Source organism: Cupriavidus sp. MPR-AND1C (genome assembly GCF_058809705.1).
This window is the reverse complement of sequence record NZ_JBXASU010000059.1, coordinates 1-47778: the sequence shown is the minus strand read 5'-3', so window position 1 is coordinate 47778 and position 47778 is coordinate 1. Positions and strand designations below refer to the sequence as shown.

General features: G+C 62.1%; 42 protein-coding genes and 3 pseudogenes. 11 read left to right on the top strand and 34 right to left on the bottom strand.

Features of this window, described 5'->3' with window-relative positions; all coding sequences use genetic code 11:
• From AC1RWI_RS26170 to AC1RWI_RS26095, 16 genes and pseudogenes are all read right to left on the bottom strand, one after another.
• Positions 1-348: pseudogene (locus AC1RWI_RS26170) on the bottom strand (cupin domain-containing protein); the annotation flags it as partial.
• Positions 349-368: 20 nt separating this feature from the next.
• Positions 369-1352, bottom strand: coding sequence for an acrylyl-CoA reductase (NADPH) (gene acuI / locus AC1RWI_RS26165; protein WP_043346264.1), 984 nt, complete (start codon positions 1350-1352; stop codon positions 369-371).
• 474 nt (positions 1353-1826) lie between these two features.
• Entirely contained in the window at positions 1827-2936 is a 1110-nt protein-coding gene (locus AC1RWI_RS26160; RefSeq protein ID WP_492869740.1) for an alkene reductase, read from the bottom strand.
• A gap of 169 nt (positions 2937-3105) precedes the next feature.
• The gene (locus AC1RWI_RS26155) at positions 3106-3588 is read right to left on the bottom strand and encodes a putative quinol monooxygenase (RefSeq protein WP_492869738.1); all 483 of its coding nucleotides are present in this window, start codon (positions 3586-3588) and stop codon (positions 3106-3108) included.
• 18 nt (positions 3589-3606) lie between these two features.
• Positions 3607-4587, bottom strand: coding sequence for an NAD(P)H-dependent flavin oxidoreductase (locus AC1RWI_RS26150; RefSeq protein ID WP_043346271.1), 981 nt, complete (start codon positions 4585-4587; stop codon positions 3607-3609).
• A 36-nt stretch (positions 4588-4623) separates the two neighbouring features.
• Positions 4624-6435, bottom strand: coding sequence for an acyl-CoA dehydrogenase C-terminal domain-containing protein (locus AC1RWI_RS26145; protein ID WP_492869736.1), 1812 nt, complete (start codon positions 6433-6435; stop codon positions 4624-4626).
• A gap of 165 nt (positions 6436-6600) precedes the next feature.
• A complete protein-coding gene (locus AC1RWI_RS26140) occupies positions 6601-8496 on the bottom strand; it encodes an acyl-CoA synthetase (protein WP_492869734.1) in 1896 nt (631 codons plus the stop codon).
• Positions 8497-8516: 20 nt separating this feature from the next.
• Complete coding sequence (locus tag AC1RWI_RS26135) at positions 8517-9521, bottom strand: Bug family tripartite tricarboxylate transporter substrate binding protein (RefSeq protein ID WP_492869732.1); 1005 nt, start codon at positions 9519-9521, stop codon at positions 8517-8519.
• Between the two features lie 126 nt (positions 9522-9647).
• Complete coding sequence (locus AC1RWI_RS26130; RefSeq protein ID WP_492869730.1) at positions 9648-10106, bottom strand: MaoC family dehydratase; 459 nt, start codon at positions 10104-10106, stop codon at positions 9648-9650.
• Positions 10107-10145: 39 nt separating this feature from the next.
• The gene (locus tag AC1RWI_RS26125) at positions 10146-10934 is read right to left on the bottom strand and encodes a crotonase/enoyl-CoA hydratase family protein (RefSeq protein WP_492869728.1); all 789 of its coding nucleotides are present in this window, start codon (positions 10932-10934) and stop codon (positions 10146-10148) included.
• A gap of 59 nt (positions 10935-10993) precedes the next feature.
• On the bottom strand, positions 10994-11776 hold the full coding sequence (locus AC1RWI_RS26120; RefSeq protein WP_043346280.1) for an SDR family oxidoreductase: 783 nt from the start codon (positions 11774-11776) through the stop codon (positions 10994-10996).
• A gap of 31 nt (positions 11777-11807) precedes the next feature.
• Complete coding sequence (locus AC1RWI_RS26115; protein ID WP_043346282.1) at positions 11808-12983, bottom strand: acetyl-CoA C-acyltransferase; 1176 nt, start codon at positions 12981-12983, stop codon at positions 11808-11810.
• 28 nt (positions 12984-13011) lie between these two features.
• Positions 13012-15090, bottom strand: coding sequence for a 3-hydroxyacyl-CoA dehydrogenase NAD-binding domain-containing protein (locus AC1RWI_RS26110; RefSeq protein ID WP_492869726.1), 2079 nt, complete (start codon positions 15088-15090; stop codon positions 13012-13014).
• A 52-nt stretch (positions 15091-15142) separates the two neighbouring features.
• Entirely contained in the window at positions 15143-15916 is a 774-nt protein-coding gene (locus tag AC1RWI_RS26105; protein WP_492869724.1) for an enoyl-CoA hydratase, read from the bottom strand.
• Positions 15917-16054: 138 nt separating this feature from the next.
• Positions 16055-16687 carry a response regulator gene (locus tag AC1RWI_RS26100; RefSeq protein ID WP_043346288.1) on the bottom strand — a complete coding sequence of 211 codons (633 nt, stop codon included), beginning with the start codon at positions 16685-16687 and terminating at the stop codon, positions 16055-16057.
• A gap of 3 nt (positions 16688-16690) precedes the next feature.
• Positions 16691-17833: a PAS domain-containing sensor histidine kinase gene (locus AC1RWI_RS26095; RefSeq protein WP_492869722.1), complete on the bottom strand. Its 1143-nt coding sequence runs from the start codon at positions 17831-17833 to the stop codon at positions 16691-16693.
• A gap of 87 nt (positions 17834-17920) precedes the next feature.
• Here AC1RWI_RS26095 and AC1RWI_RS26090 point away from each other — a divergent pair, with 87 nt between their 5' ends.
• Positions 17921-18484: a TetR/AcrR family transcriptional regulator gene (locus AC1RWI_RS26090; protein WP_043346293.1), complete on the top strand. Its 564-nt coding sequence runs from the start codon at positions 17921-17923 to the stop codon at positions 18482-18484.
• 25 nt (positions 18485-18509) lie between these two features.
• Here AC1RWI_RS26090 and AC1RWI_RS26085 read toward each other — a convergent pair whose 3' ends face one another.
• On the bottom strand, positions 18510-19124 hold the full coding sequence (locus tag AC1RWI_RS26085; protein ID WP_492869720.1) for a TetR/AcrR family transcriptional regulator: 615 nt from the start codon (positions 19122-19124) through the stop codon (positions 18510-18512).
• Positions 19125-19155: 31 nt separating this feature from the next.
• Positions 19156-19791: a hypothetical protein gene (locus AC1RWI_RS26080; protein ID WP_492869718.1), complete on the bottom strand. Its 636-nt coding sequence runs from the start codon at positions 19789-19791 to the stop codon at positions 19156-19158.
• Positions 19792-19822: 31 nt separating this feature from the next.
• On the opposite strand from AC1RWI_RS26080, the gene AC1RWI_RS26075 reads away from it, so the two are divergent.
• The gene (locus tag AC1RWI_RS26075) at positions 19823-20095 is read left to right on the top strand and encodes a hypothetical protein (protein WP_419188891.1); all 273 of its coding nucleotides are present in this window, start codon (positions 19823-19825) and stop codon (positions 20093-20095) included.
• On the opposite strand, the pseudogene AC1RWI_RS26070 reads toward AC1RWI_RS26075, so the two are convergent.
• Positions 20025-20505 (bottom strand): annotated as a pseudogene (locus tag AC1RWI_RS26070) (AMP-binding protein). The gene AC1RWI_RS26075 and the pseudogene AC1RWI_RS26070 sit on opposite strands and share 71 nt — an antisense overlap.
• 149 nt (positions 20506-20654) lie before the next feature.
• On the opposite strand from AC1RWI_RS26070, the pseudogene AC1RWI_RS26065 reads away from it, so the two are divergent.
• Positions 20655-21116, top strand: a pseudogene (locus AC1RWI_RS26065) (IS6 family transposase); the annotation flags it as partial.
• Positions 21117-21192: 76 nt separating this feature from the next.
• On the opposite strand, the gene AC1RWI_RS26060 reads toward AC1RWI_RS26065, so the two are convergent.
• The 3 genes from AC1RWI_RS26060 to AC1RWI_RS26050 form a co-directional block, all read right to left on the bottom strand.
• Positions 21193-22086, bottom strand: coding sequence for a beta-keto acid cleavage family enzyme (locus tag AC1RWI_RS26060; RefSeq protein WP_043346300.1), 894 nt, complete (start codon positions 22084-22086; stop codon positions 21193-21195).
• Positions 22087-22088: 2 nt separating this feature from the next.
• Positions 22089-22850: an SDR family oxidoreductase gene (locus AC1RWI_RS26055; RefSeq protein ID WP_492869716.1), complete on the bottom strand. Its 762-nt coding sequence runs from the start codon at positions 22848-22850 to the stop codon at positions 22089-22091.
• Between the two features lie 73 nt (positions 22851-22923).
• Positions 22924-23691 (bottom strand): SDR family NAD(P)-dependent oxidoreductase, encoded by a 768-nt coding sequence (locus AC1RWI_RS26050; protein WP_043346304.1) that lies wholly within the window; start codon positions 23689-23691, stop codon positions 22924-22926.
• 306 nt (positions 23692-23997) lie between these two features.
• On the opposite strand from AC1RWI_RS26050, the gene AC1RWI_RS26045 reads away from it, so the two are divergent.
• The 3 genes from AC1RWI_RS26045 to AC1RWI_RS26035 are packed head-to-tail and all read left to right on the top strand — an operon-like array spanning position 23998 to position 28412.
• Positions 23998-26070, top strand: a complete 2073-nt coding sequence (locus AC1RWI_RS26045) for a hydantoinase/oxoprolinase family protein (RefSeq protein WP_492869714.1) — start codon at positions 23998-24000, stop codon at positions 26068-26070.
• Between the two features lie 21 nt (positions 26071-26091).
• Positions 26092-27879 (top strand): hydantoinase B/oxoprolinase family protein, encoded by a 1788-nt coding sequence (locus AC1RWI_RS26040; RefSeq protein WP_492869712.1) that lies wholly within the window; start codon positions 26092-26094, stop codon positions 27877-27879.
• Positions 27879-28412: a gamma carbonic anhydrase family protein gene (locus tag AC1RWI_RS26035; protein ID WP_492869742.1), complete on the top strand. Its 534-nt coding sequence runs from the start codon at positions 27879-27881 to the stop codon at positions 28410-28412. The genes AC1RWI_RS26040 and AC1RWI_RS26035 overlap by 1 nt, the downstream gene beginning before the upstream one ends.
• A gap of 58 nt (positions 28413-28470) precedes the next feature.
• On the opposite strand, the gene AC1RWI_RS26030 is transcribed toward AC1RWI_RS26035, so the two are convergent.
• The 3 genes from AC1RWI_RS26030 to AC1RWI_RS26020 all read right to left on the bottom strand — a co-directional run bounded on the left by AC1RWI_RS26030 (position 28471) and on the right by AC1RWI_RS26020 (position 34194).
• Complete coding sequence (locus tag AC1RWI_RS26030) at positions 28471-29271, bottom strand: GntR family transcriptional regulator (RefSeq protein WP_052494578.1); 801 nt, start codon at positions 29269-29271, stop codon at positions 28471-28473.
• Between the two features lie 156 nt (positions 29272-29427).
• A complete protein-coding gene (locus AC1RWI_RS26025; protein WP_492869710.1) occupies positions 29428-30498 on the bottom strand; it encodes a Glu/Leu/Phe/Val family dehydrogenase in 1071 nt (356 codons plus the stop codon).
• A 126-nt stretch (positions 30499-30624) separates the two neighbouring features.
• On the bottom strand, positions 30625-34194 hold the full coding sequence (locus AC1RWI_RS26020; protein WP_492869708.1) for an indolepyruvate ferredoxin oxidoreductase family protein: 3570 nt from the start codon (positions 34192-34194) through the stop codon (positions 30625-30627).
• 141 nt (positions 34195-34335) lie between these two features.
• On the opposite strand from AC1RWI_RS26020, the gene AC1RWI_RS26015 reads away from it, so the two are divergent.
• On the top strand, positions 34336-34806 hold the full coding sequence (locus tag AC1RWI_RS26015; RefSeq protein ID WP_043346316.1) for an Lrp/AsnC family transcriptional regulator: 471 nt from the start codon (positions 34336-34338) through the stop codon (positions 34804-34806).
• Between the two features lie 112 nt (positions 34807-34918).
• Here the strand turns inward: AC1RWI_RS26015 and AC1RWI_RS26010 are convergent, their stop codons facing one another.
• From AC1RWI_RS26010 to AC1RWI_RS25985, 6 genes are all read right to left on the bottom strand, one after another.
• Positions 34919-36151 carry a porin gene (locus AC1RWI_RS26010; protein WP_082054868.1) on the bottom strand — a complete coding sequence of 411 codons (1233 nt, stop codon included), beginning with the start codon at positions 36149-36151 and terminating at the stop codon, positions 34919-34921.
• An 88-nt stretch (positions 36152-36239) separates the two neighbouring features.
• Entirely contained in the window at positions 36240-36986 is a 747-nt protein-coding gene (locus tag AC1RWI_RS26005) for an ABC transporter ATP-binding protein (RefSeq protein WP_492869706.1), read from the bottom strand.
• Positions 36976-37785 carry an ABC transporter ATP-binding protein gene (locus AC1RWI_RS26000; protein ID WP_492869704.1) on the bottom strand — a complete coding sequence of 270 codons (810 nt, stop codon included), beginning with the start codon at positions 37783-37785 and terminating at the stop codon, positions 36976-36978. Before AC1RWI_RS26000 ends, AC1RWI_RS26005 begins: the two co-directional genes overlap by 11 nt.
• On the bottom strand, positions 37782-38714 hold the full coding sequence (locus AC1RWI_RS25995; protein WP_043346319.1) for a branched-chain amino acid ABC transporter permease: 933 nt from the start codon (positions 38712-38714) through the stop codon (positions 37782-37784). Before AC1RWI_RS25995 ends, AC1RWI_RS26000 begins: the two co-directional genes overlap by 4 nt.
• Complete coding sequence (locus AC1RWI_RS25990; protein WP_043346322.1) at positions 38711-39571, bottom strand: branched-chain amino acid ABC transporter permease; 861 nt, start codon at positions 39569-39571, stop codon at positions 38711-38713. Before AC1RWI_RS25990 ends, AC1RWI_RS25995 begins: the two co-directional genes overlap by 4 nt.
• Positions 39572-39592: 21 nt before the next feature.
• The gene (locus tag AC1RWI_RS25985; protein ID WP_492869701.1) at positions 39593-40834 is read right to left on the bottom strand and encodes an ABC transporter substrate-binding protein; all 1242 of its coding nucleotides are present in this window, start codon (positions 40832-40834) and stop codon (positions 39593-39595) included.
• A gap of 277 nt (positions 40835-41111) precedes the next feature.
• Here AC1RWI_RS25985 and AC1RWI_RS25980 point away from each other — a divergent pair, with 277 nt between their 5' ends.
• The gene (locus AC1RWI_RS25980; RefSeq protein ID WP_043346325.1) at positions 41112-42320 is read left to right on the top strand and encodes an alpha/beta hydrolase family protein; all 1209 of its coding nucleotides are present in this window, start codon (positions 41112-41114) and stop codon (positions 42318-42320) included.
• Between the two features lie 299 nt (positions 42321-42619).
• Here the strand turns inward: AC1RWI_RS25980 and AC1RWI_RS25975 are convergent, their stop codons facing one another.
• Positions 42620-42913 (bottom strand): DUF4148 domain-containing protein, encoded by a 294-nt coding sequence (locus AC1RWI_RS25975; protein WP_043346330.1) that lies wholly within the window; start codon positions 42911-42913, stop codon positions 42620-42622.
• Between the two features lie 163 nt (positions 42914-43076).
• On the opposite strand from AC1RWI_RS25975, the gene AC1RWI_RS25970 reads away from it, so the two are divergent.
• Both AC1RWI_RS25970 and AC1RWI_RS25965 read left to right on the top strand, forming a co-directional pair.
• A complete protein-coding gene (locus tag AC1RWI_RS25970; RefSeq protein ID WP_052494580.1) occupies positions 43077-43922 on the top strand; it encodes a LysR family transcriptional regulator in 846 nt (281 codons plus the stop codon).
• Positions 43923-44644: 722 nt separating this feature from the next.
• Positions 44645-45028 (top strand): nuclear transport factor 2 family protein, encoded by a 384-nt coding sequence (locus AC1RWI_RS25965; protein ID WP_492869698.1) that lies wholly within the window; start codon positions 44645-44647, stop codon positions 45026-45028.
• Positions 45029-45168: 140 nt separating this feature from the next.
• On the opposite strand, the gene AC1RWI_RS25960 is transcribed toward AC1RWI_RS25965, so the two are convergent.
• Positions 45169-45420: a hypothetical protein gene (locus tag AC1RWI_RS25960; RefSeq protein WP_492869696.1), complete on the bottom strand. Its 252-nt coding sequence runs from the start codon at positions 45418-45420 to the stop codon at positions 45169-45171.
• A 140-nt stretch (positions 45421-45560) separates the two neighbouring features.
• Between AC1RWI_RS25960 and AC1RWI_RS25955 the strand changes: the two genes are divergently transcribed.
• Positions 45561-45824, top strand: a complete 264-nt coding sequence (locus tag AC1RWI_RS25955; RefSeq protein ID WP_236702019.1) for a hypothetical protein — start codon at positions 45561-45563, stop codon at positions 45822-45824.
• Positions 45825-46297: 473 nt separating this feature from the next.
• Here the strand turns inward: AC1RWI_RS25955 and AC1RWI_RS25950 are convergent, their stop codons facing one another.
• Positions 46298-47644 carry an MFS transporter gene (locus AC1RWI_RS25950; RefSeq protein WP_492869694.1) on the bottom strand — a complete coding sequence of 449 codons (1347 nt, stop codon included), beginning with the start codon at positions 47642-47644 and terminating at the stop codon, positions 46298-46300.
• Between the last annotated feature and the right edge of the window lie 134 nt (positions 47645-47778).

Sequence of the window (47778 nt, the reverse complement as noted above, 5' to 3'; positions counted from 1 at the left end):
CCCCCCGACGCCCCGTTTTAGCGCAGCCTCCATGCCCTTGGCCTGGACTGACTTCATGAAGTTGCTTTCGCTAGTCATCACGCCGACGATCCGGGCGAACTGGCGGCTGACGCTGTTTTAGGCGTGCCCCAGGCGGGCATCGAAGTACAGTGAGTCGCCGCGCGGCAGATGTACCCTCTCATCGTTGTCGAAATGCACCTTGATCTCGCTGGAGAGTACGTACGCGAATTCCTCGCTGGGATGGCGCGCGAAATCCTCGGGACCTGCAATGCGGCGTGCATGCACTGTGCTGACCACTGGAATCCTCTGCTTTCCCACCGGCTTGGTGCCGAGGAACTCATAGGCCATTTATGCCCAACCCCCATAGATTACTTATTCACGTTCACCACCACTCGCCCGAGCACTTTTCCTTCCAGTAGTTCCTTGGCGACAGGTATCGCTTGCTCAAGGCTGATCTCTTTCACTGCAGTAAGCAACTCGCTCCCGCCCAGTGTTGCAGAGAGTTGACGCCAAACTTCGATCCGCGCCGATAGCGGACAATGGACACTGTCAACGCCGGCCAGGGTGACGCCGCGCAAGATGTACGGTGCTACAGTTGACGGAAAGTCCATGCCTTGCGCCAAGCCACACGCCGCGACGGTGCCGCCATACTTAGTGCTCGCACAGACGTTGGCGAGCGTGTGACTTCCCAACGAATCTACAGCGCCTGCCCAGCGCTCGCCATGAAGTGGCTTACCCGGTTCGCTTAGCGTCTTGCGGTCGATGATCTCCGACGCGCCCAGAGCGCGAAGTCGATCGGCCTCCGTGGGACGTCCAGTGGACGCAGCAACCGTGTAGCCGCGCTTGGCAAGTAGAAACGTGGCAAAACTACCCACCCCGCCGTTGGCACCGGTCACGAGGATCTCACCCGAATCCGGCGTCACACCATTTCGCTCCAGGGCCAGCACGCACAGCATTGCGGTGAAGCCGCCCGTGCCGACAGCCATTGCGTCACGAGTGCTCAGTCCCTCCGGCAGTCGTACCAGAAAGTTGCCATTTACGGCGGCTTTCTGCGACAAGCCACCCCAATATGACTCGCCCACACCCCAGCCGGTCAGAACAACCTTGCTGCCAACGGGGTAGCGCGGGTCCGCACTCTGCTCTACCGTTCCCGCGAAGTCGATACCCGGCACCATTGGCCACGTCCTTACCACAGGTCTAAGTCCGGTAATGGCCATCCCGTCCTTGTAGTTCAGCGTCGAGTAATCAATCGCCACCGTGACATCACCCGCAGGGAGTCTATCCGCGGTGAGCGTCTGCACCGATGCCTCGGTCTTTCCTTCTTTCTGATTGAGTAGAATTGCGCGAAACATGGTTCTCTCCGTTAAGGTCAATCAACCGCCTGAGCAAGAAAAACTATTTGATGTGGCTCCAACGAGCCGCCTCAGCACACCAAGAAAGCAAGCGTCTGATTCACAAGGATGTTGTGACAATGGAAGATTCCACCGTGACCCGAATCCGGATAGATGCGCAAGGTCGAATTAGGTGCCAGTCGGTGTAATGCAAAAGACCGCTCCGTGGGGACTATTACGTCATCATCCCCATTTGCGATGACGGTCGGCCGATCAATCTCTTTCAGACGCGAGGGGTCCTCATTTCCCCAGGCCTTGATCGCCTCAAGTCAGCGTGTTTACGGGCCATGCAGTGCGGTGATGCACGGACTTCCGCCTGTGCTGCCCGAACTACTACAAGGCTGGTGCTGTGCGCCCTCTGATGCAAATCGAAAGGGTGGCGCGGCCGATGCCTGCGCCACCTGGAGCAGCATGACATCAAGACAAGCGCCCGTGTCAGGACACCACCGGATAATCGACGTAGCCGTGAGCACCATCTCCGCCGTAGAGCGGAGCGTCTTCGAACGGCCGGTTTAGTGGCTTGTTCTCGCGGAAGCGGCGCGGCAAGTCGGGGTTGGTAATCATCTTGCGGCCAAACGAGACCATGTCGGCACGGCCGTTGCGGATGGCGTCCTCTGCCATTTCCTTGGTGTAGCCGTTGTTGACCATCCACACGCCGGTATACAGCCGGCGCAGCGCCTCATAGTCGAAGGGAACGTTGTCGCGCGCGCCGCCCGTGTAGCCTTCGACGACATGGATATACACCGGATGAAGTTTCTCCAGTTCGCTTACGACATGCTCGAACAATGGCTGCGGGTTGCTCTCGACTGCGTCGTTGACCGGCGACACCGGTGCCAGGCGCACGCCCACTCGGTCCGCACCGATTTCCGCGATCACTGCTTCCATGACATCGAGCAGGAAGCGGGCACGGTTCTCGATGCTGCCGCCATACGCGTCGATGCGCTTGTTGGTGCCGTCGCGCAGGAAGGAGTCCAGCAGGTAGCCGTGCGCGCCGTGGATTTCTACACCATCGAAGCCGGCCCGGATGGCGTTTGCGGCGGCGCTGCGGAAGTCATCGACGATGCCGGCGATTTCAGCGGTCTCGAGCGCGCGCGCGGGCGAGCAATCAACGTATCCTTGGCCGTTGATGTAGGTCTTGGCATTGGCGGCAAAGGCCGACGGTGCTACGGGTGCTTGGTTGCCCGGCTGGAAGTGTGTGTGTGAGATGCGGCCCGTGTGCCAGATTTGCAGAAAAATCTTGCTCCCCTTCGCGTGCACCGCGTCAGTCACCTTCTTCCAGCCAGCAATTTGGTCGGGGGTGTAGATGCCGGGCGTATTCGTGTAGCCCTGGGCGGTCGTGGATACCTGCGTGGCTTCAGCGATGATCAGGCCCAAACTGGCCCGCTGGCTGTAGTACTCGACCGCCATGTCGGTCGGTACGAGGTTGCCATCGGCCCGGCTGCGCGTCAGCGGTGCCATGGCCATGCGATTGGCAAGCTCGATTCTGCCCAGCTTGATCGGCTGAAACAACGCATCGGCGAGCAAGACCTCAGACTGCGCACTCATGGCTAGGTTACTCCGTGGTTGGTGGTTGGTTGTTGGCAGGCGGCCGCGCTGGCCGCCCGCAGATGGTCAAAAAATGCAGTGTCGAGGTCATCAAACTCCCCTGCCGGAACCTCGCTCCTTGACGCACAGCGCGTCGAAGAAGACCACCGGGTACATCCGTTCTGGCGGGTCAGAGCCGCACAGTCCGGTCGGGCGGTGGCATGCCGTCGTTGATGCATTGGCGAATCGCCTCCAGGATGCCCAAGTCCAGTTCGCTCGCATCCTCGACCCCGAAATGGCGGAGCCACTGTGCCACCAGTCTGACGCGCTCTGCATCGAGGCGCCCGTCCGCCGCGGATGCTGGATTGTCGGATGCCATACCTACAGCGACCTCCGCTGCGGATAGCCGGTAGGCAGTCGGCGCACCATCCATGAGCGCCCCCATCTGGCGACCAATTCGACGATAGTGGTCAGACTTGACGTGCGCTTGGGCCGCAGCATCGTCGGTATAACGCTCAATGAACACGTATTCACGAGCTTCCTCGGAACGCCACAGGTCGTAAGACAGGCAACCCGCTTCGCGACGCGACTCCGCGACCAGTCCGGCGGCTAGCGCTTCAAAGTTAGCCTCTTGGCCTTGTTTGACTTTAATCTTGGCAACGATTGCACGCATTTTCTTGTCTCCCGATAGTCAGCGGCGCCCCAGCATTCCATGAAGTCGCTCCGCGACAATCTCTTCCGCCTGGCGCATGATTCTGCCGATCAGTTCTCCGACGTTGGGAATGTCATGAATGAGGCCCGCAACCATGCCGCACGACCAGGCGCCCACGTCGAGTTCGCCGTCTTTCATGACGCGCGGATAAATGCCGGCGACTTCTTCCGCGATATCCGAGAAGGTTATGTCTGACCCGAGTCGCCTTTCCTTCTCCAATAGACGTTCGACCCCGGCATTGTTTAGCACGCGTTCAGTATTTCGGAGTGGGCGCATCACGAGCCGCGTATCCAGTTCCGTCGCGGCGACGATTGCCTCCTTCACCTTTTGGTGCACCGGCGCTTCCTGCGTTGCAACAAAGCGCGTCCCCATGTTGATGCCGGACGCCCCCATCGCGAGCGCGGCCACCAGCGAGCGACCGTCTGCCATGCCGCCCGACGCAACGAACGGCACCCGTAGTTCGTCCGCGGAGCGGGGCAGCAGGATGAAATTGGGAACGTCGTCCTCTCCCGGATGCCCTCCGCATTCGAAGCCGTCCACACTGACCGCGTCACAACCGATGCTCTCCGCCTTTAGCGCATGCCGCACCGATGTGCACTTGTGAATCACCTTGATTCCGGCTTCATGGAGCACGGGTAGCCACTTCACCGGATTGTTGCCGGCAGTCTCGACGATTTTCACGCCACCGTCGACAATCGCCTTCAAGTAACCGGGATAGTCAGGCGGTACACGGGCAGGAAGGAAGGTGAGGTTGACGCCAAACGGCTTGTCGGTCATTTCCCGGCAACGCCGGATTTCACGGGCCAAGGCATCCGGACTCGGCTGGGTCAGCGCCGTGATGATGCCCAGGCCGCCCGCGTTTGACACTGCTGCAGCCAACTCCGCGAATCCGACGTAGTGCATGCCACCCTGAATGATGGGATGTTCGATGCCGAACAATTCGGTAATCTTCGTCTTCATCGACGAGCCTCCTTTGAATAGAGAAATATTAATGCGTCAGAACTGGTCGGCAGGCAGCGCCATCAGGCAGGCGGCGCCCGTTTCCACGCGCTCCCGCAACGCGAAGACCAGCGGCAGCTCGCGCGCGAACCAGTAGCGGGCAAGCTCCAGCTTGCGTTCGAGGAACTGTTTGTTGTCGGCGTGAGGCAGAAGAGGAAGCGCGACGTTAGACATCCGCAGCCACATCCATGCACAGGCCACGATGCCCATCATGGCCAGGAAATCGCTGGACGATGCGCCAGCGTCGTACGGGTCCCGCGCGGGATCGGCAAACCAATTGGCGCTCGCGCGGATTTCCTGCACGGCTTTGCGCAGTGCCTCGGCGTACGCGCGGAGTGGCTCCTGCTGTTCCGCCTCCGATGCGGTAGCGTCCACCAGGTCGAGGAAGTCGGCCAGCGCCCTCCCGCCTGCGGCCGGAAGCTTGCGCAGCACGAGGTCCAGCGCCTGCACGCCGTTCGCGCCTTCATAAAGCTGGAAGATGCGGCAGTCGCGCACGAGTTGTTCGACGCCGTTGTCGCGGATATAGCCATGGCCGCCCATCAGTTGCATGGCGTCATTGGCCGACTCGAAGGAGCGGTCACTGAAAAATGCCTTGATGACCGGCGTCAACAGACTGCCGATTGCGCTCCGGTTTTCGCGTATCGCTTCATTCGGTTCGTCGAGCAGCGTCCGGACGTGCAGAGCCAAAGCACGGGCAGCTTCGAGGAAGGATGCCTGCTTGAGCAACAGCCGACGCACGTCGGGGTGGACCACGATGGGATCGGCGGCGCCGCGGGTGCGGTCTTCCGCCTTCGCCGCGCGGCCAGCTAGTCGCTCGCGGGCGTAGTCGGCCGCATGACCATAGGCCCGTGTCGCCGACGAGACCGCCTGGAGCCCCGTGCCGAGGCGGGCCGAGTTCATCATGTCAAACATGCCGCTCATGCCAGCGGACGTCTTGCGCTGCGTGCCGCCAGACTGACTCGACTCACGCAGCGGATAGGCCAGAGCGTGCTCGAACGACATCGTGCAGGTGGCACTGCCCTTCAGACCCATTTTGTGCTCGACACCGGCCACAACGACGCCATTTGGGCCGCCCAGCGCACCGGTTTCAGAATCCACCACACGCTTCGATACCAGGAACAGCCGGACCGTCGACAAGTCCTCGCGGATGCGGCCGTCCTCGTCCGGGACCTTGGCCAGCACGAGATGGATAATGTTCTCGGTGAGGTCATGGTCCCCGCCGCTGATGAAGGTCTTCGTGCCATTCAGCCGCCAGCTACCGTCCGGCTGCGGCACAGCGCGCGTCTTCATGAGGCGCAGGTCGGTACCGCAATGCGGCTCGGTGAGGCACATCGTACCGGCCCAGCGCCCCTCCACCATTGGCGCAACGATGTACTGCAGCATCCACGGCTCGCCGTTGCGGCTGACTGTCGCCTGCGCCCCGCCGGTCAGCCCCGCGTAGAGTCCCAGCGAATTGCAGGCCGATGCAGTGAACTCGTGCACCGCCTGTCCAATCAATTCAGGCAAGCCGGTTCCGCCGAATTCCTCTGGAGCGGACACCCGGTTCCAGCCCGCTTCGCAAAGCGCGGCGTATCCGGCCCGATACCCATCAGGCGTCCTTACTACGCCGTCTTCGAAATGGCAACCTTCTTCGTCTGCAGGCCCGTCCAGCGGTGCCCAGACCTCTTCGAAGAAACGTGCCGCCTGCTCCAGCACCTGACGCGTATCGTCCCGTGTCATCTCGCCAAGCGCGTGCGGCGCGACGGGCGCGATGACGTCGTGCAGCAGAAAGACATAGTCGTCGACGGGAGCCTTGTATTTTGTAGACACAGCGATTCCTTCATGGTTGATGCGATGAATGGTGACAGGTCAGGTGTTGCCGTGGCGGTCACCAATTTCCCAGACAAGCTTCGCCCAGGCGGCGTTGGTTTTCCGGTCCAGCCCGTCTGTCTGTGCCGAACTCAGGGCTTGCGGCGGCGGGGCTCAGGCTCACGGTTAAACTTCCTCGGCGTGTCGAATGGCATAGGGGACGGTGAAGCTGCGTAGCACTTCGGTCAACGCAGCGTCGTCCGCGTCGCCTCCCCGCACACGAATCTCGACGAAGAAACCTCGGCTGCCCCGGTCACTCACCTGCACCAAGGTATGTGTGCTCCGGCCGATGCTGTCGAGCGCGGCGCGAAACATCCGCTCAATGGCATCGACGCGCAGCAGGTTCTTCTGAATCTTGCCCACCGAGGTCTTGGGCATTTCCGGCAGCACGGAGCAGTACTTCGGTATCGCAGCACGCTCGGGCACGTGGGCCGTAGCGTATTGCAGAATGCTCTCTGCAGATGCCGTCGCTCCCGGCTTCAGCACCACGTAGGCGACCGGTATCTCGCCGGCATGGGCATCAGGAGCGCCGACCACTGCGGCATCCTGGATGGCGGGATGGCCGAACAGCACCTCTTCCACCATCCTCGGGTCGATGTTGTGGCCGCCTCGGATAATCAGATCCTTGGCGCGGCCCGTTATCCACAGCCAGCCGTCTGCGTCGAGGTATCCAAGGTCGCCGGTGTCGAACCAGTCGCCGTCGAACCAACGCGCTGCCTGCTCCTGCCCCAGATAGCCCGGAAAGACCAAAGGGCCACGCACGATGACCAGACCGGGCTCGCCCGGCTCGCAGTCCCGGGCGACCTTTCCTTCCCCATCCGGCTGCACGATGCGCACCTGCTGGTACGGCATGCGCACACCCGAACTGCCGACCTTGACCCGCTCAGCCGGCGGCGTGATGCATGTGACCGCCGTGGTCTCGGTCATGCCCCAGCTTTCGCGGATACGCAAGCCAGTCATGTGATGAAATGCCTCGGCGACGGTGGTCGACAGCGGCGCAGTCGACGAGGCGACGTAAGTCAGCGACGAGATGTCCGCGCCATTGAGGGGAATCGACAGCACTTGATTAACCAGCGTCGGCACAAACGTCAGCATGTTCCCGCGAAATGCCTCGACGATGCGCCAGATATTGGGCAGCACGGACGGATGCCGGAATCCGGACGACGTCATAAGGACGACCGTCGAACCTTTCGCCAACGGGCTGTAGCAACTGACCACCGCGCCGGCCACGTGGAAGACCGGAACGCCGACCAGCAGCACGTCAGTCGAATCGAACCCGGTCAAGTACTTCGATGCCCACACCCAGAACACCTGGTTGCGGTGCAGGTGACGCGCCAGCTTCGGGACACCGGTCGTGCCACCGGTGTGAAAAAGAGACGCGGTGTCGTCGGGCGAGAAAACCCGCCCTGAGAGAAGGCGGTCCGCCGGATAGCGCTCCACGGCTTCAGCGAAGTCAATCACCGGCACCCCCGCCACCGACGTCGGTCCCGAACCGCCCACGCGAACCACCGCAGCCAGCGAGGGCAGACCACGCGCGACCGCTTCGGCCTTGGCCCAAATCTCCGTGTTCCCCTCACCGCCGAAAGCAACCACTACCTTCGTGCCGGCGGACCGGAACATTTCGATGAGGTTGTCCGGCTCCAACATCCAGTTGGCCGGATTCACGATGCCCGCCGCCTGAGCGCCCCACAGGACGAATTGTGACTCTGGAATCGCGGGCATCAGCACCGAGACGACGTCGTCCTTGCCGACACCCAAGTCACCGAACAGGTTGGCTGTCTGGTGAATCTTCTCGCGCAACTCGGCGTACGTGACATGTCGGGCGGTCTCCAATGGCCGTGCGCCGTCCGTAAAGAAGTGAATGGCGACCTTGGACGGTGCGATAGCACAGCCGTCCATCAGCATCTCGTAGGTGGACGCCGGCAGCTTGCGGTCCGCAAGCGGGACGCGTTCAAAGCGCGTCACGTCCGCTTGGCTCAGCAGGACTTCGGACGTCCAGTACTTAGGCATTGAGGTGGTCATGGGTTGCTCGTTTTCCGCGTTCATTCGCGTTCGAGTTTGATATCGCTTGCCAGTCGCGCGAAGCGGCTGGACTCCTGGCCGAAGTAGCTGGCGGACTGGTCAAGGTCCATGACTGCACCGACCGAATTGCCTTGCTCCGCTACCCAATCGCGAAAGGTCGGCTCGTCAATGATATGGTTTGCCGCCTTGCTGACAGCCTCCGCGGTTGCCTTCGGAAGCTTTGATGACACGAAGAGCCCCGTCCACATCGCATAGTGGAAGCCGCGCAATGCCGGGATATCGTCAACCGACGGGACATTTGGCATTCCGGTATGCCGGTCCGCCGAGAGAACGCCCAGCACCTTGATCCTTCCCGCCTTTGCCGCCTGAATGTAGCTTGGGATCAGGGGCAGGAAAATGACGTCGATCTGGCCGGCCATCACGTCCTGCATCGCGGGGGCGCCCCCCTTGTAGGGCACGTGGGTAACAGGGATATTGAGGCGCCTGCCGAAGTCGATGCCCACCATGTGGAAGAGGGAGCCAGTTCCCGTACTGCCGAACGAAAGCGGCCGCGCGCCTGGTTGCTTCGCCTTGTCGACAAGCTCTTTCAGGCTATTAACCGGATAGTCCGGTCTTGCCATGACAGCTAGCACGCCCGTTTGCAATTGCGCCACCATGCGGAAGTCGTCCGGCTTGTAGCGCACGCTCTTCATCGCCAGCGGCGGCAGCGTCAATTCGTTCGGCGACGCCACCAGCATCGTCAGCATCTCTGCGTCGGCGTTGAGCAGCCGTTGGGCGCCAAGAGAACCCGAGGCTCCTCCGAAGTTCTCGACGACAACAGTTCGGCCCAGGCGAGTGCCAAGTTCGGACTGAATCCGCCGTGCGACCATGTCGAACGCGCTGCCGGCCGGATACGGAACAATCATTGAGGCTGTGGTGCGCGCAGGCGACTGAGCCAAAGCGCCAGTGCCTCCCCACATGCCGGCTATCAGCAAAGACGCAGCGGCGAGACCGGTGCGTCCGAGTCTCGGGATGAGTAAAGCCATTTTGTTGTCTCCAGTTTTTATAGTTCTACTACGAGCGGCATTCCCGCCGGGCGCAGGGCGCAGCCCCGCACGACTGACATAGTCGCGCGGCGCAACATGGTGTCGGTGGTCGGCGGGAGGACTCGCCTAGAAGTACAGCTTGGCCAGGGATTCGGCGATGCAGACGGGCTTGGCAGCGCCCTCCATCTCGAACGTGACCGTCCACATCACTTTCACTCCACCCCGCCCTTCGTCATCAACGTCGTGCAGAACGGCCCGCATTCGTACTTTCGCGCCAACCGGTACTGGCCCGGTGAAACGAACCCGGTTCAGGCCGTAATTGACGCCCGCCCGCATCCCCTCAAACCGGGTCACCTGGGCCATCAGCATTGGCAGCAGCGACAGCGTGAGAAAGCCATGTGCGACGGGAGCACCAAAAGGGGACTCCCGCCGGGCACGCTCGGGGTCGACATGAATCCACTGATGGTCGCCGGTCGCCTGCGCAAACAGGTTCACTTCGTCTTGCGTGACCTGATGCCATGGACTAGGCCCGGCCTCCTTTCCCCTGAACGCCTTCAAGGCATCGATTGACGTAAAAGTCTGCATGTTGCTCCCCTGTCTGCGTGAATGATCGCCAGCGTCGCCTCAGCGCCCCTGAAACCTCGCCTCGCGACGCTCAACGAAGGACTGGATGCCCTCCTTGAAGTCTTCCGAGGCAAAAACCTGGTCGCGCACCTGGGGGATGACTTCGATGGCGGCTTTCTCGCCGTGCTCGATATAGGTCAGCGCTGCTGCCTTGGTCGCACGCAAGCCGATGGGCGCCACCTTGCAAATGAGACGGGCAATCTCCATCGCCCGTTCGCGGTGCCTGCCGTAGGGATGGACTTCCTGAACGAAACCGCAGCGGTACGCTTCGGCTGCCGAGAATTCGTCGCACAGGAACAGGTGGTACATCGCGTTGCCCCAACCCGTCCGCGTCAGATAGCGGAAGTGGGCGCCGCCGAGCGGGGCGATACCTCGCTTCGATTCAAGCTGGCAAAAGCGCGCGGTATCGGCCGCAATCACGATATCGGAAGCAAGCATCTGCTCGATGCCGATTGTGTAGGTAATTCCGTGGACCACCGAGATAAGCGGCTTGCGGCAGCGCTTCTCGAGACCGAACGGGTCGATCTGGTCGGCCGGGATCGGCTTGGCCGTGGCAGTCGGGCCGAAGAACTTCGGCATGTCCAGGCCGGCCGTGGTGTGCTCCCCGGCCGGATCCAGCACGGCCACCCACAGGTTGTCGTCGTTGTCGAACTCGGTCAGCCGCTGCGAAAGCTGCTGCATCAATTCCGGCGTGATGGCGTTCTTCTTGGCGGCGTTGTCCAGCGAGATGATTGCGATGTGGTCTTCGATCGTCATGCGGACTTCGGGCGTGGCTGCGGTGTTGCTCATGGTGTTCCTCCTTCGATTCGGGATGTCCGGGTTACGTTTTGAATGTCTTCAGACCGCGCTTAAACCGCTGTGATGCCACCGTCGACAGCCAGGATCTGGCCGGTGATGTGCTTGCCCGCATCGCTCGCGAACAGCAGTGCCGCACCCTTCAGGTCGTCGTCGTCGCCAATGCGTTGCAGGGGTACCTGTTCCGACAACTTCTCGACACCTACCTTCTCGATAGTCCCCTTCGTCATCTTCGACGGGAAGAAGCCCGGCGCAAGCGCATTGACTGTGATGCCGTAGGGCCCCCACTCGCTTGCCAGTGCGCGCGTGAAGTTCACCACGGCACCCTTGCTGGTGTTGTAAGCGATGGTCGGCTGGGCATTGGGACCGTTGCCGATCAGGCCGGCAATCGACGCGAGATTGACGATGCGCCCGTAGCGGTTGGGGATCATCGACAGCTTCCCAATCTTTTGCGTGAGCAGGAAAATCGACCGCACGTTCAGGTTCATGAGCTTGTCCCAGGCGGCCAGCGGATGGTCGACGGTGCTTGCGCCCCACGTCGCACCCGCGTTGTTGACCAGGATATCGACCTTGCCTAGTCGCTCCATTGCCTCGTTGGCGAGGCGCTCGATGTCGTCCTCCGAGGCGTTGTCGGCCGCAATCCAGCTTGCGTCAACCCCGAGGCTGGCAAGATGCGCTTGCGCGGACTGGAGCGCATCAGCCTTGCGTGATGAGATCACCACGCGGGCGCCTTGCGTGCCGAGCGCCTCGGCAATTTGCAAGCCCAGCCCGCTGGATCCGCCGGTAACGAGCGCCGTGCGGCCCGTCAGGTCGAAGAGATTTGCCACAGCCGTCATTGCTGTCTCCTTCTTGGTGATTGGAACGTTGTTAAAGCACTTCAAAGAGCCCGGCAGCACCCTGACCGCCACCGATACACATGGTCACTACGACGTACTTGACGCCGCGGCGCTTGCCCTCAATTAGCGCGTGCCCGGTCAGTCGCGAACCGCTGACGCCATAGGGATGGCCAACCGCGATGGCACCGCCGTTGACGTTGAGGCGGTCATCGGGAATGCCCAGCTTGTCGCGGCAATAGAGCACCTGACAGGCAAACGCCTCATTCAGCTCCCACAGTCCGACGTCTTCCAGCTTGACGCCGGCCCGATCCAGCAGGCGCGGGACAGCGAACACGGGCCCGATGCCCATCTCGTCGGGCTCGCAGCCAGCAATCGCGAACCCACGGAACAGCCCGAGGGGCTCGATGCCGCGGCGCTCGGCGAGTTTTGCGTTCATCACAACGCAGGCCGAAGAGCCGTCCGAGAACTGGCTCGCATTGCCAGCCGTGACGACACCTCCCGGCAAGGCGGGACGGATACGCGACACCGCCTCGAGCGTCGTATCTGGTCGGATGCCTTCATCCTCGGAGATGACGACTTGACGAGTCGTGACGCGGCCCGCCTCGTCGACCACGCCCATCGTGGTCGTCATCGGCACAATCTCGTCGTCGAATTTTCCGGCGGCCCGCGCCGCAGCCGCACGCTGCTGGCTGCGCACGCCGTACGCGTCCTGTATTTCCCTGGGGATGCCGTAGCGCCTCGCCACAGTCTCGGCGGTCTGCACCATGCCCCAGTACAACTCCGGCTTGTGCTCGACCAACCACGGGTCGCACCCCATATGGGTGTTGGCCTGGTTCTGCACACAGGAAATCGACTCGACGCCGCCAGCGACGATGGCCGGTGCGCCCTCCAGAATCACGCGTTGCGCGGCCATCGCAATGGTCTGGAGTCCCGACGAACAGAATCGGTTCACGCTCACGCCTCCCGTTGTCACCGGCAGGCCGGCACGCAGGGCGATGGCACGGGCGATGTTGCCGCCGGTGGTGCCTTCGCCGAAGGTCCCGCCCATGATGCAGTCCTCGAGTTCAGACGGGTCCAGGCCCGAGCGGGCCACCGCGTGGTACACCGCATGCGCGCCCAGCGTGGCGCCGTGGGTCATGTTGAAGGCGCCCTTCCAGCTCTTGGCCAGGCCGGTGCGGGCAGTCGAAACGATGACAGCCTCATTCATGATGGTCTTCCGTAGGATTGAGTGGGAATCAAGCGTTGAAGGTTCGGCCTTTGTCAGCCAGCTGTTCGATCAATGCAGCGGGCTTCCAGCTCGGGTCTTTCGCCGAGAGTGCGCGCAGCGTACGGCGGACGTTCGTCACGCCGACCGTGTCGGCGTAGAACATCGGACCACCGCGCCAGGCAGGGAAGCCATACCCGTGCAGATAGACCGCGTCGATGTCGGACGCGCGGGCCGCAATGCCTTCATCGAGAACGGCGGCGCCCTCGTTCACCAACGCATAGATCAGCCGCTCGACAATTTCCTGGCTGCTGAAGCGCCTCGGCATCACACCGCGTTCCTTCCAGTAAGCCTCCAGCATGGCCCGCGTGCGCGCCGACGGCAGCGCCTTGCGTTGACCCGCTTCATAGTCGTACCAGCCGGTGCCGGTCTTCTGGCCGAAGTGGCCAGCCTCGCAAAGGCGATCCCCAAGTTCGAAACGGGGCTGCGACGGATCTTCGGCGTAGTGGCGTTTGCGGATAGCCCAACCGATGTCGTTACCGGCAAGGTCTGCCATCCGGAAGGGACCCATCGCGAGCCCAAATTCCTCGATGGCGCGGTCTACCTGTTCGGGGAACGCGCCCTGCTCCAGCAGTTCGCCGGCGCGCCGGGTGTACTTGGCCAGCATGCGGTTGCCGATGAAGCCGTCACAAACGCCCGACACGACCGGCACCTTGCCTATACGTCGGGCCAGGCGCATTGCGGTCTGCAGTACGTCCGGTGCCGTCTTGGCGCCGCGCACGACTTCCAGCAGGCGCATCACGTTGGCCGGGCTGAAGAAGTGCAAACCAACCACGTCCTGGGGGCGCCTCGTTTCAGCGGCGATTCGGTCGACGTCTAGCATCGACGTATTGGTCGCCAGAATCGCGCCAGGGCGGGCGATTTCATCGAGCGCACGGAACATGCGCAGCTTGACGTCCATGTCTTCGTAGATGGCCTCGATTACAAGGTCACAAGCGGCGACCCTGCCCAAGTCCACGGTCGGCTGCAGCAGCGCCATACGCGCCTCGACCACCTCGGCTCGCAGCTTGCCCTTCTTAAGGCTTGCCTCGTAGTTACGGCGAATTGCCGCGGCACCCTTCTGTACAACCTCATCGGAGATGTCCAGCAGCACGACGGGAATTCCAGCACTGAGGAAGTTCATTGCAATCCCGCTGCCCATGAGGCCCGCCCCCACGACGGCTACCTTGTTCACCGCGCGCTCGGGCACCGAATCGGGCACGTCCGCCAACTTGGCCGCCGCCCGTTCCGAGAAGAACGCGTGGCGCAGCGATTTCGAGACGGGGCCATTCATCAGCTCAAGGAAGAGGCGGCGTTCCAGCGCCAAGCCCTCGTCGAAGGGCAGCTTGAAGCTGGCCTCAATGGCGTCCAGACAGCGCAGCGGCGCTTGAAGATTCGTGTAGCGGGCGGCGACGGCCGGACGCGCTACCGCCAGGTAGCCCTCCGGGGTCGGATGGCGGATAGTCAGATCACGTACCCTGGGATGCGGGCCCGGGCGTGCCGCGACTTCCTGCGCGAAGGCCACGGCGGCAGTGACCACGTCACCTTCCACGAGGCGGTCGAACAGGCCGGTGTCGGCCAGCGCCTCGGAAGGGATGGACGTTCCGTGCACAATCATGTTGGTGGCCGCCTCCAAGCCAATCAGGCGCGGCAACCGCTGGGTGCCGCCGGCGCCCGGCAGCAATCCCATCGTCACTTCCGACAGTGCAATGCGCGCCTTCGGCACGGCGACGCGGTAATGGCATGCCAACGCCAGTTCGAGCCCTCCGCCCATCGCCACCGAGTGAACTGCGGCGACTACGGGCTTGATACTGTTCTCAATGGCCACTAGCACTGTGTTGAGGCCCGGTTCGCGCCAGGCTTCCGGCGAATTGAATTCGCGCATGTCGGCACCGCCGGAGAAGGCTTTGCCCGCGCCGGTCAGAACGATGGCGCGGACGTTGTCATCGGCCGCGGCACGCTCGATGCCGTCGATGATGCCAACGCGCACGTCGTAGCCCAGTCCGTTGACGGGCGGGTTGGCAATCGAGATGACGGTGACGTCATGGATGACTGTGTACTGGATGCTCATGGAAGGTTCTTTACAGATCGGGGTAGCAGATGGGACTGTCTGGCCGCGCGGCTCAGGTGCGAGCAGCCGCCCTGACCGGCGCGCGTTCCAGGAAGCGCCGGAGAATCTCCTGCGTTTCGGGCGACTGGCGCAGGGAGTCGAATACAACCATTTCGCGCTGGAGGCTGGTTTTCACGAGCGCCTCGGTTGCCTCGCGCATCAGGCCGCGAGTCGCCATAAGTGCCTGGCGTGGCTTTGCGGCCAGGCACTTTGCAATCGACAGTGCCGCTTCGGCCACTGTCTCCAGCGGTTCCACGCAATTGACAAGTCCTGCCCGATGCGCCTCGGCGGCGGGAATGGTCGCACCGAGGAGTAGCCATTCCGCCGCCTTGTTCCGGCCCACTACTTGCTGGAGCAGCAGCGTGGAAGCGAATTCCGGGCACAGGCCCAGGTCAACGAACGGGAAGCGGATACGGGCATCGTCGGAGGCGACGACGTAGTCGCAATGGAGCAGTATGGTCGCCCCGATGCCGACGGCGTGCCCGCACACGCAGGCAACCATGGGCTTGTGCAGCGCGATGACCGCGCGCAGGAAACGCCCGGCGGGGGATTCCTCGGGCCCGGACGTCTGCCCATTCACGAACAGGCTGATGTCGTTGCCGCTGGTAAAGTTGCCACCCTCGCCCTGGAGCAGTACGGCGCGCACGTCGTCCCGACGGTCCGCCTCAGCGATGGCATCGGCAAGCGCCGTGTAAATCTGCGCAGTAAGCGCATTCTTCTTCGCCGGCCGGTTGATTGTCACGACCAGCACGCCGTCGTCCAGGTGCAGCAGCACGTCTGCCGTCATCGTTCTCTCCTTCGGTCCAACCCCGGTGGAGTTGTGTCGTTGAGGAGAGTTTGGACGTCGGGCGCTGATTTGGCTGTCGGAATTGACTCTGCTGCTTGTCAGCGTTTTCTGAAGTTAAGACCCCGGTGGTGCAGTGGTTCAGTCAATCAGTCGATGCTCGACGGCATAGCGCGCCAGCTCGGCGTTGCTGGTGATGCCAAGCTTCTTCAGGATGCGTGACCGATAGGTGCTCACGGTCTTTACGCTCAGGAACATCTGCCGGCCAATCTCAGTCAATCGGATGCCCCGTACAATCAGCAGCATGATCTCGTATTCACGGGACGACAGCTGTTCATGCGGTGTTTTGTCAGCAACGCGGTCGAAGCCATCGAGCAGACAATTCGCAACGGAAGGCGCTATGTAGCGCTTGCCCTGCGCTACCTTGTGGATTGAATCAACCAACTCCATGGCATCCATGTCTTTGGTGACATAGCCGGATGCTCCCGCCTGGAACGCTCGCAGCGCATACTGCTCGGCCGGGTACATGCTCAGGACGATTACCGGCATTGTTGGCCTCTCGGCCCGTAGCGTGGGCAGCATTTCCAGGCCACTGCGGCCGGGCATGTTCACGTCGAGTAACGCAACATCGAACGGCTGCTCTCGCACGCGGCCCAGCGCCTCCGACGCATCACCGGCCTCGGCAATCACATCGAATCCGTCCTGCTCTGCCAGCAGGCGTTTGAGACCCTCTCTGAAGATTGTGTGGTCGTCTATCAGCAGCAGGCGAATCATGACCTATCCTTTCTCACAGTTGGCGCGCGACAGCATTGGAACGCCTAGTCTCACGCGCGCCCCGGAGCGGGGTCCGGGATCCAGAACCAGCGTCCCGTGCAGCTCGCGCGCCCTCTCCCGCATGCCCAAAAGGCCGAGATGTCCCTCGGAAGCACCGCAATTCACTTCGAACCCTAGTCCGTTGTCCGCGATTTCAAGCTCTAGCCGGTCAGCCGCCCAATCTAGGCTGACCGTCACTTCGGTCGCCTTGGAATGCCGCGCCACGTTCGTCATGGCTTCCTGAAATATGCGGTAAATGCCAATCTCTCGATTGCGGTCCAAGCACTGCCCCGGGCCCGTAGTATGGAATCGCGTTGCGATTCCATAGCGCCGCTCGAAGCGGCCCAGATCCAACGAAAGCGTGTCGCATAAGCCCAGATGGTCCAGAGCCCCCGGGCGAAGGCCTTCTGAAACCGTGCGCACCGCCTCGATAGTTTCTTGTGTGAGCTGAAGGGTCTGAGCTGCCGTGAGAGCCAGTAAGGCGAGCGAAGACGAAGCGTCGCCGCCGCGTCTCTTCCCCGACTCGCGACAGCGGTCCAGTGCCTCGATGCCCCGTGACAGCCTCGACAGGTCAAACTTAATTGCAGTAAGCATGCCGCCAATCACGTCGTGCAGTTCGCGCGCCACGCGGTTGCGCTCGTTCTCCCTTACGTTGTTGGCGCTAGCCACGAGTTCCTGCAATCGCTCGCTGGCGTCGACCAGGTCGGCGCGCTGCCGCTCTCGCTCGGTGATATCGATGCTGACGCCGAAAATCGCCGGTCGACCGTGAACATTCACGCGGGTGCCGTGAATTTCGAAGCAACCGGGATTGCGGGACGATGTCCTCCGAATGACAAACACTTCGGTCTGCGCGATACCCTTGATTCTCTGGTGATACTGAGCCATCAGGTCCGCGCGCTGAGAAGGATTGGCCACGTCGCGTAGCCTGGCACCAATGAGACGCTCCCGCTTCAGACCACACATGCGTGCGAACGTCTCGTTCACGTACCGGAACCTTCCGTCCTGGAGGATATAGATGCCAACGATGGACTGCTCCACGATGCCCTTGAAAGGGATTTCATAGTCGTCAAGGCCAACGTCGCCCAGTTCAACGTTCGTGTCACGCATGACATCCGCCCTTCTAAATGATGCTTGTCATGCAGGAGGATGACAAGCACAATGTATAAAGTCAAGAGAACGATGGAGGTATGACGCATGGGTCATTCTCAAGCAGACAAGATGCGCAGCAGGGAGCGAATCCTTAGTGAAGCGGCGGAGCAAATCCGGGACGGCGGGCTGGAATCCGTCAGCGTTGGCAAGTTGATGCGCCGCGCCAATCTGACCCACGGCGGGTTCTATGGACATTTCGCATCACGGGCGGACCTGCTCGCCCATGCGTTGGAGCGTGCGCTAGACGATGGAGCGGCCGCATTCGAAGCGAAGAAAGGCAGTACACATCCCGACTATGCCGCAACTGTCAAAAGCTATCTGAGCCGCAAACATCGGGATTCACGTACCACGGGTTGTGCAATCGCGGCCTTGGCCGGTGACGTAGCGCGAGCCGAAGAACCCGTGCGCGAAGTGATGTCGGCCCATATTGAACAGTTCGTCGCACGCATAGACAAGGCGCTTGGTGGCGACCCCGAGAAGGCCCTGTTCGCGGTCAGCGCGCTGATTGGCGCACTGGTGGTGTCGCGGGTAATGGCAGACGAGAAGCACTCGGATGCCGTACTGGCTGCCGCCAAGCGGGAATTGCTCGCACTGGAAGAGAATTGCTGAGGAAAGCCGGCTTCGTCAGGATGCTTCAGTAGGTCGTCCAAGCGTGCCTGAGCGCGCCGGATGGTAAGACGCGGTGGCTCGCCTCTACCGGCACCTCAATGCCATGACGGCCGAAGATGCCCCTCAGAACCGAATGCCGGAATTCCACCGGATAACCCAGGAACAGGTGGTCATGCTGAACACCCAGAGCAAAGCTGAAAACCTCGAACACTAGGTGTTGAACATCAACACTCGGGTTGATTTCCCCTACATGCGCGGCGTCCTTTAGCTGCAAAGCCAACAGGCCACGCCAGGTGGTTACCGCCTGTGCCACGCTAAGACTGACAGCATTCTCTGCTCGCCCAGCCAATTCGCTGCCGGCGCGCAGGATGAGGCAACCACCGCGCAATACATAGTCGCCGAGCCAGACGTCCAGCATGCGTACTAGCCGGCGTAAGCCTTTTGGCGCTTGCGCGGCAGCCTTTATCACGTCGGCCGAGAGAGCCTCAGCGTAAGTAAGGACGGCCTCTGCGAGAAGCTCGCTGCGGGATTCGAAGTGCTGGTAGATGCAGCTCTTCGACACGCCGATCTCTTCACCAAGGTCGCTAATCGAGAAGCTATCGAGGCCTCCACGCCGTGAGAGAGAAATAGCTGCGCCCAAGACTGCTCTGCGTGACGACCGGGATTCGCGCCTAGGCATGATTGTCCTCATAGACGGTGGTTACCATAGCAATCTTGACCTCTTCCCGCAACATATCAATTTCAACGTGTTGCAAGACGCCAAACTGCTCGTCGCGCAGCAGGGACATTGTCAAAGGCCCCGACAAGCTCCCGCGCTCTGCGTTGTCGAAGTAGCGCACCGCGCACCATACTGGATTCGATGCAGCTGCCGTGTGCGAACGGCCATACGAGTCGCATATTCGAGCTATCGCGAGAAACTGCCCAAGGCCATCGTCAATCATTGTCGATGCCGCTCGCATTCCGCTGCGCCATGGCACATAGCTGGACGACGGGAGTTCGGCATCCAAAACCACAAGCGCGCGGCCAACAATGTCTCCCTCTTGCCTAACTTCGGCTAGCCATCGTTGCTGCCGGCCGTCTGCATGCCGCAGGCTTGCCTCGAGGTCGTATCTGCCTGATCGCAACGGCTTGTCAATGTAAGCCGTCAGCAAAACCGGGGCGGCGGAGCCGCATGTTGAATCCAGCACGGCACCGAGTAGCAACTCCACAAGGCCGGGCTGCTCATCAACAGTGGATGCCATCTGTCCTTGCTGCGCAACGAAAGATGAGTCCAACATCGCTTGTGGAGTAATCCGTGCGAAATCCATGTCTCTCTCCTGTCCTGTCGGCGGCGCCGCCATGGCGCAAATCACTGGTGACTATAGCCAGCAGCCGTGCACCTGTGCGAAGGATGGAAAAATAGGGAAAAATCTGACACCGACTCGCCGTCGGGGAGTTCCGCCGAAAGCCGGAGACGATCGCCATCTCCTTCTTGCGGTCGATGATCTTCAGAAAGCCCTTGTCGTCGAAGATGCCGAGATCGCCGGTGCGGAAGTAGCCGTCAGCGGTGAACGATTTTCGCGTTTGCTTCGAGATTCTTCCAGTATCCTGACATCATCTGCGGTCCCTTGACGCAGATCTCGCCAACCTCACCAATGCGAACCTCGCTATCGTTGTCGTCAAGAAGCTTGACGTCTGTGTAAGGTACCGGTAAAGCCGCTAACGGTATGCGGTTTGAGTGAGACGACAGGCGAGGTATCCGACAACCCATAGCCCTCGCGAATGAAGTTTCCGGTTACCGACTCCCACCGATCTGAGATAGTGTCGATCACCGCTGCCCCACCGCCGGCGGAAAGCTTCAATCTTGACCAGTTCCCCCTCAATCGTGGATGGGCGACTAACCCGGTGTACAGCGTGTTGACACCGGTGAACACTGTCGGCCGCACAGCCTTCAGCACGTCGATGCAGCCATCGATATTTCGCGCGTTGGCCACGAGCCAGTTCTCGGCGTCGACAGAGAAGTCGGTCAGGAAGTTCACCATGAGGGCGAAGATCTGGTACAGCGGGATCACAGTCGCAACTACCTCCTCGCCGAACTGCAGCACATCAGGCATGAAGACCTAGAACCGCTCGATGTTTGCGATGAGATAGCGGTGCGACAAAGCCGCGCCCTTCGGGGTAATCGTACGATTACGCCATGGACGAAACCTACATCCTGGTCAAAGGCCGGTGGACGTACCTCTACAGGGCCGTGGACAAGTCCGGCAAGACCATTGACTTCCTGCCGCGCGCTCGTCGTGATACCGCCGCCGCTCGCCGCTTCTTCGAGAAGGCCATCGCCCAGAACGGGGTGCCGCAGACTGTCACGGTGGACAAGAGTGGTGCGAACCTGGCGGCCCTGCAGGCGATCAACGCCGAGCGGGAAACGCCCATCAAGATCCGGCAAAACAAGTACCAGAACAATCTCGTCGAGCAGGACCATCGATCCATCAAACGCCGGGTCAGGCCGATGCTGGGATTCCAGACCTTTCTCTGCGCGCGCATCATCCTGGGCGGCATTGAGACCATGCGCATGATCCGTAAGGGGCAGATGGCTACCTCAAAGAGGAGCAATCCGTCCGCGGCCGAGCAATTCTACTCGCTGGTCGCATAAGCGCTTGCTACTCGGACACCGCCGGCTGCACCTACACCCTTATCGCGACGGAACCCCGGACCGGGCTGGGCAGCGCTCAACGCGGCGTGCGCAACTCCATGATGTCGCGAGCCTCGGCAGGCGTGGCAACAGACATGCCCAGGTACTCGATGATCGTGCGCGCCCGCTCCACGAGTTGCCCGTTGGTCGCAAAGACGCCGCGGCTCAGGTACAGGTTATCTTCCAGCCCCACCCGGACATTGCCGCCGAGCAGCGCGGACTGCGCCACCATCGGCATCTCGTCGCGGGCGATGCCGAACGCCGCCCATTGCGCGTTAGCCGGAATCAGGCTGCGTTGATAGATCATGGTCTCCGTAGTGGCTGGCGCGCCCCACAGCACGCCCAGCACCATCTGGAACAGTGGCACTCCATTAATCAGGCCGTCCGCAATCATTGAATTGCCGAACAGGATGTCGCCCGCGCTGAATACTTCGAGCTCCGGCTTCACTCCCAGCTCCTGAAACCTCTTGGCCATTGCCCGCAGGGTGCGGGTGGTGTTCAGGTAAACAAACTCGAGTTTGCCTTCCACCTGGTTGCCGGTGGTGATATCCAGCGACGCAATCTCCGGCAGGCACAGCTCGAGATGGCGGACACGTTCCGCAACGGGAATCACGTCGCTGTCCGGCAATGCACGCGACTCGTCCTCCGGGTCGGGAAGCAGGAAAGCGCCCAGGCCGCAGGTGAGATTCAGCACGATATCGGTTCCAGACGCGCGCACGCGGTCAACCACCTCTTTGAAGAGTGCCGGATCGCGGCTGCCCGCACCTGTATCCGGATCGCGCACATGAATGTGCGCCACGGAAGCGCCGGCCTTCGCCGCTTCCACGCAGGCGTCGGCAATCTGGACCGGCGTGACCGGCATAGCGGGGTGCTTGCGGTTGAAAGGTGCGTTGCCTGTGACCGCGCAGGTCAGAATGACTTTTCGTGACATGTTCAGATTTCCCATTCGACATTGCCGCTGACGGCAATGAGTTCGCCCGTGATCTTCGATGCTGCGCCGGAAGCCAGAAACAACACCATTTGCGCGAGATCGTCTGGCTGCACCTTGCAGCGCAACGAGATGTATTTCAGATAATCTGCTTCGACGTCCGCCGCGCTGCGGCCGCTTTCGTGCGCGATGCCGGCGACGATCCGGCCCATGCGCTCGTTGTCGATCATGCCGGGAAGGATCGCATTGCAGCGCACATTGAACGGCCCCAGTTCCCGGGCAGCATTCAACGTAAGCGATTCGACCGCCGCCTTGGAGACGACATAGGGCGTTCGCATCGGCAGGCGCGTGCGCGTCGATCCCGTGGAGAAATTGATGATCGCGCCATGCCGATTGCGCTTCATCGACGGCACGACCCGCTTCATGAACTGGAACATGGCGCCGACATTCACCTCCATCGTGTCGCGCCAATCATCATCGGAGATGTCCTCAAGCGCGGCCCGGGGGCCAGCGATGCCGACATTATTGACTAGCACCGACACGTCGCCGAACACGCGTTCCGCGTCCTGCACCACACGGGCGACGCCAGCAGGATCTCCAACGTTGGCGACCGTACCCGTCATGCCGGGATTGGCCGCGAGCGTGGCCTCGAGCGCGTCGGCACGAACGTCGCAAATATGCACGCGCGCGCCGCTTGCCCGGAACTGCTCTGCAATGACGCGTCCGACGCTGTCCGCCCCGCCGGTAACGATGACTCTTTCTTCCATGTTGTGACTCTCCATAGCGTATGCGGCGCACGCCTGGTGCGCGCTGTATCGCCGGCGCGCGCCGGCACCCCGGTCAGAGGCCCGCGGAAATTCCCTCGTCCATCAGCAGGCAACTGCCATGCATGGCGCGGGCCGCATCCGAAGCCAGGAAGCTGACGGCGCCGGCGATATCTTCCGGCTGCGAAAAGGTGCGGGGGCTTGGCGTGCGCGAAGCCATAAAGTCCCGCAGCCCTTGCATGGAGGCATCATTGCGGATGTCCTCGTTCATCGCCGTGGACGTATTGCCCGGCGCAACGCAATTCACGTTGATGTTTAGGCGGCCCAGCTCGCACGCGAGCGCGCGCGTCATCAGGACGATGCCAGCCTTCGTGGCGCAATAGATCGCATAGGTGCCGAAGCCGGTGAGGCCCGCTACCGAAGCCACGTTGATGATCCGGCCCGCGCCGTTTTCCTTCAGAGTGGGCGCCACCGCGTTGATCATGTTCCAGGTACCCTTGAGATTGATATCGATCATCTGATCCACGTCGGCGAGCCTGGCTTCGCCGGCGGGCGTCGGCTTGAACACGCCCGCCGCGTTGACCAGCGCGTCAATCCTGCCAAAAGCCTGCCTGACCGACGCCACCAGTTCGCCCACCGCCACGGCATTGCGCACGTCGCAGACAAAGCCCTCTGCCTCGGCGCCCGCTTCCCGGATCGACGCCGCCACCCTTTGGGCCTTCCTGATATCTGAACTGGCAATCACGGCAACCCGGTAGCCATCCGCCGCCAGGCGCCTTGCCACGGCCTCGCCAATCCCCTGCGAGCCACCCGTCACGATTACAACCTTGCGCTCCACGCTCATCGTCGTTCTCCTCTTTTCGATCCACGGAACCATTGGCGACGCCCTTCGTGCCGAGGACATCCCGATCGTTCACCATGATGCGAAGATTAGCCTTTTTGTGATCACTGATCAAATGTTTTTTTAATTCGCCGCTAAAAACATCGCATAATTCTAAGTTTTTATTGGGGTTAACCCTCGTTTTTTATCACAATCTCAATTTGTTTTTGTGATCACAAACATCGATTAATATACTCAGATGCAATGCTGCGCGATCGCGGGATGCGCCGATCAGCGTTGGCTCGAGGTTTGTTCATCAGGAGATGATTTATGCGTTTCGCAGTGGATACAGGGGGTACGTTCACCGATCTGATCGTCGAGGACGACGACGGAAACCTCAATATGTTCAAGTCCCCGACTACCCCGTCCGATCCGATCAGCGGCGTGCTCGAAGCCCTGCAGGTGGCGGCAGATGGACTTGGCATGGACCGCGCGGAAATGCTGGCGCGCGGCGAGATGTTTATCTATGGGACAACACACGCCATCAACGCCATCATCACTGGCAACACGGCACGCACCGCGTTGATCGTGCCGGGCGGGCACCGGGATATCCTGACGTTGCGCGAGGGTGGGCGGCTCGAGCCCTTCAACTTCGCCGTGCCCTATCCGGATCCGTTCGTGCCTCGGGCGTTGACCTGGGACGTGCCCGGGCGCATCCTGGCCGATGGCTCGGAGTTGCTTCCGTTGGACGAAGCTGCACTGGTGCGAGCCTGCACCCAGATGCGCGGTGCTGGCGTGGAAGCGGTGGCGGTCTGCCTGCTGTGGTCGGTGGTCAACCCCGCGCATGAGTTGCGCGTTGGCGAACTCCTCTCACGGCATCTGCCCGGCGTGCCGTTCACGCTGTCGCATCAGCTCAACCCCATCCCCCGCGAGTTTCGTCGCGCCTCGTCGACATGCATCGACGCATCGCTCAAGCCCATGATGCGGGCCTATATGCACACGCTGGTCGACCGCCTGGAGTCGGCCGGCTTTCCCGGCCGCGTGGTGGTGGTCACGTCACAGGGCGGCGTCATGGACGCCGACCATGTCGCCGAGGCGCCCATTCACCTGATCAATTCCGGCCCGTCCATGGCGCCGGTATCGGGACGCTATTTCGCCAAGGCGGACGAGCAGGCGGAAACCGCGATCGTCGCGGATACCGGCGGCACCACCTACGACGTCAGCCTGGTGCGTCGTGGGAGGGTGCCTTGGTCCCAGGAGACCTGGATTGGAGCGCCCTATCGGGGCATCATGACCGGCTTCCCCTCAGTGGACGTTAAAAGCGTCGGAGCCGGCGGCGGCTCCATCGCCTGGGTGGACGACGGCGGCATGCTGCACGTCGGCCCCAAGAGCGCGGGCGCCGTGCCGGGTCCCGTTTGTTATGGGCGCGGCGGCACCCAGCCCACGGTGACCGATGCCTCGCTCGCGCTCGGCTACATCGATCCGGATTTCTTCCTTGGCGGAGCCATGAAGCTCGACGCCGCCGCAGCCAAGCGCGCGATAGATCAGTTTGTTGCCACGCCGCTCCACCTGTCCATCGAAGACGCCGCCGCGGCAATCATTACGATCGCCACGGAGAATATGGTGCAAGCCATCTGCGACATCACGATCAACCAGGGCATCGACCCGCGCGACGCCGTGCTGATTGGCGGCGGCGGGGCGGCGGGCCTGAACTCCGTGCTTATCGCGCGGAGACTGGATTCGCCGCGCCTCGTCATCCCGCAGGTTGGTGCGACCATGAGCGCCGCGGGCGCGATGATGTCCGATCTAACCTCGCACTACCACGCGACATTCTTTACCCGCAGCGATGCATTCGACTTCAGCGGAGTGCACGATGTGCTCGCCACGCTGGACGCGAAGTGCCGGGAATTCATCTCCGGCCCCGGCAAAGATTCCCTAGAGCAAGCCATCACCTTCTGGGCGGAGGCACGCTACCCGGAACAGGTGTGGGAGCTCGAGGTTCCGCTGAAGGGAATGACTATCCAGACGGAAGCCGACGTCGCGGACCTGATCGAGGGCTTCCATCGCGCACACGAGGAAGTCTTTGCGATCCGAGATGCAAGCTCGCAGATCGAGATCGTCGGATGGCGCGCCACAGTCGCCTGCCGAATCAGGAAACAGGAAGGGGGCGCGCTGGCCAACTCCGTCGCGCTGCCGATCGCCCAGCCCGTGCGCCGCGCCTATTTCGCGGGTTCAGGCTACGTCGACACCGCGGTGGTCCGCTTCGAGGCGCTGCAGCCCGGCACCACGATCCACGGCCCGGCCATCGTCGAGTCTTCCTTCACCACGGTCGTGCTGAACCCGGGCGCGACAGCCGAGCGCCGTGCCAGCGGCAGCCTGTCGATCATTCCCGGCCGCGACTAAAACAGGAACAGGAGAACCCAAATGACCCGAGACACCAACCGCCCCGCGACCGATGGGGTCCAGCTTGCCCTACTGACCAACCGGCTCGAAGGCATCGCCCGCAAGATGGCCAACACGCTGTTGCGCAGCGGCCGTTCCGGCGTGCTCAATATCGCCCGCGATTTCTCTTGTTGCATCGTCACCGCTGGCTGCGAACTGCTGGCGGCTGCCGAAAGCCTGCCCATCCACGTGCTGTGCGGCCCCGACCTGATGAGCGCGGCAATGAAGTCCTTCCATCCGGAACTGCGCCGCGGCGATGCCTTCCTGCACAACTCGCCGTACCACGGTTGCTCACATCCCGCCGACCACACCATCCTGGTGCCGGTGATGGACGACGTCGGCATTCATCGCTTCACGGTGGTTGCCAAGGCGCACCAGGCCGACTGCGGCAACTCCGAACCGACGACGTATATGGGATCCGCGCGCGATGTCTATCATGAAGGCGCGCTGATCTTCCCGGCAGTGAAGGTGCAGCAGGACTATCGCAATATCGACGACATCGTGCGCATGTGCAAGATGCGCATTCGCGTGCCCGACCAATGGTGGGGAGACTACCTCGCCATGGTGGGCGCGGCGCGCATCGGCGAGCGCGAACTGCTTGCCCTGGGCGAAGAGCTCGGCTGGCAAACACTGGAGGACTATTCGCGCGACTATCTTGATTACTCCGAACAGAGAATGATTGGCGCGATCCGCAACATGTCCGGCGGGCGGGCGGTGGGATCCAGCACGCACGACCCCCTGTTTCCCGGCATGCCGGCGGAAGGCGTAACGATTCGCGCGGAAGTTGAAGTCGATGCGCAGAGTGGCCGGATCGTGGTGGACCTGCAGGACAATCCCGACTGCCTGCCGTGTGGACTGAACCTGAGCGAGGCCTGCGCACGCACCGCCGCGATGGTTGGCGTGTTCAACGGGATCGAGCATACCGTCCCGAAGAATGCGGGATCCTTCCGCCGGATCGATATCCGGCTGCGCGAAGGCTGCGTGGTCGGCATCCCCAGGCATCCGACCTCGTGCTCGGTGGCCACGACCAATATGGCCGACCGGGTCGCCAACTCGGTGCAGACGGCGATGGCGGACATGGCGGACGGCGCTGGCCTGGCCGAATGCGGCGCGGTAATTCCGCCGGCGATCGGCGTGATCTCAGGGACCGATCCCCTGACAGGCCATCGCTTCATCAACCAGCTGTTCCTGGGATTCACCGGCGGCGCGGGCGCGCCGCATGCCGATGCATGGCAGACCATCGGACACGTAGGCAATGCTGGTCTGTGCTTTCAGGACAGCGTTGAGCTCGACGAAATGCGCCATCCGCTGCTGGTCCATTCCCGCAGCTTTGTCACCGATAGCGAGGGCTCCGGGCGTTTCAACGGCGCGCGCAGCATGTTCGTCGAGTTCGGCCCGCGCGGTTGCGATATGGACGTGGGCTATGTGAGCGACGGTACCATCAATGCACCGAAGGGTGTGCGCGGCGGCCTTGCGGGCGCGAACTCGAAACAGTTCAAGCGCCTGGCGTCGGGCGAACTTGTTGAGCTTCCCGGCGGAGCACTGCTGAACCTGCGCGATGGCGAGACCGTACTCTCATACTCTTGCGGCGGCGGCGGCTATGGCGACCCGCGCACGCGCGACCCCGAACTGGTGCGTAAGGATGTCCGCGAAGGCTATCTTTCCGCCGAGCGCGCGCAATCCGTGTTTGGCATTGCGCTCGACGCGCATGGCGAGGTCGACGTGGCACGCTCGGCGGCGCTGCGCGAGCGGCAGGCAAAGGGGGCGTGATGATCCTGTCCTTTCGTCAGATCACGCCGTCCATCGGCGAGCACTGCTTCATTGCGCCCAATGCGACCCTCATCGGCGCGGTGATGCTGGGCGCGCACAGCTCGGTCTGGTTCAATGCGGTCCTGCGCGGCGACGTGGAAGCAATCACCGTGGGCGCGAGGACCAATCTGCAGGAGGGCGTCATTGTCCATGCCGACCCAGGCTACCCGGTCAGCCTGGGCGATGACGTCACCGTTGGCCATGGCGCCATGCTCCATGGCTGCACCATCGACGACGGCGCGCTGATCGGGATTGGCGCGACCGTCCTGGACGGTGCGCGAATCGGGCGTAACGCTCTGATCGGCGCCGGCGCGTTGATCCCACCTGGCAAGATCATTCCGGAGCGTGCGCTCGTCATGGGCATGCCCGGAAAGATCGTACGCACGCTGACCGACGAAGAGGTTGGTGAACTGGTGTGGGGCGCGCAGGAGTACGTCCGGCTCGGCAAGGACTGTCTCTCGGCACTGGCCAAGCGGGGTTGCGCGGCGTCATGAAGCCGCGTGGCGCCGGTATGGATTGGGGCCGGCAAATCCGGCCCCTCCTGCAATTCGCTCAAAACCCGGGCGCGGAGACCCGTGTCTTGCGCTTGCGGGGAAGCGGCTCCGTCGCCACCGGTGCGCCATCGGGCGAGAATATCTGCGACTTGTACCAGATTGATGCGTCGATGATGTCTGCCTTGACGGCTTCGCTAGCGGCCTGCGGATCGCGCTTGGCCAGCGCGGCGAGAATATTGAAGTGATGCATGATGCCGCGATCATGCAGGTTTTCCTGCGCCGTCTGCATCTGCTTCATGACAGATGCGAGATACGGCCCACTCTGCAGCCAGAGCCTCTCGATGATCGACAGCAGCTGTTCCGAACGCGCCGCCCGATAAATCGAAAAATGAAGTTGCTCGTTGGCAGCGACTGCAGCCAGCACTTCCCTGGCATCGACCGCATGGCTGTAGTCTTCGGCCGCTGCCTTGATCTGGGAAAAATCCGCGGCAGTCATCCGTTCGGCAGCCAGCCAGGCCGCACGCCCTTCGACCGTGGCTCGCGTATCGATCAAATCGTCGAGCCGCTCGATCGATACGGTCGGCACGCATAGGGTGCGATTGGGCAGCATTTCGAGCGCACCCTCTGTGACCAGTCGGCTGACCGCCTCGCGAACCGGCATGGTGCTCGTCCCGAGCATGGCAGCGATTCCGCGAATCGTCACTGCCGTCCCAGGGACAAAGCGCCCCGCACGCAAGGCGTTCGCCAGTTCTTCGTAGGCACGTTCGCGCAAAGCTACGTTGTTTAGCCGCGATACGGCGGGCGCTTCATCGTCGAGCGGACCACCGTCGTCCTCTGTTTCCGCAATGGATGTAGCCATATCAAGTCCGGCTTTGTGATCTCTGATTTCATGTCATGCGCCCATTGTGAGCACATAATCCATTTCAAAGCGGCAAAACGCCGTTTGTGATCACAATTATAGTGCATTCGCCGGCATCTTGTCGATGCGATCGACCGCCACGCCCACTGTGGTGGATCAATGCGCAAGCAGGAGCTTTTCGCGCGCCCATTGGTCGGCAGTACGGGCCAGCGACTCGCCCGAACCCGCTGCGCGCTCGATCAGCGCTTCGACGCGATCGGCGATACGCATCACTTCCGCGTCGACGAGGGCGGACTCCGCGCCCCCCTGATACTCGCGCGCACAGCTGACAATGCCTCCGGCGTTGACCAAGTAATCAGGCAGATAGGCAATCCCCCGCGCATGCAGCGCGTCACCGTCGGCTTCGGTCGCGAGTTGGTTATTTGCAGCGCCCGCGATCATGCGCACTTTCAACGCCGGAATACTCGCCCCGTTCAGCGTTGCCCCCAGCGCGCATGGAGCGAACACGTCAGCAGCTTGCGCCGTGATCTCTAATGGCGAAACTGCGCGAGCATTGAATCGCTCGCGCGCGGCCGCGACGCGCGCCGCATCCACATCCGCGACGATCAGCCGGCAGCCTGCAGCGTGCAGGTGCTCCGCCAGCGCCCACCCGACCGAGCCAAGGCCCTGCACCGCTACCGTGAGCCCTTGTAGGGATGCCCCACCGAGAAGCAAGCCGCACCCCCTCTCGATCGCAGCAAAGACACCCAACGCTGTCTTGGGTGAGGGATTGCCGCCGAAGCCGCCTTCGCGCGGAATCCCTGCCGCAAAGGTGGTTTCGCTGCGCACCTCAAGCAAGTCCTCGACTGTGGTGCCGACATCCTCTCCGCTAATGTACTCGCCGGCAAGCGACTGCACCGCCCGCCCGAACGCACGGAACAGTCCGGCGCGCTCGCGCTGCGACGAATCCTTGAGAATCACGGCCTTCCCGCCACCGAACGGCAAGTCGGCCATGGCATTCTTCAGACTCATGCCCCGTGACAGCCGTAGCACGTCGCTCAGGGCAGCCTCCTCCGAATCGTATTGCCAGTAGCGGCAACCGCCGAATGCCGGGCCGCGCGCGGTGCTGTGCACCGCAACGATGGCACGCATTGCGGTCTTTTCGTCAGTGACGAACAACAGCTTCTCATGCGCGGCCTCGCCGTGAAGGCCAAACAGGGAAGGCGCAGCTAGAATCGATGCATTCATGGTTGCAGATGAAGTCGTGGAGGAATGGTATGTTGATGCGGGGCCTGAATTGCTCGGGCGATGACCCCGCGGGAAGGAGAGCCACACCGTCGGCACCATCGCCAGCCGGTCAGGCATGTCCTGTACTTACGTAAGATGCTCCGCGGAACCCGACACCGCGTGCGGCGCGCCGCACAGTGCGCGGTGCTTCTGCAGGTCGGCCTGCGCCGACCTGTAGTTTCGCTCCTTGATCACGCCGAAGCCACGGATTTGCGCGTACGCTCCCACGAGCGCTGCTGCGCTTGCGAGTGTCCGCTCGGAAAGCGTACGCAGCACGAGTTGCACGTCGTCCTCGAACTCGACGATCATCCGACGCTCAATCCTGCGATCGCTCTGCCGGCCAAACGGATCAAAGGGTGTGCCGCGCAGGATCTTGCCATGCCGCAGGAGGCGAAGCAGCGGACTCATGACGGTTCCACTCAGCGCAATCTTGTTGCGTCTCCCAGTGTTGCGATCGACCCGGGTGAGCCATGGTGGCGCCATGTGGAAAGTCTTCTTCCCATGGCCGTCGAAGGTGCTCTCCAGTGACCGGGCGAAGGCAGGATCGCTGTGCAGACGGGCCACCTCATATTCATCCTTATAGGCAAGCACTCTGTAGTAGCTCCTAGCCACGGCTTCCGCCAGCAGGCCGGCCTCCCCTGCGATACGCTGCTCCGCGCCGGCAACGGCAGCCACTATGCGGCCATAGCGCTCCGCGTAAGCGGCATTCTGGTAGGCCGACAGGTCGCGCTTTCGTTCGGCAACGAAGCGCGCCAGCTCGAACGGCTGCGCAGCCTGCGCCTCGGCAGCGCTTGTCCGCCGCAGCGCATTGGGTTCGCACGCAAGGATGCGCCCCCAGAGAAATGCCCGCCGGTTCAACTCGACAGCGGCGCCGTTCAGTTCGATCGCCCTGGCGATCGCCATTTCCGACAGCGGAATCCAGCCGCGCTGGTAGGCGTGGCCGACCAGCATCATATTGGTCGCAATCGCATCGCCAAATAACGTCATTGCCGCGGCAGTGCAATCGAAGAACTCCGCCTGACCCGCGCCAACCACGCTTTCGATCGCCGCCTGGTGAATCTCCCTGCTAATCGGCAGGTCGCCATTCGCGACGAAATCCGCCGTCGGCGCGACTGCGCTATTGACTACAGCGCGTGTCCCGCCCTTGCGCAGCCGCGCCAGCACGTCCGGCGAAGCCGCCACCACCGCATCGCAACCAATCATCACATCAGCCGAGCATGCCTCGATTCTCGCCGTGACAATGCGCTCCCTGCGATCCGCGAGCTGCACATGGCTAACCACCGCGCCGTTTTTCTGGGCCAGTCCGGTGAAGTCCAGCGTCGCTGCGCCCTTGCCCTCCAGGTGGGCTGCCATTGCCAGGATTGCCCCCACCGTGACGACACCGGTCCCGCCGACCCCGGTGACGAGAATACGCGCATGCTCAAGCAGGGCTCCCAGCGCAGCAGGCCCGGCTGGCGGCGGCAGGGAGGCGCGCCATTGCGCCTCCATCTGCTGGATGCGACGCTGGTTCGCGCGCTTTGGTTGAAGGCCCTCGATCGTGACAAAGCTCGGGCAAAATCCTTTCAGGCATGACATGTCCTTGTTGCAACTCGATTGGTTCACCGCGCGCTTGCGGCCTAACGGGGTTTCGAGTGGCTCGATGGCAATACAGTTGGACTGCACCGAGCAATCTCCGCAGCCTTCGCACACCGATGGATTGATGACGACGCGCCTTACAGGGTCAGCCAGCGTTCCGCGCTTGCGGCGCCGCCGTTTCTCGGCTGCGCAGGTCTGGTCGTAGACGATCGCCGAAACCCCGCGGTAGGCGCGAAGGCGCCGCTGCACGTCATCGAGCGCATCCCGATGCGCGATCTCCACGCTGGCGGGAATGCTCTTCGCCCCCCAATAGCGCTGCGGATGGTCCGACACGAGGACAACCTTCCCCACGCCCTCGGCGATGAGCTGGGCGACCATGCGCGGCACTGTCAATCCGCCTTCCGTGGGCTGCCCGCCCGTCATGGCGACGGCATCGTTGAATAGGATCTTGTACGTGACTGCCGTGCCGGCCGCCACGGCTTGCCGGATCGCAAGGCTGCCAGAGTGCTGGTAGGTTCCGTCCCCCAGGTTGACGAACAGGTGGGGCAGATCAGAGAAGCTCGATAGCCCGACCCATTGCACGCCCTCCCCGCCCATCTGGCAGAACGTTGCAGTGTTGTCCCCCTGGCCCAACGCCATGATGTGACAGCCAATGCCGGCAGCTGCGTAGGAGCCGTCCGGAAGCTTGGTCGAGCTATTGTGCGGGCAGCCCGCACAGAAGAATGGCTTTCGCGTAAGCACATCCGGCTGCAGCTGCGCACTCAATGGAATGACCCGCGGCTGCCTTGGCAGCGCTGCGACGCTGCCCGTATTGCCGGGCGGCAGCGCGTGCACCCCCGTGTATGCAAGGAACTGCCGCAGGGCCTTTTGGAGCTGATCGGGTGCGAACTCAAGCGTGGCCGGCAACAGTGGCGCATCGTTGGGCCCCCGTTTGCCGAAGACCTCGGGACGCTGCGGCGCCGCAACATTGAAGAGGGTCTCCTGGATCTGCCGCTCAACAAACGAACGCTTCTCCTCGACGACGAGCAAGGCACGCATGCCCGAGGCGAAACGCCGGACGCCCTCGCCTTCGATCGGCCAGGTCATGCCGATCTTGTAGAGTCCAATGCCGAGCTCGGCAAGCCTGGGTTCGTCGAGGTCAAGGCGCGCCAGCGCGGCCAGCAAGTCACCGTGTGCCTTGCCCACCGTCACGATGCCGATCCGGGCGTCGCGCGGGCGGACGATAGTACGGTCGATGGGATTTGCGCGCGCAAAAGCCTGCGCCGCAGGCAGCCGCTCCTCCAGCAGGCGACGCTCCAGTTCCGCACGCTGGCCGGGCCACTTCACCCCGGTATCGTAGCCGAAGCCCCGCTCGGGAATGTCGATGTCTCCCGGCAAGCTGAAGCGGGCACCCCGCGCCGATCCGGCTCCACCGATCAGCATCGAGCGGCCGCTCTCCACCGTCTCCGTGATCGCCTTGAACGCCACCCAGAGGCCAGAGAAGCGCGACAGCGCGTAGCCAAACAATCCGAACTCGACATACTCCTCGACCGATGCCGGGAACAGCACCGGCATCATCGCGCCTTCGAAAACGTGATCGGTCTGATGCGGGAACATCGACGACTGCGCGGCATGGTCGTCCCCCGCGATAGCCAGCACGCCACCATGGCGCGATGTGCCAAGGACATTGGCATTGCGGAACACGTCGCCGGTGCGATCCACGCCGGGCCCCTTTCCATACCACATCGAGAACACACCTTCGACGCGCTTGCCGGGGAATGCATCTATCTGCTGCGCGCCCCACAGCATCGTCGCACCGAGGTCTTCGTTCAGGCCGGGCTCGAAGCGGATTTCGTATTCGGCAAGGAGCGAGCGCTGCCGCCACAGCTCCTGGTCGAAGCCACCGAGCGGCGAGCCACGATACCCGGAGACAAGGCCCCCCGTCTTCAGGCCCGCAATGCGATCAGCCCGCGCCTGTTCAACCAGGATCCGCACCAGCGCCTGCGTCCCGGTCAGGAAGACGGATCCGGCTTCACGCCGGTAGCGATCTTCCAGACGGTAGGTGTCGTCGATTTCCTGCTCGACGCGTGCTCGCTTGTTCATCAACTGTCTCCTTGAATATTGCGATTTCTTTCTCCAATTCTAGGTTTGCAGTCGCTTCCCTTTGTGCCAAACTTAACGACTAATTCCATCGGATTTAGCACACATTCCCAATCGCCTCCCACAAAGAAACCGAGAGTGCCAATGCGCTTTGATCGTACCGATGTCCGTATCCTGGCAGAGCTGCAACGCGACGCGCATGTCCGTAGCAGTGAGCTCGCCGAGAAGGTCGGACTTTCCCCTTCGCCCTTCTACCGACGTATCCGCATGCTCGAAGAGGAAGGCGTCATCGCCAAATACGTCACGCTGCTAGACCAGGAAAAGGCCGGCTTTCCCGTCAACGCGTACGTCCAGGTGGAAATAGAGAAGAAGACAGAGGCCAGGCTGGCCAACTTCGAGGCGGCCATCGCGCGCCAGGCGGAAGTGATGGAGTGCTACCTGATGACCGGCAGCTTCGACTATATGCTGCGGGTCGTCGCCGCCGATATCGCCGGCATCGAGCGCTTCGTCATGACCCGGCTCACCAAGATCGAGGGGGTCAGCAATATCAGCACTTCATTGGCGATGCGGCGCGTTGTCTACAAGACCGCGCTACCGATACGCGAGAAGGAGTGAGTGAAGTGGCGCGCAGAGTGGCCGTGTTCCCGGGCGCGCCCGAGACCCGACCACTCTGCGCTTTAGCACCATCAGGTCCCCCCACACACTCAGGGTCCCGGCTGGCCAGCGGCTAGAACACGGTACGAATTCCCGATCCAACCGCCCACTGATTGCGCCCGATCGTTGCGGGACTCGTCAGGATACTGGTATTACTGCCCGCACCCAGCATGCCCTTCGGCTTGTTATCCGAGAACGCGACATCGGTATATAGCATGGTACGCTTGGATAATGCGTATCCCGCCCCAACCTTGTACAGGTTTGCCCCGGCGGAACTGTTTTGCAGATCCTGCAAGTGCAGCCAGTCCGCCGTGAAACGCCACGCGGGCGATGCTTGATACGCCGCGCCGACATAGTAGAAGTTCTGGTTCGCACCCGTGGTGGGATTACGAAACTTAACAAAATTGATGCCAGCCTTGAGCGGGCCGGCCGTATATGTCGTACCGATGGTGTAGGCGCGCAACCAGGGATTATTCGTCTGCCCGGTTGGGTCCTTCGCATCGAAATAGCCCGATGCTATGCCCAGCGCCCCATTGGTCCAGTTCAGGTTGGCCGACATCGTGGACTTGTTGGAGAAACTGCCGGGAGTACCGCCCAAGGAGTACAGCAAGCCACCGCTGAAGCCGTAGAAGTTGTCAGGCAGCATGTACTTTATTGACTTGTTCACCCATGTGTACAGCAAACCGCCGTTAGCTGCGCTGTTTGCGCCCGACGCCACGCCCGCCAGGCCAAGAGACGGATTCAGGTTCGAGGCGTTCTGGAAGGTCGCGTTTGCGAGCGATCCGAAATTCATGTAGCCGGTGGCATCGCCCGCTGAGATGCCATCGAAGAACGGCGACCAGTTGCGCCCGAGGCGCACCGAGCCCCAGGGTCCGATCAGTCCGACGATGGCTCCACGGTCGAAAAGCGAGTTCGTGTCGTTGGGAAACGGCACGGAGAAATTGCCAGCCCCCGTGTCGGCGCTAAAGCCGCTTTCGACCTTGAACGTGACTTTGTACCCACCGCCGATGTCTTCGAGGCCGAGGAGGCCCCATCGGCTCGTCAGTTCATTGCCGGACGCCAGGGCCAGCGAGCCGGCGGCTTTGCCAGTGGCTGGATCCGCGCCCGCCACCGAACGATAGTTAAGGCCGACGTCCATGACACCGTACAAGGTCACGCTGGACTGTGCGCCAGCGGCGCCTGACACGCACAAGCCAAGCGCGGCAACGCCGCCGGACAAGATGGTGTTACGCAGCAGCAGCCATGCAGAGCCGGCTGCCGCCAACCCGTGAAGCCTGCTGCGTGGGGTCTCCGATTCCTTCTTCATTGTTTCCTCCAGAACGTCTCAGTTTGAAAAACAAGGGCCTGCAGAGCTTTGGTTTGCTTTCTTCTATTGCAGCCGGGACATCTCCTGACTAGTCGGCAGGCTCGCTTGCGCGCACCCCAAGGTGGCTCGCCATCAAGTCCCCATTAGCCGCTAGCTCCGTGGCCGGCCCACTGAATACAATCCGGCCGCTGGAGAGCACGACCGCGTTCTGCGCCACGGAGAGCGCGAGCCGGCTGTTCTGCTCGACCAACAAGATCGCGAGACCAGCCTCGCGCAGCCGTGCAATGATGTGAGCCACTTCCGCGACCATCTGTGGAGAGAGCCCTTCGGACGGTTCATCCAACAGCAGCACGCGCGGGCTTGCCATCAGCGCGCGGCCGATGGCAAGCATCTGCTGCTCACCACCGGAAAGGGTGCCCGCGCGTTGACTGAAGCGCTCGCCAAGCCTGGGGAACATTGCAACGATCTGGTCGAGCGACCAGCGTGGCCCCGCGTGCGGGGGCTGGGCGGGCTGCGCCACGAGCAAGTTCTCTTTTACTGAGAGCAGGGAGAACAACCGCCGGCCTTGCGGCACCACTGCTATGCCGCTGCGAATCACGCCATCGACGGGCAACGACGTGACCGGCTTGCCGAACAAGCGGATCTGTCCACGCATCGCACGAGTGATCCCGACGATGGTGTTGATGCAGGTTGTCTTCCCGGCGCCGTTCCGGCCCAGTAGCGCCAAGACGCTGGCCGGCGGCAGCGAGAACGACACGTCCTGAAGGATCTCGCTGCCGTCGTATCCGGAGGTGAGATGCAGCAGTTCGAGCGCGCGGGTTGTATTAGTGTCCAAGATAGATCTCCTGGGTACGCGGATCGGACAAGACCTCCCGCTTGTTGCCGTCGACCGCCACGCGGCCGCTCTGCAATACGGTGATGGTGTCTGCGTATGCGAGCGCGATATCCATGTCGTGCTCGATCATGATGATGGTCAGATCGCGGGGTAAAGCGGCAAGCAACTCGCCGACCCGGGAACGCTCCGCGCCGGACAAGCCGGCAAGCGGCTCGTCTAGCAGGAGGATGCGCGGGTTCTGGGCCAGAGCGAGCGCGATCTCGAGTCGGCGCATCTCACCGTAGGAGCACGAATCTACCAACGCATCAGCCTTCCTATCGAGTTCCACGCGTTCGAGCACCTCGCGTGCGTGCCGTGCGAGCGTTGGATTGCCGAATGGCCTCCACGCGCTCCAGCGCGACTGCGCAGCCGCCGCCAGCGAGATCTGCACGTTGTGCAAGAGACTGCTTTCGCGGAAAAGCGTGATGATCTGGTAGGTGCGGGCCAGCCCCCTGCGAGCGCGCCGCTGGGTCGGCTCCGTCGTCACGTCGGCGTCGAACAGGTGCAAGGTCCCGCAAGTGGCACGCAAATCGCCCGCGATCAAGTTCAGCAGCGTGGTCTTGCCCGCGCCATTGGGGCCCAACAGCAACCGGCGCTCGCCCTCGTACACGCATAGATCGATCCCGTCGACCACCTTGAGGGCACCAAACGCAATCCCGATGCCAAGTGCCTTGATCGCGGGGCGCCTAATCCGCGCATCGGCCGGGGCCGGCGACGCTGCCGCAAATGCGGGCAGTGGCAATATCTCGACTGCATTCATTGGGAACCTCTCTTCTTCAATGCCGCGGTAAGACCAGGCACGATCCCTTGGGGAAGAAAGACCACGACGGCTACTAGTAGCAGGCCGAGCAGCATCGGCCAGTACTCGAAGTAGCTGCTGACGATTACGCGGAAGGTCACGACGATCGCTGCACCGACTAGGGGTCCGAACAGCGTCGCCGGGCCGCCGACAATCACCATTAGCAGGGTCTCGGCTGTTTCGCCCAGGGAGAGCGCATGCGGGCTGATGAACTGCTGGTGAAAGACGAAGAGCACGCCGGCAACGGAGGTGACAAAGCCAGCGATGGCGAAGACCGAGATGCGGATGCGCCAGACGTCGTAGCCGAGCGCGGCCATGCGCCGCGGTTGCGAGTTGGTCGCGGCCAGGCAGACGCCAAGCGGTGAGCGCATGAAGCGCTGCAGCGCTACGATCAGCGCGATGAAGCAAAGTGCGACCAGCTCGAACCAAATGACGGGATCCGCGGTGACAACAAAGGGAATGCTCGGGCGCACAATGCCGCTCAGGCCGTTCTCTCCACCCGTAATGCGTCCCCAGTGCAACGCCACGCCCCAAAGCACCTGGGCCAGCGCAAGGGTGATCATGCCGATATTGAGCCCGGTGGTTCGCAACGCCAGCATGCCGACACCGACCGAGGCGGCCACCGTCCCTGCGATCGCCAACGCCGCCGCTAACCAGGGAGACAACCCCGCCTGCAGACACCCGATCGCAACGAAATAGCCCGCACTGCCCGCCAGCGCCGTCTGCGCGAAGGACAGCAATCCGCCGATACCGAGCAGGATGTTGAGACTGCTGGCGATCAGCGCCGCGATCATGACCTGGACCATCAGGTCAAGATAGAACGGTGAAGCGCAAAACACCGGAAACGAGAGCAGCGCGAGCGCTGCAGCAATGCCGAAAGCACGATTCATGATGGTTTCCTTCCGCAGAGACCCTGTGGACGCAAGGCCAGCACTGCAATCATCGGTACGAAGAGCAGTACATAGGACAGCTCGGGCAGCAGGGTCTGGCCAAAGCTGTAGACAAAGCCTGTCAATACACTGCCTAGGAATGCGCCCGGGATGCTGCCGGTCCCGCCCAGCACGACGACGATTAGCACCAGCGGCAGCACTTCCATGTCGAGCCCGGGAAAGACCGAGAGAATCGGTGCGCCGATTACGCCGGCCAGCCCAACGAGGGCCGCGCCCGCAAAGAACGTGGCGACAAACAAACGGTCAACTGGAATGCCGACGGCACGCGCCATGACGCGATCGTCAACTGCGGCGCGCAGCCTTGCGCCGAGCGTGGTACGTGACAAGGACCGATCGAGCGCAATGGCGATCGCAACCGCCACGCCCACGACGAACAGGCGGTACAAAGGAAAGACGGTACCCGCGAACGTGGTGGTGCCACTCAGCCATTCGGGAGATGCGACCTCCAGCGGCATGCCTCCCCATGCCGCGCGGCAAGCGTCGGCAATCACGAAGGCGATGCCTAGGGTTGCCAGCACCTGCGCCAGTTCATTGCCAGCAATGCGCGCGAGGATGACGCGTTCTACAAATACGCCCAGGACACCAACCAACACCGCCGCCAACAAAGCGGCAACGGCGAACGGCAGATCGGCACCAAGCAGCGTGACCGCCAGATAGGCGCCCAACATGAAGAGCGCGCCGTGGGCCATGTTCGGCACACGCATCAGGCCAAAGATCAGTGTGAAGCCGGACGCCATCAGGAACAGCAGGGAAGCGAAGGTCAGGCCGTTGAGCGTTTGCGTAAGAAGCAAGGACATGGTGAGCTCCAGTGCGCCGGCTTACTCGAGGTTCCGTGCGGGGGGAAACTCCCTTGAATAAACCGGGCTGGCGAGGAAGGTCTTCGGCTCGTAGGTCCAGAACTGGCTGACATCCGGATAACTCATCACGACCGAATTGACGAGCCTGTCGTTGACTCTTGTTACCTTGCGCACGTACACGGTCACAACCGGGTTGCCGAAGCGATCCAGTTTCAGCGGTCCGCGCGGCGATCGATCGATCTTCACTGCGTGCAGTGCATCGGCCAGCGCCTTTCCGTCGGCTGGCATGCCACCCGTTGCCTGTAGCGCTTGTTCGAGTAGCAACGCGGCGCTGTAGCCGCCCGTCGCATAGAAGCCCGGTGTGCTCTTGTAGCGCTTGCGGAAGCCGGCAACGTATCGCGCGTTATCCGCCGTGTCGATGGCCGCGCTATACCAGCCTGCGGAGGTAATGCCGAGCGCTTCGTTGCCCAGGCTGTCCAGCAGGGACTCGTCGACCGTGTTCATTCCGGCGAGCAAGGGAAGCTTCTGCTTGAGGCCATACTCGTTGTACTGCTTGAGGAAGCGCGTGGCATTGGCCCCCGAGAAGTTGATGAACACGGCGTCAACGTCGGGCTTGATCTGCGCAATAACGGTGGCGAAATCACTCGAATTGAATGGTGCCCAGAGCCGCTGAGTGATCCTTCCTCCGGCCTCTTCAAATGTGCGCTGGAATCCGGCGACGGCCTCATGGGAGAACGCGAGGTCTTCCGCGACCACGGCGATGCGCTTGTACTTGAGGACGCGCGCGGCATAGTCCCCGAATGGATGCATCGCCTGCGCGGACGAGCTGGAGCTGCGCACCATCCAGGGATCGGCCTTCCGTTGCGTCAGGTCCTCCGCAGCCGCTGAACTGAGGATCACCGGCACGCGGGCCCGGACCACGTCGTCCCGGATCGCGACAGCCTCGAACGCCGCCAGCGGGCCCACCACCACGTCCACATGATCGCGCTCGGTCAGCTGCAGAAACTTTGCCTTCGCGGTGGCTGGAGACGCCGCCGTATCCGCCACGATGAGTTGAATCGGCCGCCCGGCGAGGCGGCCCCCCCTCTCGCTCAGCAAGTATTCGAATCCTTCCTGCATTTGACTGCCGATACCGGCAGCGACACCTGTCTTGACGGTCATCAGACCGACGCGCAGTGGTGCCGGATCGGCTGCCTTGGCAGGAGACGGTGTAAGGCAGGCGGCACCCGCGATAAACAACGGCAATAGTGTTCGCGACAGCATGGGGGGTAGTTCTCCGTATCAATTGTTCGGCTCTCAAGCTCCCTGGCTTGCGGCTAATGCAAATATCGTTCTTGTGATCACTGATCTCAATTGGGGTTTACGCCTCCAAGTGCAAAAAGTGCATTAATAGCCTTTTTAATGCGGTTTTTTTGGAAAAAAACCTCGCAACGGTGGCGCTCGCTGGTTTGCTAATAAAGCATTGCGTGATCTCAGATCACGCTGCTATATTGCAGACAGTGCATATCGGCAAACCAAGAGAAAGAGAGGAGAGGAAAAGATGGATATGACGCGTAAGGGCCAGAGGTGGGTGCTCGACGCCTTCCTGGCCGTGGGTGGCCTGGATGTGCTGCATCCGGATGCAGGTGCGATCTTCGAGCAGATCGGCTACGACTCGACCGATCTGAAGCGAGTGTTCAACCCGGTCAAGGCGGGTTCGATGCTCCCCTCGGCCTGGAGCGCCGCAGCCAGGGAGATAGAGCAGCGCGCCCGTCATTGGGAGGAGCGCGGCTTCATCCGCACGGCAAAGCGCCTTTATGAACGTGCGACGTTGCTCTATGCGCGCACGCACTATTCCATCATCGGCGACGATCCGCGTCGCATGCGCTATCTGGACAAGCTGGTAGCAACCTTCGAGAAGGTCATCGAATTCTCCGACCACCCCATCGAGCGCGTGATGCTGCCATTCGAAGGCAAGCATCTCCACGGCATCCTGGAGCACCCGCCCGGCGCGCAGCGCCTGCCCTGCGTGATCATGCTGCCCGGCATGGACATGTTTAAGGAAGACTGGCACAAGCTGATGGAGCAGCGCATCCTGCCGCGTGGGTGGGCCGCCTTTGCACTCGACGGACCGGGTCAGGGAGAGAGCCTGACCAAGGGTCTGAAGATGACACTCGACAACTATGACCGCGCAATCACCGCCGTGATCGACTGGCTATCGGCACATCCCGCCATCGATCCGGAGCGCATCATGATCATGGGCTCCAGCATGGGGTCGTGGTGGGCGACGCGGGCCGCCGCGGTCGAGCCTCGTATCCGTGCCATCGCTGCAAACATGTCGAACTTGGGCGACAAATTCGTGTTGCTCAATCAAGCGCAGCCGAGCTTCATGTCGAACCTGATGTTCATGACAGGCATCACCGACACCGACGAAATCCAGGCGCTCTCGAAAACGATGGCACTGGACGATATCGCGCCGCGCGTCAGCGTGCCCTATCTCATCGTCACCGGCGAGAACGACGAACTGACGACACTGGACTCCACCATCGATGTCTACAACAAGCTGCGCGGGCCAAAGGAGCTCTGGATTTACCAGTACGAATTCCACCCGATCGGGCCGCAATCGGACGAGTGGCTGACGGCCTCGCTCGACTGGCTGGGCCTCGCCGTTGAGGGCGCGTTTTTACCGGACCATGAATCGCGTACCTTCATCACCAAGCAAGGCGAATATCTTGAGGGCAATGGCGATCCGGGATGGTGGAATCCGTAAGCGCATCCGATGCCGCTGCATGACCGGGAAGGCAGGATCCGGATGTACGGCCGGTTGATTGACTGGCGCGACGCCACCGTCCACACGCTCGCCCCCATGCCGCACTACGATGTGCAGAGCGGCATGGATGAGAAGTATGAGGATTGGCTGACCAGGGGTTCAAGACGGCGGCGGCCTCGGGACGACAGCGTCGATCCGAGGCTCGTGGCCGGTGCGGGCAGGCGCCAAAGGAAAGGCTTGGACTACCTCCTACGACGCCAACCCTGGTAGCCAGGCGCTCTCATTCAGCGCGCGTGTAGTCAGCGGCCGCAAGCACCGATCCCTCCCGGCTGCGCACTGACTGAAGAGCCGGCCGTACCCTGCACACGGCTACACGTTCCAGCTTGCATAAAGATCTCCGGGTAATTGTTTTCGGTGACGAGGCGGCCATGCGCCACGGCTTCGGCAAGCTCACGCTTGACTTGCTCCCGGGTGACTTGCGATTGCGCGCACGCCGGAGACATCGGCTGTGCCACCGTGCGATCGGCTGCCATGGCCTCCAGACCAACAGACACCGCCGCAAAAAAAACGAACATCATCAAGCTGCGCTTCATTCTCGAACTCCTCTACTACGAACTACGGGTATCCGTGGAAACCGGGTTTACGAGTTCAAGCATAGCCGCGGGCGTGGGCCGCGAAAAGGCTCCAGGCGGTTCACGCAGTGTTGCAAGCGGTGAAACATTCCAATGAGAAGGCACGGTGGACAGGCTATTCACAATGCGCGTTTTCCTTCAAGTCGTCGAGAGCGGCTCTTTCGCTGCCGCTTCGCGCGTCATGGCAGTCTCAAAGCCGATGGTCACGCGCGCCGTGGCCCGACTGGAGTCGCAGTTGCGGGCGCGCCTGCTACAGCGGAGCACCAGAAGCGTGCTGCCAACCGCAATCGGCATCGAATACGCCCGGCGCTGCGGGGAGATTCTGGCCGCCATCGACGAGGCCGATGCATTCGCGGGGCAGGAACATGTCAATCCGAGAGGCCTGCTTCGCGTCGCGATACCGTCCTCGCTTGCTCTAACTTTGCTGGCGCCTGTGCTGGCCGAGTATGCCCGGCGCCACCCCGAAGTGAAACTGGATGTCTCTCTTGTGGACAGGCAGATCGATATGATCGAAGAGGGCTTCGACGTGGCGATCGTGGTCGATAGCATGCTAAATAGCGATGACGTAGTGGCTCGCCGGGCGAGCCTCAGCCATTTCGTCGCCTGCTGCACGCCGGCTTATCTTGGCAGCCTGCAGGCACCCTCCACGTTCGCAGAACTAAAAGGCCACCGCATCTTCTGCCTTCGGCGCTTCGCAGGCGAGCTGCCCAAACTGGAATCCCGGCGCGTAAATATCACGGGCAACAGCGCAATGCTGCGTCTGCTAGCACTTGAAGACGCGGGGATTGTCATTGTTCCGACGTTCCTAGTCACCGATGATCTTTCAGCTGGGCGTCTGGTCAAGGTATTGCAAAACGAAACGCTTCCTGCAGTGGATGTGTGGGTTGCCTATCCGACCCGGAAATACGTATCGGCCAAAGTGGAGCGATTCGTGGAAGCCGCATTCACACAGTTGGTGCATGCCGGGTGACCGTCGTGAGATTCTGGCCAGCTTGACGGGGCTTTCCCGCACGGCCAGGCTGGCTAGCTATCGACCCGTTTAAATACAAAACGTGTCTGCCGAGTAGAGGGGCGGCGATGAGAAGGTAACGGCTTCACGATAGGCGGAAGTGGAGCAATGGCCGCTACAAGCTGACGAGTAGGGGCAAGGCCAGAGTGCAGGTGGGTCCGGATGCACGCGCACTACATCGGGACCAATCGGCTCCAATCTCCCGCAGCGCACTGCGCGCGGCGCTCGGTAGCGCTGGCGCGCTCCTGCGCGACGGCCACCAACTTGCGGGTACGCTCCAGCTCCGCCGAGAATTGGGTACGCAACTCCTGCAACTGCCGCTCAAGCGCGTCCACTTGACGGAAGCCCTCCTCCTGGCGCGCCTGGGCGGCCGCGCGGGCCTGGCGATCTGCGTCCAGCTCCCCCTGTAGCGCCGCGCTGCCCCGCTGTCTACCTGGGCCGGTGGACGCGGCGCAGTTGCCCTAGCTCCAGCACGGGGCGTATCGTTGGTTGGCGCCGGAGGCGGTGCTGGCGGATGCGGGCGTACACGCCTATACGAAGGCGTACTTCGCATCTGGCGAGCCATTCGCCAGCCCGGCAAAGGTATCAAACCGTCCCGCACGGAGCCGGTTGAAGACGCGCAGATTTGGCACTAAGTTGGAATCGCTTGCGCGGAAATCCGCGCTTCCAACTCTGGAGCACACATGGCCAACTCACTTTCCGTTGTCAAGGCCGCCTACGCCGCTTTCGGGCGAGGCGATGTCCCAGCCATTCTTGATCTCATTGCCGAGAAGGTGGACTGGAAGCTATTGGGGCCGCCCGCCATCCCCTACGCCGGCCAGCGTAATAACAAGGAAGCGGTGGCGCGGTTCTTCGCTGAGGTGGCACAGGCGGACGACATGCAAAGCTTCGAGCCACGCGAGTTCATCGAGGCCGGCGAACAGGTGACCGTGCTAGGCTTCGAACGATTCGTATCCCGGCCGGAAGGAAAACTGGTCGAAACCGAATGGATCCATGTGTTCACCGTTCATGACGGTAAAATCACCCGCTGGCGCGGTTGCTACGATACGGCTAGACGCTTTGTGTAAGCAAGGTGCCGGTAACGTGCCGGCGGTCGCCGCTCGCTGGAGACCGCCAGCTGACCTTCGAGTTCGGCGAATGGCCGCCATTGCATCCGTCACGTCGGGGATGGCGCGTGAGGCGCTGGTTGGTCAGCTTCGCTGCGCGCTCAGGACGCCATACAACGGGCGCGCGGCTCCTCGGCACCCTGCGCAGCGTCTTCGGAAACTTGCCGATTCTGCAGGCGACTGTGCATCGCCTCGCACCGGCTCAACATCGTTGCGGCGGGATCCTCTTCCGCGGCGGCAATGCCAGCCTGAGAGCCGACGCGCAGGTAAACTTGCCGGGAGACAACGGCGATGATCACGATGATGGCGCCGAGGCGGAAGGCTCGGGCGGCAATTCGGAGGTATTGCGCCATGGCGGAATTGCACGGTATGGCAGAAGGAGATTTGGCAGTGAGACTACACGAGGATGTCTCGGGTCGGTGCCATGCCGTTGCAGGATTGACACAATCCGTTTTTTCGCGGCGGGGTTGGACACCATGTTGAGCGATAGCACATGGCTGTCCTGAAGAGTATGTCCCGAAAGACGCCATCGGCGTTGCCGAACGGCCACTATTGGGCCACGCCCCACGCGCCCTTTCCGCTGGACGGTCCCAACGGCCATGATGAGGTTTTCCCTGGCGCCCACTGCGTCAGCGACGGCAAATGGGTCACCTTCTATAGGGACGGCGAAGAAGTCTGGGCATGCAATGCCGTGTATGCCGCCGCCCATTTCGACTTTGCTCCTGTTCCCGCCGGCCGCTCGTCGATGGACGGCTGATGGCCATCGGGTGCTTTGCGCCCGACAAAGAATAGGCGAATCAAATGTCCACCCCAGATTCAACTTTCAATTGTCGCGGCACCGGATGTTATGTCAGACATGTCGGCCGGCTTGGAGAATATGGAGTACTCGCAACCGTTGGTTTGCACATTCTTGTTTCCGGTTTTTGCAGCAATTTTGTTCCCGCCCCCAATGGGCATCCTTTGACAGCTCCCATGGAAAGCGTAGTGGCCTCAGCGATCGGCCAGTTGGCAGCGGACCAGCGGGAACAACATTGTGCAAACCAATACCACCGATCGAGGCGCGCAGCGAATCCCCTCCATGGCCCATTTCCTTATACAGAAGTCATGACTTTTCCCGCAGTGCTTGAATGGTGAGCGCGGCGTCCATGGTTCGCTGCAGTTGCCGCTCCAGCGCTTCGACCTGGCGCTTGCCCTCCTCGGGGTAATCGAATGGAAGTCCCCGCCATTCGATTACCCCAACTGGGAAGCGCCCCGCCTCGCCGCCTTCACCACACGCGCGGTGCTCAGTAGGAGAACGCCAGCGACCACATACATCGCGACTACCAGGTACATGGCGTAGGTCGCGCTGCCGGTCTGCTGCCGGATAAGGCCTGTGATCGACGGACTCACCATCGGCCCGAGGTTACCCAGGCTACTGATCAGCGCGATGCCGCCGGCGGCCGAGGTCACCGACAGGTACTCGCTGACAAGCGTGAAGAACAGCGGCGTCAGGGAGGCGGTGCCGATCGATGCGATAGACAGCGCGATGATCGACCCCACCAGGTTTCCCTGCAGCAGGGTGGTGGCAAACATGCCGATGGCCGCGATGGCTGCGCTGATCGCGAAGTGCCAGCGGCGCTCGTGTTGCTTGTCTGAACTGCGCGCGACCAGGACCATGCCGACTGCGGCGACCGCATTCGGGATCGCGGCGTAGATGCCGATCAGCATGACGTCCTTGACGCCCCAGCTCTGGATCAAGGTCGGAACCCAGAATGCGAGTGCATAGGTCGCGCCGAGCGACAAGAAGTACACCAGCGCGAAGATGTAGATCTTGGGGTCACGCAAGGCGTGCAGGACGCTGGGTTCGTCCCTACCCTCGATGCCATTTTCGTTGTGCTCGAGGTGATGGCGGAGTAGGTTCTTCTCGGACTGCGTCAACCAGTGCGCATCGTTCGGGTTGTCCTGCAGCAGCAGGTAGATCAATACACCGAGTACCGAAGCGGGCAGGCCCTGTACCACGAACAGCCACTGCCATCCGTGCATGCCGCCAACCCCGTTCATATACTTCAGGAGGGCGCCGCTCAACGGCCCGGCGACGCAGCCGACAATAGTCGTCGCCGTCATGAAGATCGCGATCACCTGCCCGCGGCGGGCCGAAGGGTACCAGTAGGTGAGATACAGGATAACGCCAGGAAAGAAGCCGGCCTCGAACACGCCGAGCAGGAGCCGCGCGGCATAGAACTGGGGCGGCGTGTCGACGTACATCATCGCTGCGGCGGCGATACCCCAGCAGAGCATGATACGCAGCAGTGTCCTACGCGCGCCGATCTTTTCCAGTAGCAGGTTGCTTGGCACCTCGAACAGCAGGTAGCCGAGGAAGAAGATGCCTGCACCCAGACCATAGACCGCGTCGCTCCATGGCAGGGTCTCTCTCATCTGCAACTGCGCATAGCCGATGTTGACGCGGTCGAGAAAGGCGACCATATAGGCGACTAGCAGCAAAGGAAGGATTCGCCAGCTTATCTTGCGGTAGATCGCGTCGGCCGAACCGACCTGGAGCGGCAGAGGCGGCGAGGCCTGGACAGTTGTGTTCATCATTGCGTTGTGTAGGCCCTGTCAAGTTGAGATGGCGGTATCGAATAAGATATTGCGATGGGGCCTGTCAGTTCTTTTGTGTGGAGGGCAGGTAATGGCTCATCGGCAATTGGACCGGTGAGCCGACATTATCTCAG

Bases quoted from the DNA above. Each gene is read 5' to 3' on its own strand.
- AC1RWI_RS26055 (WP_492869716.1), bottom strand. From the start codon at position 22,850: ATGGAAGAAAGAGTCATCGTTACCGGCGGGGCGGACAGCGTCGGACGC.
- AC1RWI_RS26060 (WP_043346300.1), bottom strand. From the start codon at position 22,086: ATGTCACGAAAAGTCATTCTGACCTGCGCGGTCACAGGCAACGCACCT.
- AC1RWI_RS26120 (WP_043346280.1), bottom strand. From the start codon at position 11,776: ATGACGGCTGTGGCAAATCTCTTCGACCTGACGGGCCGCACGGCGCTC.
- AC1RWI_RS26105 (WP_492869724.1), bottom strand. From the start codon at position 15,916: ATGACGGCAGACGTGCTGCTGCACCTGGACGACGGCGTGCTGGTCGTG.
- AC1RWI_RS25955 (WP_236702019.1), top strand. From the start codon at position 45,561: ATGGCTGTCCTGAAGAGTATGTCCCGAAAGACGCCATCGGCGTTGCCG.
- AC1RWI_RS26135 (WP_492869732.1), bottom strand. From the start codon at position 9,521: ATGGCTTTACTCATCCCGAGACTCGGACGCACCGGTCTCGCCGCTGCG.
- AC1RWI_RS26110 (WP_492869726.1), bottom strand. From the start codon at position 15,090: ATGAGCATCCAGTACACAGTCATCCATGACGTCACCGTCATCTCGATT.
- AC1RWI_RS26015 (WP_043346316.1), top strand. From the start codon at position 34,336: ATGCGCTTTGATCGTACCGATGTCCGTATCCTGGCAGAGCTGCAACGC.
- AC1RWI_RS26140 (WP_492869734.1), bottom strand. From the start codon at position 8,496: ATGACCACCTCAATGCCTAAGTACTGGACGTCCGAAGTCCTGCTGAGC.
- AC1RWI_RS26050 (WP_043346304.1), bottom strand. From the start codon at position 23,691: ATGAGCGTGGAGCGCAAGGTTGTAATCGTGACGGGTGGCTCGCAGGGG.
- AC1RWI_RS26030 (WP_052494578.1), bottom strand. From the start codon at position 29,271: ATGGCTACATCCATTGCGGAAACAGAGGACGACGGTGGTCCGCTCGAC.
- AC1RWI_RS25960 (WP_492869696.1), bottom strand. From the start codon at position 45,420: ATGGCGCAATACCTCCGAATTGCCGCCCGAGCCTTCCGCCTCGGCGCC.
- AC1RWI_RS26045 (WP_492869714.1), top strand. From the start codon at position 23,998: ATGCGTTTCGCAGTGGATACAGGGGGTACGTTCACCGATCTGATCGTC.
- AC1RWI_RS25990 (WP_043346322.1), bottom strand. From the start codon at position 39,571: ATGTCCTTGCTTCTTACGCAAACGCTCAACGGCCTGACCTTCGCTTCC.
- AC1RWI_RS26040 (WP_492869712.1), top strand. From the start codon at position 26,092: ATGACCCGAGACACCAACCGCCCCGCGACCGATGGGGTCCAGCTTGCC.
- AC1RWI_RS26130 (WP_492869730.1), bottom strand. From the start codon at position 10,106: ATGCAGACTTTTACGTCAATCGATGCCTTGAAGGCGTTCAGGGGAAAG.
- AC1RWI_RS26160 (WP_492869740.1), bottom strand. From the start codon at position 2,936: ATGAGTGCGCAGTCTGAGGTCTTGCTCGCCGATGCGTTGTTTCAGCCG.
- AC1RWI_RS26080 (WP_492869718.1), bottom strand. From the start codon at position 19,791: ATGGATTTCGCACGGATTACTCCACAAGCGATGTTGGACTCATCTTTC.
- AC1RWI_RS26025 (WP_492869710.1), bottom strand. From the start codon at position 30,498: ATGAATGCATCGATTCTAGCTGCGCCTTCCCTGTTTGGCCTTCACGGC.
- AC1RWI_RS25950 (WP_492869694.1), bottom strand. From the start codon at position 47,644: ATGATGAACACAACTGTCCAGGCCTCGCCGCCTCTGCCGCTCCAGGTC.
- AC1RWI_RS26115 (WP_043346282.1), bottom strand. From the start codon at position 12,983: ATGAATGAGGCTGTCATCGTTTCGACTGCCCGCACCGGCCTGGCCAAG.
- AC1RWI_RS26090 (WP_043346293.1), top strand. From the start codon at position 17,921: ATGGGTCATTCTCAAGCAGACAAGATGCGCAGCAGGGAGCGAATCCTT.
- AC1RWI_RS26100 (WP_043346288.1), bottom strand. From the start codon at position 16,687: ATGATTCGCCTGCTGCTGATAGACGACCACACAATCTTCAGAGAGGGT.
- AC1RWI_RS26020 (WP_492869708.1), bottom strand. From the start codon at position 34,194: ATGAACAAGCGAGCACGCGTCGAGCAGGAAATCGACGACACCTACCGT.
- AC1RWI_RS25970 (WP_052494580.1), top strand. From the start codon at position 43,077: ATGCGCGTTTTCCTTCAAGTCGTCGAGAGCGGCTCTTTCGCTGCCGCT.
- AC1RWI_RS26125 (WP_492869728.1), bottom strand. From the start codon at position 10,934: ATGAGCAACACCGCAGCCACGCCCGAAGTCCGCATGACGATCGAAGAC.
- AC1RWI_RS25965 (WP_492869698.1), top strand. From the start codon at position 44,645: ATGGCCAACTCACTTTCCGTTGTCAAGGCCGCCTACGCCGCTTTCGGG.
- AC1RWI_RS26095 (WP_492869722.1), bottom strand. From the start codon at position 17,833: ATGCGTGACACGAACGTTGAACTGGGCGACGTTGGCCTTGACGACTAT.
- AC1RWI_RS25995 (WP_043346319.1), bottom strand. From the start codon at position 38,714: ATGAATCGTGCTTTCGGCATTGCTGCAGCGCTCGCGCTGCTCTCGTTT.
- AC1RWI_RS25980 (WP_043346325.1), top strand. From the start codon at position 41,112: ATGGATATGACGCGTAAGGGCCAGAGGTGGGTGCTCGACGCCTTCCTG.
- AC1RWI_RS26010 (WP_082054868.1), bottom strand. From the start codon at position 36,151: ATGAAGAAGGAATCGGAGACCCCACGCAGCAGGCTTCACGGGTTGGCG.
- AC1RWI_RS26075 (WP_419188891.1), top strand. From the start codon at position 19,823: ATGGCGCAAATCACTGGTGACTATAGCCAGCAGCCGTGCACCTGTGCG.
- AC1RWI_RS26150 (WP_043346271.1), bottom strand. From the start codon at position 4,587: ATGAAGACGAAGATTACCGAATTGTTCGGCATCGAACATCCCATCATT.
- AC1RWI_RS25975 (WP_043346330.1), bottom strand. From the start codon at position 42,913: ATGAAGCGCAGCTTGATGATGTTCGTTTTTTTTGCGGCGGTGTCTGTT.
- acuI (WP_043346264.1), bottom strand. From the start codon at position 1,352: ATGTTTCGCGCAATTCTACTCAATCAGAAAGAAGGAAAGACCGAGGCA.
- AC1RWI_RS26000 (WP_492869704.1), bottom strand. From the start codon at position 37,785: ATGAATGCAGTCGAGATATTGCCACTGCCCGCATTTGCGGCAGCGTCG.
- AC1RWI_RS26035 (WP_492869742.1), top strand. From the start codon at position 27,879: ATGATCCTGTCCTTTCGTCAGATCACGCCGTCCATCGGCGAGCACTGC.
- AC1RWI_RS25985 (WP_492869701.1), bottom strand. From the start codon at position 40,834: ATGCTGTCGCGAACACTATTGCCGTTGTTTATCGCGGGTGCCGCCTGC.
- AC1RWI_RS26155 (WP_492869738.1), bottom strand. From the start codon at position 3,588: ATGCGTGCAATCGTTGCCAAGATTAAAGTCAAACAAGGCCAAGAGGCT.